Raw genomic sequence first — 57671 nt, 5'->3', positions numbered from 1 at the left:
TCAAACGGAGTTACCCCATCTTCCTTGCGGAAAGAGTATACACTGAAGGTGTCGTCGCCACGGCCACCGGACATACTAAGCGCGCCCACATTGTTCAATGCAACAAATTCATCGGCACCGGAGCCACCTTCAATATTGAGTTTTGTTCCACTGGATACACCATCGCTTAGGTACGACTCTTCGTTCGTCTTTGTCGCATTGAATTCATCAACAGGTTGGATATTGGCCGAAGTGCCGGGAACCCTGTCAGAATTGTAGAGTTGTCCAACATAGAATTTATCGGCCCCTGCACCGCCATCAACATTGGTCGTTTGCGCGGTTCCATCGATATACACCTGGTCATCGCCGCCATTTGCGTTAACATTCAGGACTTCGACTCCCTGGGTGTAGTTCACACGTTCAATGTTGGAATTGAGATTCTTTTTTACAGTCTCGCTAATTTCAGAGTCAAAATCATTTTCTGTAATTGGCAGAAGTGCAACAAAGCCTAAATTTTGTTTTTCATTCTGACGCAACAGCAAGCGGTCAATACTTTCCGTGCCTTCAACAACAAGTGTATCGGAACCATCCAACCCCGAATCAGTCACATTGGTGTAATTCGTGGTACTGTCGCCCATCAACTTAACGGTAATCTTGTCGCTACCGCCCTGACCATCAACGAAGTCCATGCCCGGGCCAGTAGTTATTTTGTCATTACCCCCATTGGCATCGGGTTTTACCTCTGCATTGGCATATAATTCGCCATGCAAGCCAAGATTATCGCCGAAAACGATTTTGTCGGTCCCATTCGCATTATCCACCTTGTCCGCATTAACAGTTTTGTCATCCGCCTTAACTACATAATCCCTTACGCCGTTATCGCCGTACAGCATATCGTTACCGGCACCACCGTCAATAATGTCGTCACCGGCACCGCCATAAATCAAGTCGTTATCGATGCCACCTTCGATGGTGTCGTTGCCGCCATCACCATCGATGATATCGTTGCCGATACCGCCATAAATCTTATCGGTTCCTCCATTTTCATTTGTATCACTGCCGTCATCGCCGAAGAGAAGGTCGTTACCGTCGTCGCCGTAGATGATATCGGAACCATTCGTTTTTAAATCGGAAGAATAATCAGCAAAATCATCATTATTATCATCGTTTATAGCAGCTTTAATTTCTTGGGCATATTTTACTGGGTTATTCAATTCGTCAACTAACTTTATCTTAAACTCATCCTCAGAAGCTGACGTTCCGTTCTTGAACTGAGCATCAATAAATTCCTGGCTAAATGCAGCAGTTTTTTTATCAGCAGACATGCCAACGGCAAAGGGCGCAGCAAGATCCAGCGGGGTATTATTTATTCTGTCACCAAAGACAATATCCATGCCTTCGCCACCATGGATAGTATCGTCATCCGAACCACCCATAATGCGGTCATGGCCTTTTTCGCCATAAATTTCATCCTTGTCTTTACCACCATCGATATGGTCGTCACCGCCACCACCATAGATTACATCATCGCCATCGCCACCTATGAGCGTATCCTTACCGCCATCTAGGCTAATATCGGTCCTATCAATTTGGGGAATGGAGCCCGTTTCATCGTAACGGCCACCATCGCCGAAAATAAAATCAGCGCCAGCACCGCCATCAATTTGGTCATCTCCGGCGCCACCGAAGATAATATCCTTCTTGGAGCCCCCTAAAATTATATCGTTCCCGGCAACACCAGGGTCAACATTCGCTTCAATAATATATTTATCGTCATCCTTGCGAACTGTCCCAATATCGCCAAAAATTATGTTCAAGCCATCAGCACCGATGATAGTGTCGTTGCCGGCACCACCCCATATAAATACGGTGCGATTACTTGCCATTTGCAATCCAGAAAGGTCAATGTAATCGTCCCCATCGCCGCCATTGATTTCGATATCAAAACTGGATTTGTAGTTTTTTTAATAGTGGGTTCATGAACAACCATATTCATTACCGGTTAAGTTAAATATATCCTTTTTTCTTGTTAAGTGGTATACCCTTGTGGTCTAGGCAGCCTGTTTTGACAGCCTATATTCAACCGGAGTCATGTATCCCAGCGAACTATGGAGCCGTTTCCGGTTGTAGAACAGCTCGATATACCTGAAAGCGGCCTCCCGCACGTCTTCGATGTCCTTGAAGTCACGCCTGTAGGCCATCTCCTTCTTGAAGCTTGCGAAGAAGCTTTCCATGCAGGCGTTGTCGTAGGGGCAGCCCGGTGCGCTCATCGAGGGCGTTATCCCGTTCTCCGAGAGCATCGTGCGGTAACCCATGCTACTGTACTGCACGCCGCGGTCGGAATGGAAGATTAGTCCGTCGTGATGGCCGCGTTGCATGATGGCATTGGACAACGCGCGCTTGACAAGTTCCGTGTCGATGTTCTTGCTCACGGCATAACCCACCGCCTCCTTGTTGCATAGGTCAAGTACCACGGCAAGGTACACCCAGCCAAGCGTAGTCTTGACGTAGGTGATGTCGCCGGCCCAGACGGCGTTCAGACTGTCGGGATCGAACTTCCGCTGCACCAGGTTCTCGCTGTACATGGAGTCACATTTGCCCTTGCGGTAGGGTTTCCATTTCTTGAGCGTGACCGGATAGAGACCGTTCTCGCGCATGATGCGGCGCAGTTTCCACACCTTTACCTCGTCACCCTTGTCATGGAGTGCCGCCTGCATCTTCGGGCAACCGTACACGCGGTGGTTTTCTTCGAAGGTGTCGCGGACCTTCTGGACAAGCCGTTCTTCGCGGGCCTTCTTCTCGGCACGTTTTTCCTGCTGGCGCGACCACTGGTAGTAGGAACACTGCGGTATTCCTAGGGCTCTGCACATCTTCCTGACTGAGTATTTCTTGCGGTTCACGTGTATCGCCTCGCATTTCAGTCGTGTGGTCGCATAAAGATGTGCAGGGATTTTTTTAGGATCTCTACCGTCTCCTTCTCGTCCGCAAGCTCCTTTTCACGCTTCTTCAGGAGTTTTTCCAGTTCCCTGTTCTTGGCGGCGAGTTCCTCGACGGACACCTTGCGGATTCGCCGTTCCTCGCGGTAGCTCGGCAGGTTGTGTTCCTTGCGGTACTCGTTTACCCACCGACCGACTGTATTGGGCCCGATTCCGAGTTCCTTGGCTATTTGGTTTGCTGACTTTTCGCCTTTCAGGACCAGCTTGATGACCTGTTCCCTTGTCTCGGAGCTATAGTTGATTTTTGCCATTGTTTTACCTTTTGGGGGTTGCGCAATGAATATAGTAGCTTATGCTACCCTCTTATTAAACTCCTGCATGGTCCAAATCTGCTGCTTCAACATCATCTTCTTCAGCTAACTTAATATATATCTTATCATTCCCCTTTTCGGCATTGATGATAAGCCTTCCATCAACCTTTTCTGAATGCCCATATTTATCAAAGACTTCGCTACCATTAACATCTAATTCTAGTATTTCATCACCATCATCCAAAGTTTTATTCAAATCATTGGTCGCTACACGGCTCGATGCATTAGAACCAATATTTGCAACGACATCATCACCCGACTTTGAAATCATTACAGGGCTTAAATGATGTTCATAATTAAATTCAAATAGGGTGATGTCGTCCGTAATGTTCCACTTCTTGGTATAGAACAGTAAATCAAGGTAGGCATACAACTTGGCTGTAATGGCTCCATTTACATCGAACATGCCGAAAAGGCCTTCTTCCTTGAACACGCGTTCAATTTCGTTCAGGCGAAGTTTGCCATCCTTGTTCGGATCAAAAAGATTAAACCCGACATTGATGCCAACACCGCCGCCAACACCGGCACTAACGCCAGCATTCAGTTCGGCAGATGCTTTTAACCCACCATAGAAAGAGAGCTCATTTTTATCATTACCCTTTTCATCAAGATCATCTACATAGAATCCGTTTAACAATCGACTATAGTCCTTATAGTCACTGCCTATCCACTGGCGAATACCAAGAGTGTCATAGCCAAAAGCAAGGTCTATACTAGCATTGAAACTGACTCCTAGACGAACGCCGAGCGGTGCCCAAATACGAATGAAAGTATCCCAGTCAAAGTCAAAACTGAGCTTGGGCATATCATAATGGACCAAATCAATGTCCTGACCAAGCAACAGTTTAAAGATATTAGTCGGTTCATCCCAGATAAATTTCCAGGAACCATCTCCGACCTGCAAACCGTTACCAGAAAGGGCCGAAGACGCATCACTCCTCACGCTATCCAATGACGATAAATATCCATTATTCGCATCATCAAGTAATTTGCCAAATTCAGAACTTGATTTTTCACCTTTTAAGAATTTTTCTGCTTCATCAGGGTCTCCCTCATCACCAAACAAAGCTAAACTGCCCAAATCAATCTTCAAATTTTTTGAGCCAAATGCGGAAATTTTTTCACTTAGGGCGATCAAATCTTTAATAGCATATACCATACTATCATCAAATTTACCCTTGCTGAATTCCTTTGCAAGGCTTAGTGGGGTAATTTCAATGCCAAGGTCATCAAGTACTGGGAACGGCGTTGTCAAGAAATCAATTAAAGGTTTCAGTGGCTCAACAACTTTTTGTATTTTCGATACAATGGGTCCAAGTACTCCACCGATAAATGAGCCCATGTCCAATTTAAAACTATTAAAGCCAAGCTTTTCTATTTCACCATCGGTCCACTTAAATTCAAATTGTCCTTCAATGTTCGGGAATTTTGGCGTATCTGACGACTTGACATCTTTCAAAACGCCAACAGTAATTTTTGTTTCAATATCTGCGTTGGCGGTAAAACTAAATTGAGGAAGCACTCCCATTGCCTGGGAAAGGTCAACCCCAACAAGTTTCTTTGATGTATCAGCTATTACCATTGTGCCAAAGGCCGATTCATAGGCACTGTAATTTGACACTCCATCCTCGAAATTCAGGCCAAAATTAATCTCAACGCCATCATCCGAATCAAGTTCCAGCATCATGCCCAATCCGGCCATTTTGCCGAGAACATTCGATTCATCTTCAAAAAGACCCGAAACCTTGGCACTTACTTCGTCACCTTCGCCGAAGATGAAATAGAAACCTTTCTCCTTTGACACACCAAAGCCAAATTCAAGCGACCAGGACAAACTAAGGTTTAATCCACCTTCCGCTTCCAATCCGAGTCCAGGATATCCAAGGTCAAATCCAATATTGGAGCCAAAGGAGTAATCTCCGCCTAACCTAAAGAACCATTCCGCAAATTCATTTCCCTGTCGGTATAAAAGGTTGTCACTTATGTCGTTTTTCCATATTTCTTCACCGGAAGACACATTAATAGATGGTGCACTTGTACCCAAAATAATCAGATAACCATCTAAAAGCTCACTCAATTTTTGAGCAACCATTTGAGCCGTCATGCCGGTTGATTCATAAACAAAATTTGAGAATGGCTCAAGAATTTTCTGTTTAAGATCACTCAAGAAATCGACTCCTGAGCTCAATGTTTCGCCAACTACAGGCACATTGACCAAATCGCTCATCATGCCACCGTTAATGCTTGATTCCATGGTGTCTAGCAGACGATTCAGGCCCGTTATGGCTAATTTTATCTTGTCAAACCAATCAAAATCACCACTTAAGATTTCCTCCATTTTAGAATACACTCTGCTGAAATCAACGACAAAATCGCCATTGTTTGCAGAGTCAGATTCTTTCAGTCTTAAGGAACATCCTGAATCATTTTGATTACTCGTCCTAGAAGAATCATAAACTACTTTTACAGCCTCTCCGATAGCGACAGGTGTTATTCCTGATAACCAATCGCTACAATACTGCTCTATCTGGGACTTATAGGCTTTTGCCGATTCAACATTTGCGGCATTGACAATACCACCGTTCATCCACTTGCCAAACAACACATCGCCAAGAGAATAACCACAAACACTTATGGGCAATTTGCTACAAACGACCATTGGAATGACGCAATTAGGATTTAAATCAGCAGCAGTTCCATTTTTCTTCCAGGTTGTTAGAGACACTCCTTCATCACCAAATTTTCCAATCAATGCGGCATTTCCAAAAATAAACGCATCGTTATTGTTGGAACCAACCGTAATTAAGTCTTTCAGCAGAACTGCTATTTCTGATTGAGTTGCAGAATCACCCGCAGCATCAATTCCCAAATTAAACGAAAGTTTTTCTCCAACTATATCAATATCAGCGCCAAATTTTATTACATCACCCAAAACAAAGTCAAAGGAGGAATCCATATTCGCAGAAAGTTCAAACCAAAACCCTCCTGAGACCTTCAAATCGGCATCACCGCTTATACCTGTTGAGCCATTACCGAAATTAAATTTATGAACAGAACTAAAAGCTTTTCGAACATTGAATTCTATGCCTATTTGCTGTAGTTCATTGTTGTATTTTAACTTAAAAATTTCTTTACCCTGTGTACTTGTCAAACCAAAATCATTAAGATATGGATTTGTAGTTTTTTTAATAGTGGGTTCATGAACAACCATATTCATTACCGGTTAAGTTAAAATATATCCTTTTTTCTTGTTAAGTGGTATACCCTTGTGGTCTAGGCAGCCTGTTTTGACAGCCTATATTCCACCGGTGTCATGTAACCGAGCGAACTATGGAGCCGTTTCCGGTTGTAGAACAGCTCGATGTACCTGAAAACGGCCTCCCGCACGTCTTCGATGTCCTTGAAGTCTCGCCTGTAGGCCATCTCCTTCTTGAAGCTTGCGAAGAAGCTTTCCATGCAGGCGTTGTCGTAGGGGCAGCCCGGGGCGCTCATCGAGGGCGTTATCCCATTCTCCGAGAGCATCGTGCGGTAGCCCATGCTGCTGTACTGCACGCCACGGTCGGAATGGAAGATTAGTCCGTCGTGATGGCCGCGTTGCATGATGGCATTGGACAACGCGCGCTTGACAAGTTCCGTGTCGATGTTCTTGCTCACGGCATAACCCACCGCCTCCTTGTTGCATAGGTCAAGTACCACGGCAAGGTACACCCAGCCAAGCGTAGTCTTGACGTAGGTGATGTCGCCGGCCCAGACGGCGTTCAGACTGTCGGGATCGAACTTCCGCTGCACCAGGTTCTCGCTGTACATGGCGTCGCATTTGCCCTTGCGGTAGGGTTTCCACTTCCTGAGTGTGACTGGATAGAGCCCGTTCTCGCGCATGATGCGGCGCAGTTTCCACACCTTTACCTCGACACCCTTGTCTTGGAGTGCCGCCAGCATCTTCGGGCAACCGTACACGCGGTGGTTTTCTTCGAAGGTGTCGCGGACCTTCTGGACAAGCCGTTCTTCGCGGGCCTTCTTCTCGGCACGTTTTTCCTGCTGGCGCGACCACTGGTAGTAGGAACACTGCGGTATTCCTAGGGCTCTGCACATCTTCCTGACTGAGTATTTCTTGCGGTTCACGTGTATCGCCTCGCATTTCAGTCGTGTGGTCGCATAAAGATGTGCAGGGATTTTTTTAGGATCTCTACCGTCTCCTTCTCGTCCGCAAGCTCCTTTTCACGCTTCTTCAGGAGTTTTTCCAGTTCCCTGTTCTTGGCGGCGAGTTCCTCGACGGACACCTTGCGGATTCGCCGTTCCTCGCGGTAGCTCGGCAGGTTGTGTTCCTTGCGGTACTCGTTTACCCACCGACCGACTGTATTGGGCCCGATTCCGAGTTCCTTGGCTATTTGGTTTGCTGACTTTTCGCCTTTCAGGACCAGCTTGATGACCTGTTCCCTTGTCTCGGAGCTATAGTTGATTTTTGCCATTGTTTTACCTTTTGGGGGTTGCGCAATGAATATAGTAGCTTATGCTACCCTCTTATTAAACTCCTGCATGGTCCACTTACGCCGAACGCCTCCCCGGCAGTCGAGAACACATCCTCGTAACGCCTCCCGGACAGGCCTGAGAGGCATGCGTGCAGCAGGTGCTCGGAGAACGCGTCGGGGTCTTTCAGACGGGCGTAGATACGCGATTTGACCTCGCCGTTTTCGTCCCTGAGCCTGGGTACGCGCACCTTCGCCTTGCCACCCGCGATGTACACGGAACCACCCTGGCTGGACCACTTCTTGAAGCCCTTCCTGGGGTGGTATGCTGCACCGCCGAGCTGTTCCCTTTCGGCCAGGAGTATCGCCTCCACGAGCCTTGCGCCCATCTCCCTCGACAGCGCGTCAAGGCAGCTTTTCCCCTGTTCGGCAAGGTCGGCCAGAACCACCCCGACACTGGTCGAAATGTCGATTTCTTCGCGGCGGACGATTGACAGTTTGGGGGTTCTTTTTGTACTTTTCATCATGGTGGTTATCCTCTTGCTTGGTGTTTTTTTGCTGAACCAAATTTACAAGTTGGAGACCACCTTTTTCTTTTTGGTTGCAGAAATTTCAACTAACTTTGGGGCATCTTCCTTTCAACTGTTGTTGAAATACTGGATATATTGTCCTCAAGGTCATCTAAAACAACGTCAGCATTCATCATCATGCGAGGTTCGAGTTGTTCGATTTTGTAGTTAAATTCGCCGATTCTCTTTTTATTATTCTTTTTAGTCATTCTTCAGGCCCTTTGACATATTGTGATTAAAGAGTTCTCTTACCTGTTCATTTACTTATTTTTACACAACGAACAGAAAAACCATGTGTCTTATTTGCATCTTGAGATGTTATAGCAGTAGATGTGTTATTTTGCCGACCAGAGAACGATTTCACATTGATGTCACCACCTCTTATAGCCTCTTCTGGATAATGCCAATATGTAGTTTCGTTCAAGTTCTTAAACCCATAATTCCAAAGATACCCCGCACCGATCAAGCTATACCCTGTATAGTTAAGGCCGCCAAAACCCGTTGATCTAACACCTTTCACACCCGCATCATTTCCATCTGCGTGAACTACAATATAAAAGTCATTGTATGTAAGCAAACGCCAACCATCTGGGCAAATTCCCTGATGATTCGGCTTAATGGAGTCGGCACAGCTCTTACTATTGCATTCGAACGGAAGGTTCATCATCTCCGCCCACTGGTAAAGCCCACCATACTTCACACAGTTCGTCGTATCATTGTCATAACAATATCGTTCTATCTTGGAATCGTTATTTTGGTCCTTATCGCCATCAACCATTTCGCCAACATTCAAATTCTCTGCCATAACATCGATTGTTGCCGCTTTATTATTAGTATCTTTTCCTGTCACAGTCAGATACTTGTATATACGCTGTTCATATTCAAATTCACCATACGAAAAATTCGGGGAAGATCGCCCCATCTTACAAAACTACTACTTGAAGCTACTGACGAAGATGATTGTTTCACGAAAGAACTGGAAGACTTTACGGAACTACTACTTTGCTTATTGCTTGATGACGAGTTCTCCGACGAACTGGACTTATCCTTGTTACTACTAGAAGAATCACTAGTCTTTACAGAACTGGAGCTCTTGGAATCGGACGAGTCCTTTGTTTCTTTTGCGGAACTACTTGATACTTCGACAGGTTCAGATCCCTTGGCACTACTGGAAGACTTGTCTTTTTCCATAGATTCATTGCCAGACGACTTTTTATCTATCGAAGAGGAAGACTCTTCGGTGGAATCAGAGTCCTTTACGCTTGAAGACGATTCAACAGCGGATGTTTCGTTGTTGCCTTCACTTGCCGACGACGAATCGTCACAGCCCCAAAGGCCTATTCCGCCAAACACGGCTAAGAAAAGTAGTGTCTTGAACTTGTTCATCTTTTGGTACTCCTGTTATTAAACTTTTTTCGAAATCAGAATCCCGATGGACAGGGCATCCACCATAAATCGCGGTTTCAACCGCTCAATCGAATAGGGACCAGGCCCTTTTACTTTTACATCCGATTCATTCATAGGAACAAAATCTGTTCTTATTTTTAAGAAAAAGATAATAAAGATGGGCGTTTTTCCAGCCACAAACACCCCAAAAGAGGGTAAAACGCCCTCCTTTTCACCCCACACCCCGCCCCGAGGTCCGATTTTTTTGTATACCGCTGAAACGTGGGCGTATTATAACCGTATTCATTTTTCAATTAGCGTGACACACGTCACACTGCAAAGTTTTTTCGAATAAAGTTATTGGATTTACACCAATAAAAAGACATCTTTCTCATTAGGAAATCATTACAGATTCTCATACATGAAAAGGAGTTTTTTATGACAAAAAGAAGAAAAGCCATTTTGGACCATGCAGGAGTTTAATAAGAGGGTAGCATAAGCTACTATATTCATTGCGCAACCCCCAAAAGGTAAAACAATGGCAAAAATCAACTATAGCTCCGAGACAAGGGAACAGGTCATCAAGCTGGTCCTGAAAGGCGAAAAGTCAGCAAACCAAATAGCCAAGGAACTCGGAATCGGGCCCAATACAGTCGGTCGGTGGGTAAACGAGTACCGCAAGGAACACAACCTGCCGAGCTACCGCGAGGAACGGCGAATCCGCAAGGTGTCCGTCGAGGAACTCGCCGCCAAGAACAGGGAACTGGAAAAACTCCTGAAGAAGCGTGAAAAGGAGCTTGCGGACGAGAAGGAGACGGTAGAGATCCTAAAAAAATCCCTGCACATCTTTATGCGACCACACGACTGAAATGCGAGGCGATACACGTGAACCGCAAGAAATACTCAGTCAGGAAGATGTGCAGAGCCCTAGGAATACCGCAGTGTTCCTACTACCAGTGGTCGCGCCAGCAGGAAAAACGTGCCGAGAAGAAGGCCCGCGAAGAACGGCTTGTCCAGAAGGTCCGCGACACCTTCGAAGAAAACCACCGCGTGTACGGTTGCCCGAAGATGCAGGCGGCACTCCATGACAAGGGTGACGAGGTAAAGGTGTGGAAACTGCGCCGCATCATGCGCGAGAACGGTCTCTATCCGGTCACGCTCAAGAAATGGAAACCCTACCGCAAGGGCAAATGTGACTCCATGTACAGCGAGAACCTGGTGCAGCGGAAGTTCGATCCCGACAGTCTGAACGCCGTCTGGGCCGGCGACATCACCTACGTCAAGACTACGCTTGGCTGGGTGTACCTTGCCGTGGTACTTGACCTATGCAACAAGGAGGCGGTGGGTTATGCCGTGAGCAAGAACATCGACACGGAACTTGTCAAGCGCGCGTTGTCCAATGCCATCATGCAACGCGGCCATCACGACGGACTAATCTTCCATTCCGACCGTGGCGTGCAGTACAGCAGCATGGGCTACCGCACGATGCTCTCGGAGAATGGGATAACGCCCTCGATGAGCGCCCCGGGCTGCCCCTACGACAACGCCTGCATGGAAAGCTTCTTCGCAAGCTTCAAGAAGGAGATGGCCTACAGGCGAGACTTCAAGGACATCGAAGACGTGCGGGAGGCCGTTTTCAGGTACATCGAGCTGTTCTACAACCGGAAACGGCTCCATAGTTCGCTCGGTTACATGACACCGGTGGAATATAGGCTGTCAAAACAGGCTGCCTAGACCACAAGGGTATACCACTTAACAAGAAAAAAGGATATATTTTAACTTAACCGGTAATGAATATGGTTGTTCATGAACCCACTATTAAAAAAACTACAAATCCAAATCATCTCAATCAACGAAATAATGGCTTTATTAAAATCCATTGAAGTAAAAACGACAATTATTATTGATGCTTGTAGAACGGAAATGACTCCACCTACATGTTTTGAATATTCAGACTATCGCAAACAAGGCGAAGCCTTACTTGAAAATTTAAAGAACCCGGTCGTCAAGTATAAGGGAATTCCATGTGTAGAAAGTGTTTTACTAGAATCCTTCTGCAAATCAACTCCAGAAAACAAAGAGGACATTCTAAAAAAATGGTGGAAACAAATGGATTCCATACCAAGCGAAATCGTACTTATTCAATCTTGCAACAAGGGAGAATCTGCTTCAGAGGGTAAAGACGAATCACAACAGTTTGGGCTATTTTCTCGTTCAATGATTGATGCGGCTTGTAATAAAACCTTTAACGATATATTAAGTGTAAAAGATGCTTTTGATTATGCATGCGCGCAAGTCGCCTGCAACTGTAAAGGAGTCTTCATTCAGACACCTCAAATCAATACATCTACTCCATACCCGTTTGCCGTAAAAGTAAACACGCATAAAAGGTTTATAGACTTCTATAACGAAGCAAATTATAATGACCGTCCTAAAACTATCTATGACGGCAAAAAGATATTGTTAGAATTTCAGACATACAAACGAATCCCTGGAGAAACAAAATCATACCGAATTGACAAACCATCTTCTTTTACGAATGTTCAAAAGCACGCCCACATTTTTGAACTTCCCGATGGAGAGGGAAAAGAAGTATGCGCAGTAAATATCGATGGGACAAAACATGACGGTTCAAAATATCGAATGAATCCACACGAAATCGAATTTTTCAGGAAAAAAGGTTTTAATATTCCTAATAACGGATTGATTGAATGTAAAACTTATGGACCATGCAGGAGTTTAATAAGAGGGTAGCATAAGCTACTATATTCATTGCGCAACCCCCAAAAGGTAAAACAATGGCAAAAATCAACTATAGCTCCGAGACAAGGGAACAGGTCATCAAGCTGGTCCTGAAAGGCGAAAAGTCAGCAAACCAAATAGCCAAGGAACTCGGAATCGGGCCCAATACAGTCGGTCGGTGGGTAAACGAGTACCGCAAGGAACACAACCTGCCGAGCTACCGCGAGGAACGGCGAATCCGCAAGGTGTCCGTCGAGGAACTCGCCGCCAAGAACAGGGAACTGGAAAAACTCCTGAAGAAGCGTGAAAAGGAGCTTGCGGACGAGAAGGAGACGGTAGAGATCCTAAAAAAATCCCTGCACATCTTTATGCGACCACACGACTGAAATGCGAGGCGATACACGTGAACCGCAAGAAATACTCAGTCAGGAAGATGTGCAGAGCCCTAGGAATACCGCAGTGTTCCTACTACCAGTGGTCGCGCCAGCAGGAAAAACGTGCCGAGAAGAAGGCCCGCGAAGAACGGCTTGTCCAGAAGGTCCGCGACACCTTCGAAGAAAACCACCGCGTGTACGGTTGCCCGAAGATGCAGGCGGCACTCCATGACAAGGGTGACGAGGTAAAGGTGTGGAAACTGCGCCGCATCATGCGCGAGAACGGTCTCTATCCGGTCACGCTCAAGAAATGGAAACCCTACCGCAAGGGCAAATGTGACTCCATGTACAGCGAGAACCTGGTGCAGCGGAAGTTCGATCCCGACAGTCTGAACGCCGTCTGGGCCGGCGACATCACCTACGTCAAGACTACGCTTGGCTGGGTGTACCTTGCCGTGGTACTTGACCTATGCAACAAGGAGGCGGTGGGTTATGCCGTGAGCAAGAACATCGACACGGAACTTGTCAAGCGCGCGTTGTCCAATGCCATCATGCAACGCGGCCATCACGACGGACTAATCTTCCATTCCGACCGTGGCGTGCAGTACAGCAGCATGGGCTACCGCACGATGCTCTCGGAGAATGGGATAACGCCCTCGATGAGCGCCCCGGGCTGCCCCTACGACAACGCCTGCATGGAAAGCTTCTTCGCAAGCTTCAAGAAGGAGATGGCCTACAGGCGAGACTTCAAGGACATCGAAGACGTGCGGGAGGCCGTTTTCAGGTACATCGAGCTGTTCTACAACCGGAAACGGCTCCATAGTTCGCTCGGTTACATGACACCGGTGGAATATAGGCTGTCAAAACAGGCTGCCTAGACCACAAGGGTATACCACTTAACAAGAAAAAAGGATATATTTTAACTTAACCGGTAATGAATATGGTTGTTCATGAACCCACTATTAAAAAAACTACAAATCCACTTACATTTCAGCAAGGACATCAAACGAATTGATTATACTGCTTGGATAATTCTCTTTACAAGACAAAAAGAACCCTGCTATAGCAGGGTTCTTTTTTCTACCCCCTTGCCATCATACCTGTTTTTTTCTATTATGCGATAGGCTAGTGAGCTGATTGTAATACCACGAAATTGTGGAACAGGGTTCGCTCCATTAACAGAAACCTATACCTAAATTTATTAGAGAGGTAAAATATGTTTTATGGTATTGGAGCCACATATTCTAGCGGCACAGAAGACCACACATCAACATTCATCAGCAAAGGCATCGCTTGTATTGGCTGGGACAGCAAGGACGCTCCGGCGTTTCACGAAATGCTTCGCCAGATAAATATAGGGGATATCGTCTTCCTTAAGTCGTTCAGTCCCAAGGCTGGGCTTTATATCAAGGCCATCGGCTTCATAACATCTTCTAAGATACTGCAACCTAGCGAGACCGATAATCTTGGCTACGCAAGAGAGGTCGCTTGGAAATTCCACGCAACAAGGCAAAGTAACTGGCTATGGCTTGGCCGACTTCAGGATAAATACGATTTCATGCGCGGTGGCACAATGTACATCGAAATGAATCCCGATGTTCAAGCAAGAATCCTCGCTGAACTACTGAAATAAAATATAGGGGCTAGTAAACTAGCCCCTAATCTGTCTTAAAAGGAATGGAAATGAAACATCATCCCTATTTCGAAAATTTGAACAGTTCTACAGCAATCACAGCCGTATTCTCCTGTCCTGGTCGGCTTGAAGAGAAAAAGGGACTGCCCTGTGCTGGTAAAACAGGCAAAGCGCTAGACTTTATTCTTAAACATTTACACTTTCAAGGATTTCGCCTCAAACGATCTTTAATCGGAATAACCAACGCCTGGGATAAAATTGAATACAAACGCAAAACAGAGCGGAGTGAAGCAAGCAATGAAGAAATCGTAGATTCAAACAATATTGCACGCCTTAACAGGGATCTTTTAACAACAAAATATGCAATTGCATTCGGTCAAAAAGCTCTTTTAGCTCTTGAACTTGTCAAAAAGACGTACCGTCCCGATTTGATAATCATTAAATCAATTCACTTATCTCCCCGGAACATCAACTTCATGATAAAAACAGACATTGATGGTAATGAACTAAAAAAAGGCGAAAAAGGCAATACGGAAAAAAGATTGGCCGTAATTACAACAGAAATCAAAAACAATTCTGGCAACCTATTTTCGTAACACAAATTCGTTTTACTATTATTTCCACCCAAACCACACCCTAACCGACAGTCCATGACCGCACAGAACCAGGAAAAGCCGCAGTTCGACCAGGGCGCCATCATCAAGGCGCTGCAGAACGCCCTGCGCACCACCAGTTCCAAGATCGGGCAGATGAACGAGGTCCTGGACATCGTGCGGGTTGTCGGCGAGGCGAAGACTTTCAAGACGGCGGCCCTCGCACTTGCGGGCGATTCAACGGGTCTTTATTCGGGACATCAATCGTTCTTTTTAAGAAAAAGATAACAAAGAAAGACATTTTTCCAGCCACAAACACCCCAAATGGGGGTAAAAAGCCCCCATATTCACCCCAACCCCGCCCGGAGATTCCTTTTTTTGTATAGGGTAACTTATAATAAGGCTACATTACAGCCCCTGACGCACCACTTCCTGATAAATAAAGGGGGCATTTTTTTGTAGGTACTTAATGTATGATGCAGGATCCTTAACATACATTTCAAAAAAACTTTTGCGCATCTTGCGACAATTAGGCCTGTCAAGCTGCAAGACCTCTATCGTGTCCCAGCATTTCTGCTTATAGGTTTCATCATAACCGGGATTGGGATAGATGGAGCCATCCGCAAAATTGATGAAGAACGAATCCTGCTTCATAAGCGGGTCAAACGGGTCCAAAGGCGGTACTTTAGTCCGTTTCTTACGGTTCTCGCCAAGGCAACAAAAACGGTAGTTGCTCCATTCGTAGGCAAGTTTCTTTCCGTTTATCGGGTCTGACTTGGGAATAAAGTGGTCTACCGAATCAGCTCCATATACGGAATCAAAGGATATCGCCAAGTAAGCACAGGTATGGCTATAAAGGTCTGCCATCTCATCTAGACAAGCCGTCCAAAAATTTTTGTACTTGCTGGGATTCACCCCCGGATTCGCCCGTAGCCAGTCATTGCCCGGCTTGCGCACCTTTGTGTCAAAATCGGCAGGCTCTATTTGCGGCTTTACAGGAATCATTCTATAAAGCCCTTCTTCTTGCAGATGTGTCGAATAACGATCAAATCTTCGTCCAAAGGCGAAAGTTTCTGCAAAAGTTCATTATAAATATTGCGGATTTGCTCTGGGGAAACTCCCGAATCCTCGCGCAAAGCATCGTTCATTTTTTTCAACAACGCCTCTGATTCCGGAGAACGAGAAGAGGCCAAATCAAAAGCCTCGCTCGTAAGCCAAGAATCAGAAGAGCCCATCTTCTCGAACGGACGCTCCTCAAAACTGATTGCACCACCATCGACAGAATCGAAATCGAACCACTTGTCAAGCGATTTGTCGAAGGTATCTTCGAGCGAAGTCATTACCAGGGCCGAATGTGTAGAGGCTATTACCTGCACATCGGCCCCCTCGCCATACATTTCACCAATAGCAGCAAGGATTGAATTGAGAACCTTCTTCTGCCAGCGCGGATGCAAATGGGCCTCCACTTCGTCCATCAAGAAAGTCACCTGCGAAGCTGTCGGAACCCCGCGAAGTTGAGACGCCTTGCGGTGTTCACTATAGGCCCAGGTAAGGCAGTAAGCCAAAGCAAGAATCCGGCGAATACCCGCAGACGCATGGAGCACAGGGACATTTCCATAAGGCATGGCTATGGTCGGAATATCGCGAACATCGTCAACAGAAAGGCGCGTCGGTGTCGAAATCTTCAAACTGAAGTCAGGCGGGGATAAATTCACGAGCAAGTTTTCAAGGATTCTAAATTCGCTACCCTTCTGGTCTTGCCACTTAAGCATATCCGCAAGCAAGCCATTGCAGACCGACTTGTCGCCATCCTTCTGGCCTTCCCATATTTCACGCGAAGAAAAAACAAAAGCAGGCCTGCGTTCCTGAATGTCTGCCGTTGCCCCATTCCTCCAATAGTTCCTAGCAGGGTCCCAGACGCAGAAACTACCATCAGCAAGGGCGTAAATAACAAGTCCTGCATTGTAGGGTCTGCCTACCTGACCAACCCACCCCTGTTCAGCACGATCAAAGGTGGCCTTGTAATCAACATGGTTATCATGCTCAGTAGTCAGATTGAACCGAATAAAGGATTCTGAAGTTGGATCCTGCGGCCGACCCACAAGGCCCGAGAATAGATTCTGATTAACCTCGGCGGGCCACTTGCGGGTCATGGCATACCAGACCGTATCCAAGAAAAATGTCTTGCCTAGACCGTTGTCACCAGTAAGAACATTCAGGCGCTTGGCAAAACTAACCGACAGCCGCTTAATCGGCCCGACATTTGTAGTTTCGAGAAAATTCAGCATTTGCGCTCCAAAATTAGTAAAAACTAAATGAAAGTGAACCTTGCGTTACCGGCGGCAAGGGCGGTCACGCGAATCTCGTAATATGTGCCAACGTTAGGATTAGCGGGTAGTTCCTTTTCGTTCCAGTAGGGGTTCGACACCGACTCCGTCACGGTGACACCGTCTACTACCCATTCAAGGGTAAGCGGAGGAATTGTGCCACCACCTTCCGTGCCAATCTGGAGCCGGTGCTGGTACCAGGGGGACGACGGAGTTATCCGCAACAGCACGGTATCGCCCTCGCGGAACTCCACCGGTACGCCCGCGGCGGGAACATCAATCGGTTCAGAGAGTTCGCCCGGAGTCACTTCCTGCTGCACGGTCCAGTCCTTGTCCGTCGCATCGGTGAATGTATCCGTGCCGCCGTTTGCAGACGCTTCGAGCGTCACTCCCGGCACATCGCCATCCTCGAACTTGTCCTGGATATCCCCGGCATCTACCGTGGGCGATCCGAGATACGCCGCATTGTCGGCCTGGTAGTTGTTGCTTTCGAGCACCGTTTCCACATCGGGGCGGAATACGCCCACGGGGTTGTTGTGCTCCAGCACCAGCGAGGCGTTATCGCCAAGGGCGACATCGTCGCCCGAGCCGAGTGTCACCGTATCGAGCCCCTCGCCCGCCACAACCACGTCGCGGTCCATGCCCGTGTAAATGGCATCATCGGCACCGAGGGCGTAAAGTCCATCGGAAAGCGCCAGGGACGAAGCCGCGTTCACGCGGTTGATGTTCGCGAAGTCCGCGAGGTCTTCCCCGACAGCATACGGCACATCCATGTCGAAGGTGAGCGCGGCGCTGTCGCCAAATACGAGGTCGCGGTCATGGTCGCCGCCCACGGCGGCATCGGCCCTGCCCGAGCCCGCCACCACCTGGATGGCCGCAATCACCGGCAAGTTCATGGGCCACTGGCCGCCTTCCGTGTGCAGGTTGCGGATGTACAGGTCGAAGGTATCGCCCGCAACACCGTGGAACACCACGTAGTTGCCGATGAGTTCCACCATGGGGGTGGCTCCCACGGCAAGGTTCGCGAGCGCATCACTACGGCTCCTACAGGTCGCCTCGCGATAGTCGCCGTCGAAGGCGTGGCCCTTCCAGTCGTTCAGGTAGCGGCTACCATCCTCGGAACCCTGGATTTCGTAGATGTGGCTGTGGGCGTCCGTGTCGGAGTCGTCGGCACCCAGGTACACATACACGTCGCAGGTCCCGCCCGCGCCACGGAACGAAGAAAGGTTCGTGAGCGAAACATGGATGTCCTGCTGTTGCTGGGCGGCCGTGTAGCCCGCGAACAGGCGGCTGTTGGCCGTATCGCCGTCCAGTTCGGTAGAGGTGCGGAACACAAGGCTCCCGTTCTGTCCCTGGTCTGTCGTTCCCGAATCGTAGGAACTCAAAGAAATCCCGACGGAACTGCCTGCGACCGTGCCACCGTCGCTGTAGCGCAGCACCGGAGTCGTGGAATTCTCGTTACCCTCGTGCGTGTACAGGTGGTTGTTGTACAGGTAGAGGTTGTTCCAGCCGGTGTCGTGCACTACGCCCGCATGGCCCGAGGCCATGGTGGAATCGTCCGCGCCACGGGTCGTAAAGTTGACGCTCAGCACCTTGCGGCCTTCCACCGTCGCATCCTTGAGCGTTTCAAGGTCGCGGATGGCGGCAGGGCCGTTTGCGGCATCGAGACTTTCCACCGTAGCCTCTTCGCCAAAGAACGCCTGCGCGATGCCCAGCTGCGTGAGTTCGGACTGGCTACCCGCAAGAATCTTGTCGCCACCGAGACCGCCCACAACGGTGTCGTTGCCGTCGCCAGTCACTATGCGGTCGTCAAAGCCGACTCCCTGCACAAGGTCTGCCGCGGCGGGGTCAAGGCTACGGGCAGACGACACCATGGTATCGCCAGTGCCCAGGCGGTCCTCGAACCGGAGCGAGGCGCTGTCGCCGAACACAAGGTCGTTGTCGCGTATGCCGCCCGCAAGTTCGCCGAAGGTAGCCATGTAGTCGCTGCCGGCACCGCCCACGACGATGTCGTCGCCGCCACCCGTCGAGACGGTATCGTCACCGCCGAGGTTCAGCTGCGTAGACACGGCCACATCCTGCGCATGCAGGCCGCCACGCACCTGTATGGCAGCAATTCCCGGAAGGTTCTTGCCGTTGGGGTGCTGGTCGGGGAACGCGTCCTCGATAACCACGCGGAAGTTGTCGGCAAAGCTGGCCGCAGACACCGTGAACACGGCGTAGTTCGCGTAGGTTGCCGCGGATGCCGTCGTGGCTGTAGCCCGTTCGTAGCCGCCGTCAAAATTTTCGCCTTCGGCATCGTCCACATAGAAGCTCTGCAGGGCAGCACTGGAATCGCCCACATACAGGCTCACCTTGCGGACGCTGTGCTCGTACGCGGAATGGGAATCCGGTATATCCAGATAGACCACCACCCTGTATTCCGTAAAGTACTGGGCAAGCCCGTCCACCACGACTTCGAGCCTGTTGTCGCACTGGGCGTTCGGGGCCGTGGTCATGAGGCCCGCGTTCATCAGCGCCGCATCCGCGTCGGTAGAGGCGTTCGCGAAGTTGTGGCCGTAGGCCTGCAGGTTGATACGGTTGTCGGTATCCGTGTTGCGGTGGCTCTCGATGCCGCCGTAGCTCACGCTCACGGCGCTTGCGCGGGTGCCGTCGTCAAAGCGCACCACCTCGCGGTCATCGTTGCCGTAGGTACCCGCAAGGTTCCCTCCCACGTTGTTCCAGTTGGCGCTGCGGTAGTCGTCGCCATGGGTCGCGTTCAGGGCACCCGCGACTGCTTCCGACGAAAGCCCGGTCTGCGAGGCTCCCTGGAAGTTGAAACTGAGCGTCGCCTCGGTGCGGGTTTCCACACCGCTTTCGGCGGCATTCCCCTGGAAGGTCGCAAAGCCGTTGTCGCCAAACACGACATCTTCACCTTCGCCAGTCTTGATATGGTCGCTATCCAGGCCGCCGAATACCACATTGCGGCCATTTCCGGCATCGATGGTGTCGCCACCTGCACTACCGTCTTCGAGACCCGCTCCCGTAATATTGCGGTCCTTGTTGGTGACCATAAGCGCATTGCGCCCGGTGTCCATAATGACCTTGCCGCCATCACCCACAATAATGTCGTTCCCGGCACCCGTGGTAATGGTATCGGCATCGGTTCCACCGATAATGGCGTTCTTGCCATCGCCCGTGGTAATCGTGTCGCTACCGCCCTCGGTATCGCTCTTGCTCTCGGCAATCAGGCGATCCGACAACACCGTGTAACGCCCACCGTCACCAATCACAACGTTATCGCTGCCGCCAATACCGATTGTATCGCCAGCCTCGCCGCCCATGGCGACATTCTTGTTGCCGCTGATGGTCACAGTATCGACATCACCCACAGAATCGCTTGTAGTCTCTACAGTATGCAGGCCAAGGTTGAGCGAGTCGCCATAGACCGCACCCACATTCGCGGCATTGTAGTATTTCACGGAGCCGTTGTCGCCAAGGGCAATGTTGTTGTTGCCCGAAACCGTAATGGTGTCGCCATCGGCACCGCCAATCACCACGCTATCGGTTCCACCGACATTTATAGTATCGGAACCACCCTCACTATCGTTCATCGAATGGATTTCGTAGGCTCCGCGACGCACACCGTCCGTCTGCAAGCGATGCACGGGTCCATTTGTAGCGGTATCGTCGCCATGATTCTTGCTTATGCCAGTCGTATAGTCTAGGCCGCTGTTCGTGGAACCGAGCACCGTCACGGGATTTTGCGGGTCTTCGCCGTAAAGCACCTGGCCACGGTCGCCGAACGCGATGCCGCCACGGTTCATGTTTATGGTGTCGTCACCGAGACCACCGAAAACAACCATGTCGTTACGGGTCACTGCATTCGAGGTGGCGTTGATTATATCGTCACCGCCCTGGGCGTTCACCACAAGCTGACCGTCGCCGCTGTAGCCATGCTTGAAGCTTACCGAGTCAACAGTAACACCATTGGCAAGCGTGAAGGCGCGGGCAACAACGAAATAGATTTGTTCCAAAGTTGTCACTTCGCGGCGTTGGGTCGTGCCGTCGCTCAGCGTGGCATCTACGTAAATCTTTTCAGACTCGCCAAGGGCACCCTTTGCTTCGGCAAGCGCCTCAGCGCTTCCAGTAAGCGTGTAGGCGTATGTCGCGCCACCGTTATCGGCAGTTCCCGAAAGAACGGCAGATGTACCCGATGCAATTTCAGTTGCCGATTCCTCGGCATAGCTGTTTATGTTCACGGTATCGTCAGTAGCGTTTCCGCCAGTAACGCCAGAACCCGTATTCACCACGGTGAATGTCTGGAATCCATCCTCGCGGTAGATAGTCTTGTTCACATTTACCGTGTCGGAACCCGAACCCAGGTTGTATTCGGCATATTCCATCTGGGCGGCAGCGATACCGCGTTTGCCAATATCGTCATGCTCAAAGCGGACGGCATGTTCGTCAAAGTCCATAACCGTTCTTTCGGCATCTTGGATATTTTGTTCAATCGAGTCAGCACTGTTGCCAAATTCAGCCCTTTCCTCACTGCTTACATTCCCGTTTTTCACGGCAAAAGCATTGAGCGAACTCGTTTCGTTTTCTTCATCACCCTGGTTGTTTACAAACAGGCGATCAACGCTCGCATCTTCATCGATAAACAAGTAATCCTTGCTACCAGAGAATAATACGTTGGAATTGTTTGCATCAAAAACAGAAACGGATTCATTCAGGGTCAAGGTGTATTGGTTGCCGTTGGCTACACAAGAAACTATCTTGAACCAGTCAGATTCCCGATAGGTTTTCTTGTCATTACCTTCGCCAACAACAATTCCGTTCGAACTACTTGCGACCAGTCGAATGGTCTTGCCTTCAAACGAATGTGAATCGGAAAGGTTTATCCCAAGCCCCATAAGAATACTATTTGCAGACTCTATCGTTATAACGAGGGTCTTTCCTGTTACAGATGTAAATCCGAACAACTTATCTGAAGCGTAGTCATTCTTTTCGTTTAGAGTGCTAGCCTCCACATAAGAACTGCCTTCGTTAACCTTATGCGCATACGAAAGCATCGAGGGGTTATCCGTATCCAGTTCAACGCTTTGCCCCATACCGAACGCATAAACGGCACCGTCAATATCATCAACCAGGTTCTTTTCTGTCTTGTGGACCGTCACAAAGCCATATTCCTCGGATACGGTGTCGGTCTTGGCGCGGAGCCTTACCGTCTGCGCCTGATTTGGATTTTCAGGGGTAAACGTAAGTTCAATATATTCACCATTTGTCGCAGGATCCACATTTCCGTTCGCATCGACAAATTGCATTTCCTTTGTCAAATTGTAGGAGCCATCCTGGTTGACAGAACTGACCGCATCAAGAACACTAATCCTTACCTTTACGGAACTTCGACCGTTAAAGTCACCCGCGAAGGAAACACCGTATGAAACAGAAGTAAGCGTTCCTGTTTCAGCTAGAATTGTCGGATGTTCATCAATGTGTATGCTCGGTGCCGTATCGACAACAGAAGGAACACTTGCAGGCATATCTGATTCCGGGGGCAAGAACACATCCGTTTCGCCATTATTTCCGGGAGAAACGGTCAGTTCCCCGTGCAAGGTCATCATTCTTCCGTTTATCGAATTGTAGAAGACGATTGTATCGCCTTGCAATTCGTACTCGACACCAGCGACATAAGTGACACCTTCGACTTCCGCTGCACCCCTGGCAAGGATTTCCGAAGCAGTCGTAGAACCCTCAGCCTTGTATTCTACCTTGATTTTGGAGGCGTCAACATCGTCATAGACCAAATGAGCCTTGGAACCGTCTATTCGTAAGCTACTTGCCCGATAGAGGACAACCAGATTCTTTTTCGTCAATGCGGAATCTAAATATAATACGCCATTCTCTACACAGTACAGGTTTGTCTTGTCGCTTGCTGCGTCAAACGCAGACTTCGTCTGTTGAGTCAAAAAGCCGCGTGCACCAACAATATAGGCGGAAATATTAGACATCGGGTCAAGACCATTTGCAACATTGCCAAGTTGCACAGAGTCTCCCGACACAACAAATTCTTCCGCTTCGGCAAGAAGTCCATCTGCCGAACGACTTACAGCTCCATCCGCACTAATCTTTATGGGGAGCGAGGATACGGACTTGGTCAACGCGACGTTATCGCATTCGCTAGAAATAGTGATAGACTTGAGCGATTCCGATTCTTCGAGAGCATCAGCAAAAAGGCATACAGCAATCTTTGCAAATTTCTTGGAAGAATTCAATTCTACGGGGAGTGTAGAGCAGAGATTCCAATTGCTACTGAAATCTGTATCGGAACCAGATACTTCGGCAAGCATTATTTCGCGAGCGCCGCTCTTGAGAGCCTTGGCAGAAAGCATCGGAGCAGAAAGGTTCACCTTCACCGTCCCAACACTTTGTCCGTTCAACAAGTCGCCAGAGTAATGCACATAGAAGAATGCAACTCCTACGCCATTATTAACTTCACTCAGCGTAATTTCAGGAATCACAATCGAATGTTCCTCGCTGGACACGAATACGACTGGTTCACTCGAAGTGTCGTAGAGTGTATAAGATTCCGTCTTGCTTTCCAAAACCTTATTTTCACTATCCAGCAATTCATACTTGATATCGCAACTTTGCCCATCGGTATTGGAACTACGAAGCGTATGGTCTGCATCTAGGCCACCCATGCTGAAGGTATCATTGCCCTTGCCGCCATTCAGGTTCGTGATTTCACCCTTATTGTTGCCAATGACATTGAAAAGGTCGTCTCCAGCGGCAGCATCGAATGTTGTCGATTCGACTCCGCTTGCCTTTACGCTCACAATGTCGCTAAGCATGCCATCTTTACTTACAATCACCGTATCATCGCCATTTGTGCCACGGACAAACATGGAGTCGTTTCCAAGCCCTCCATCAATTGACATGGCTCCCCGCACGATGGTTTTGTCGTTTTTATCTTGGAAGCCATAAACAGAGAATTTGTCATCACCCTTGCCACCGGACATGTTCAGCGAACCGGCATTGTTCAAGGCCGCGAAGGTATCGTCTCCAATGTCACCATCCACATTCAATGTGGTATTCTTAGAAACACCATCGCTCAAGTGGATTTGTAGTTTTTTTAATAGTGGGTTCATGAACAACCATATTCATTACCGGTTAAGTTAAAATATATCCTTTTTTCTTGTTAAGTGGTATACCCTTGTGGTCTAGGCAGCCTGTTTTGACAGCCTATATTCCACCGGTGTCATGTAACCGAGCGAACTATGGAGCCGTTTCCGGTTGTAGAACAGCTCGATGTACCTGAAAACGGCCTCCCGCACGTCTTCGATGTCCTTGAAGTCTCGCCTGTAGGCCATCTCCTTCTTGAAGCTTGCGAAGAAGCTTTCCATGCAGGCGTTGTCGTAGGGGCAGCCCGGGGCGCTCATCGAGGGCGTTATCCCATTCTCCGAGAGCATCGTGCGGTAGCCCATGCTGCTGTACTGCACGCCACGGTCGGAATGGAAGATTAGTCCGTCGTGATGGCCGCGTTGCATGATGGCATTGGACAACGCGCGCTTGACAAGTTCCGTGTCGATGTTCTTGCTCACGGCATAACCCACCGCCTCCTTGTTGCATAGGTCAAGTACCACGGCAAGGTACACCCAGCCAAGCGTAGTCTTGACGTAGGTGATGTCGCCGGCCCAGACGGCGTTCAGACTGTCGGGATCGAACTTCCGCTGCACCAGGTTCTCGCTGTACATGGAGTCACATTTGCCCTTGCGGTAGGGTTTCCATTTCTTGAGCGTGACCGGATAGAGACCGTTCTCGCGCATGATGCGGCGCAGTTTCCACACCTTTACCTCGTCACCCTTGTCATGGAGTGCCGCCTGCATCTTCGGGCAACCGTACACGCGGTGGTTTTCTTCGAAGGTGTCGCGGACCTTCTGGACAAGCCGTTCTTCGCGGGCCTTCTTCTCGGCACGTTTTTCCTGCTGGCGCGACCACTGGTAGTAGGAACACTGCGGTATTCCTAGGGCTCTGCACATCTTCCTGACTGAGTATTTCTTGCGGTTCACGTGTATCGCCTCGCATTTCAGTCGTGTGGTCGCATAAAGATGTGCAGGGATTTTTTTAGGATCTCTACCGTCTCCTTCTCGTCCGCAAGCTCCTTTTCACGCTTCTTCAGGAGTTTTTCCAGTTCCCTGTTCTTGGCGGCGAGTTCCTCGACGGACACCTTGCGGATTCGCCGTTCCTCGCGGTAGCTCGGCAGGTTGTGTTCCTTGCGGTACTCGTTTACCCACCGACCGACTGTATTGGGCCCGATTCCGAGTTCCTTGGCTATTTGGTTTGCTGACTTTTCGCCTTTCAGGACCAGCTTGATGACCTGTTCCCTTGTCTCGGAGCTATAGTTGATTTTTGCCATTGTTTTACCTTTTGGGGGTTGCGCAATGAATATAGTAGCTTATGCTACCCTCTTATTAAACTCCTGCATGGTCCAGTTTCCGCATGTCGGCATATTTTTACTATTATTTCCACCCAAACCACACCCTAACCGACAGCCAATGACCGCACAGAACCAGGAAAAGCCGCAGTTCGACCAGGGCGCCATCATCAAGGCGCTGCAGAACGCGCTGCGCACCACCAGTTCCAAGATCGGGCAGATGAACGAGGTCCTGGACATCGTGCGGGTTGTCGGCGAGGCGAAGACTTTCAAGACGGCGGCACTCGCACTCGCGGGCGAAATCGCCGACCGCCACCACGCCGAAAGGGTGAGCATCGGCATGGTCAAGCACGACTACGTGGTGCTCGCGGCCATAAGCCACACCGACCATTTCGAGGGCAAGATGCAGGTGGTGCGCGACCTGGAGTGCGCCATGGAAGAGGCCTACGAACAGGACGCCAGCATAGCCTACCCGCCCCCGGACGGCGGCACCCCGCTCGCCACCCGAATCCACGAGTACTACAGCAAGACTTACGGCGTGGGGCACATGCTCTCGGTCCCGGTAAGGCGGGGCGAAGAGACCATCGCGGTAATCACCTGCGAACGCGGGGCGCACCCCTTCGACGACGAGGAGTCCGCCCAGATCCACCTGGTAGCAACGCTCACTAGCGCAAGGATAGACGAACTCTACCGCAAGAGCGGCTGGTTCGGCAAGAGGTTCGCCCGGGCCGCGCGGGAGGGGTTAGCCAAGCTGCTGGGCCACGAACACACCTGGGCAAAACTGCTGGGCATTCTGCTTACGGCGTTCGTGCTTTTCGCGGCACTGGTACCCATCCCCTACAGGGTAAGCGCCCCGGCCATGCTCAAGACCGACCACATCACCTACCTGAGTGCCCCCTTCGACGGGTTCATCCAGAGCGTGAAGGTGAAGCCGGGCGACATCGTGTACAAGGGCGACGAGCTCTTGCGACTCGACCAGAAGGAACTCAAGCTAGAAGAGGCCGACCTTATGGCGCAGGAGCAGGACAACCGCCGCGAAATACAGAAGGCCCAGGCGAACAGGCAGCTGGCCGACCTGCGCATACAGCAGGCCAAGCTCTCGCAGACACTGGCGAAATTAAAGACGGTGCGCTACAAGCTCTCTCGCTCGGTAGTGCGCTGCGAATCGGACAGCGCAGTGGTCATCGAGGGCGACCTGCAAAAGCGCGTGGGGTCGCATGTGAATCAGGGCGGCGAGCTGTTCCAGCTGGCATCCATCGAAGAAATCTACATGGAGGCCGACGTGAGCGAACTGGAAGTGAACAACGTGCGGCTTGGCGGCGAGGGCTTCATGGCCATCAAGAGCCGTCCCGATTACGTGTACAGGTTCCGCACCACGCTCATGAACCCGACGGCAAGTGTCAAGGACCAGGAGAACACCTTCGCCGTGCGCGGTGAGTTCGTGCGGGCGACTCCCCCGTGGTTCCGCCCCGGCATGACAGGTATCGCGAAGATTTTCGCGGGCAAGCGCACGCTCTGGTGGATTCTCTCGCACCAGGCCATCGACTACTTGCGCCTGAAACTCTGGTGGTAAAAGGGGGCAAAAGCCCCGAAAAGCAGCAACAAAGTGTGGTTGGTGGTCCTGCAAATGTCCAGGCATCAATGTCACCTTGTAAATGCAACTTCCGCAAAAGTGCAAGTGTCTTTGCACAAGTAGTGAAGCCGCTCCAGCAAATGTTCAAGCACCTTTGCATAAGTAGTGTTGCCCCTCGGACATTTGCCCGGGCCCCTTTACACAAGAATGCAACACGCCCCGGCAAAAGTCCAGGCACCTTCTTCACCTTGTAAAAGCATCTCCCGCAAATGTCCAAACGCCTTTGCACAAGTGGAGAAAGCGCTTATGCAATTGTCCGAGGACCTTTGCACAAGTGGTGAAACCACTCGCGCAAAAGTCCAAGTGCCATTGTCACTTTGTATAAGCCGCTTCCGCAAATGCCCGGGCATGAACCTCACTTTGTAAATGCTGCTCCTGCAAATGCCCCAGCACCATCACCTAAGCGGTGAAGGTGCTCGGCCAAATGTTCAGGCATCCTGTTCAACTTGTAAAAGACACTCCGGCAAAAGACCGGGCCGTTTTGCACAAGTGACAAAACCGCCCGGACATTTGCCCCCGCAGCTCAACACAAGTGACATTGTAACAAAAGCAAAAGTTCAAGCAGCACCCCCACAATGTAAAAGCCGCTCCCGCAAATGCGGAAGCGACTTTACACAATTGTAGGTGGTTTTTAGGCAAAAATGAGGTTAAACACACCCAGCGAGCATTTAGTCAGACCCCTAAGGCTATTGACTAAGCCCGCCAATTAAATTACATTTCAAACATGGTCAATTCTAAGGCAATCCTGTCAAATGACGGATGTTACATATCCTTCTCCTTTAACGGGCGGACTATACGGTTCAAGGGGCCGTATAGCCTTGTCAAGATTGCAAAGGTGAAGGAATGGGACAACGGCTACCTGGTGGTCGATGCCGTATATAGCCAGAACAAGGACAAACTCGTCGAGGACTATATCGACCTGGTCCCCATCCTTGAAGACCTTTACATCGACCCGAAAATTTTCTTGCAACCGATAACATCTGTCGAGGTGGACAATGTCCGAGCAACAGCTTAATGAAATCGCCAACTACAGTTTCACCGTTACAGACAACGGCGATGTCAAGATGTATATTATCTAAGAAATGGACAAGAAACTGATCAGATATACCGTTGCATGCGTCAACGAGTTCGCCGCAAACAAGAGCCTCACCGAAAAGCAGGCTTTTGATTATCTATGCAATCACGGAGCGATGGATTTCCTTGTCGAATTCTACGATGTGGAGCATACACTCTCATTTGAAGACGCCATCAACGACCTGACGCTAGTCAGCCAACAGAACGGAGGGAAGATACAGTGATTCTCTTCCTCTCAGAAAAAGCGATTGCGTTGTTGAAAAAGAAGGAGTCGGCCTATGTCTAAGCCAAAAATGCTTGCTGAACTCATAACGGGAGACATCATCTCGTATGTGATGGAAGACCAGAAACTCTCTCTCATCGAGGCTATGCGTAGGTTCTACGCTTCTGAAACATTCGCCAAGTTGGTTGACCCGGAAACCGGGCTTTATCTCGAAAGTTCTCCCTATGTCTACGACATATTCAAGGCGGAACAGGAAAACGGGAAACTGACTCAACTCGAAGTCTAGCCTAAGCAGGCTCCTTACGCGGCCAGCCTTTTCAACCTATACTCTACCGGGCTCAGGTACCCGAGCGTGCTATCCGACACCTTTTCCGACATTCTTTCCGAAATTGCCCTAGCGGACAATGACGGATTCGCAGAGATTATCTCCAAGATGGCTTAACCTCCCATATCAACAAGTATCTGCACCAAGACCTTATAGTCCAGATACTGGATTCCATCTTTCCCTTGATGGATTTTGTCAGCCAGTTCGCTGTTATAATACATATCCATCGCCTGTTCTAGCGAACAGTTCTTCACCTGCGCAAGATGCGCAATAATGCGCTCTTCCAGGCGTTCCTGATAGACTTTTTCCAGAACATCTTCGTCTACCATTTTACACCTCTTCGCAACCCTTGTATTTCAGGACCGCATCAATAGCCTTTTGCGTGATAAAGGCGATCTGGTCGTAAGTCGGATAAGCCTTTATTTCCTTCAATGCCCGCGGCATATCCCAGATACCGGAGTGATACATATCCACAACACGGAAAACCTTGTCATTTGCGACCTTGCCCATAATTACATCGTATTGGGCATATTCCAAGGAACCATCTCGGCATTTGCACACGAAATCAATCCATTCCTCTAAATCATCGGGGAACGTCTTAACGGAGAGTGCGGCAGGGACATCGTCCATGTCATAGACATTCAATATCGGCTTCAGGTTCCCATCCTTTAGAATATCGATTTTCCTGTGCGCCCAACGGACAGCCTGTTCACGCACCGTCGTGACATAGAATCCCTTTCCGAAATCAAGCGGGCGAAAAGAATGCTCAACATCCGGCTTGTCAACAACAACGTTCGAACCATGATAGACGATCATATGGCCACCTTACGGACGTTCAGATATTCTTCAATATCGCTGACGACGAAATCAGTGCTCTGCGTATGCAAAATTTCGTAATTGGGAACAAGGAATTTCTGAATACAGCCTGATTCAGCCAGCTTTCGATACACAAAAGACGGCAATCGATTCCACTTGTTTGCGCAAGCGTGAATCATATACACGACAAATTCAAAAGATTCCTGAACCATGGTCTAATCCTAATTGTTTTTCGCAGTCCAATTATAAAAAAAGGGTGCGGGGCATAGCCCCGCTATTCTTGAAAAGGAGATGCCCGCCTGCGCGGGCATGACACTTTGTCCTACGACACCAGCATCATGGAGAACACCATGACGAACAGCGCGACGGTTTCGCCGACGCCGAGCACCATCAGGTAGTTCACGAGGCCCTTACCGGTTTCGCCGAGGGCGTTGCAAGCGTCAGCCGCCGACTTGCCCACGTACCAGGCAGATGCCATCATGCCGATGCCACCGAAGATGCCGACCCCCAGGTATGCAGCCCAGTTGGCCGGAGCCGCCTGGGACTTGTTCAGGATGTACATCATCAGCAACATGCCGTAGATTGTCTGCGCAATCGGCGCGCCCACGAAGATGAGCAGCGTAAACAGCGCGTTCTTACCCTTGAGATACGCCTTCTTCCAGGCCCCGATGGCCGCCATGCCGGCAGTCCCGCAACCCAGCGCAGAACCCACCGCGGCAAGGCCCAGGGCCGCCACCGCGCCGAGTTTCGCGAGCGTTAAAAGTTGAGCTTGATCCATACGTTACCTCGCTGGATTAGAGCACCATCATGGAGAACACGAGAACGAACAGGGCCACGGTTTCCACGATACCGAGCACCATCAGGTAGTTCACCATGCCCTTGCCGGTTTCACCGAGAGCATCGCAAGCCACAGCTGCGGACTTGCCCTGGTACCAGGCAGAAGCCATCATGCCAAGCCCGCCGAAGATACCGGCGCCGAGGCAGCCGCCCCAGTTGGTAAAGCCAGATTCAGCAGCCTTGCTCAAGATGAAGTTCATCAAGAGCATGCCGTAAATCGTCTGGGAAATCGGGGCACCCACGAACACCAGGAGTGTGAAGAGGGCGGACTTGCCCTGGGCATAAGCCTTCTTCCACATCGTGATGGCGGACATACCAGCCGTTCCGCAACCAAGGGCAGAGCCCATAGCCGCAATGCCAAGCGCAGCTGCAGCACCCATTTTAGCGAGAGTAACCATTGTATTCGGTTCCATTGTTTTTTCCTCATTAAGTAGCGGGAATCATCCCTTGGTTTAATTTTTCTGCTTGGCGAAGGGGGCGAATGCGAATCCGCTCCATTCCTGGCCAAGTCCATTTGAAAATTCGAGTGTATTCAGACGTACGGCGTGGACGGCGACGCCCATGACCGCAAGCGCGATGTTCAGGCCATGCACAAAGAGCAGCAGGAATGCAGCACCGGCGATACCGACAGCGGAGCCGAACAGCGGCGAAAGCATGTCGTTGAACGCCTCGGCAATGGCCGCGCCGGACATGCCCACGGCAAACAGACGGATGTAGCTGATCACGTCGGTAAAGCTGTTCACCACGTCCAAGACGAGCATCGGGATGCTGATGAAGTCCTGCTTGAGCCTCTTGGGCGGCACGGTAAAGAGCACCAGGAGTACCGCTTCCACGATGAACATCGGGATGACGAACTTCGGCATGTCGATACCGAGCACCATCTGGCACGCCAGGAAGAACATCACCCAGCAGCCGATGAGCCAGCCCACCTGCGCCATGAACGTGGAATCCTTGCGCTTGATGCGCACGCACACGTTCCACACGTGGGCGATACTCAGGTGGACCACGGCGATGCAGAAGCAGAACAGCTGGATATGCTGCATCTGGGAGGCACCAGCCGCCTTCGGCACGAAGCTATCGGGCAAGATAGTAATCGACTGGGCGAAGGCCTGGTAGGCCTGGAACTTCGCGGGGTCAGTCGGTGCAGATGTGCGGATCCAGAGCATCGCGTTCTTCAGCGGTTCAGGCAACCAGCCGTAGTTGGTGATGTCCAGGTAATACGTCCACCCCGCAAGCGAGGGGCTGAGCCCGAGGAAGCTTGCGTTAATCACACCCCACACGATGGTGGCGATGCTCATGAGGTAGATAAAGTGGAAACCAGCAGGGTTCGCTTTCGGCATCTTGGAGCGGGCAAAAAGCGCCAAACCGAGGAAGAGCAACCCGTAAGCGGTATCCCCCACGATCATCGCAAAGAAGATGCTGAAGAAGCAAAGGAACACGGCCGACACGTCCACTTCCTTGTACCCCGGCGAAATGCCGATGATATCGTACAGGAACTGCATGGGGCGGCTGAGCTTGCTGTAGGTAAGCAGCGTCGGGATATCGTCGCCGTCGGCTGGGTCGTCCACCAGGAGGCCCCAGCCGTGCTCGCGGGCGGCCTTCTCGAGTTCGCCCACGCGAGGTGCGGGGCAGAAGCCCTGCACGGCGGCGACGTTCTTGTCGCCCACCATCGAGGCTTCGGCTTCGACCATGCGGTAGTCGTCACCCACTTCGAGGAGCTTGTCCTCGATAGATTCGCGCGCACCCGAAAGTTCACCCAGGCGTTTCTCGACGCGGGCAAGCGTTTCCTTGGCTTTCGCTTCCATTTCACGGTATTCGGCAAGCGACTTCTGCGGCATCGTGAGTTCGGTGAAGTTTCCCTTCACGGCCACAGGGGCATCTCCCCTGCTCACCACGGCTACATACTTGCCGTTTTCATCCTGACCGAATTCTTCGATAGAACCTTCGCCATCGAGTTCGAACGGGACTTTACCGTCATGGAGCTGGTAGAGTTTGACATAGATACCCTTTGCCGCGAGTGCTGCTGCCGTTGCGGGGTCCAGGTTCTTGAACATGGAAAGTTTGGTGAGTTCCTCTTCAGCCTGTTCCTTGTCGATTTCCGCCTGCTTGCTTTCAGCAACCAGTTGCTGGATTTCATCGATAAGGCTCGCTGCAGAGGTCCCTGAGCCTGCCGAAGGGTTCACGGGAGTCACACCCTTCGGGGCCTTCTCGGGCACCACTTCCAAGGCCTTCTGCACGCGGTTCATTTCTCCGCGGGCATGGTTCAACTTGGCGCCTGCAGCCGCCTTGAGGGGCGTGAGGTGCAAAATTTCAAGCGTACGGAGCGCCTGGAGCGTCTCTTCAACCGCACCTGCAACCGTCAGCACCGTCACTTTCTTCATAGGAGTAATCATGCGGCGGCCTCCTTCGCGAGTGCATCCTGGGCAGCGGTACGGGCGGTAGCCTTACCCTTCGCAAGCTTGCTGCGGGCAACGCCACTGGTCTGCTGGTCGCCCAGGAAGATGTTGATGACGCGGATATTTTCCTTGGCTTCCGGAATCTTCACCTTCTCGAACAGGTTCACGCGCTGGCTCGTGGTACGCAGTTCCTTCGAGAGGAGCTCGTATTGACGCTCGAGCACGCGGCGTTCGAGACGCAGCGAAATCAGGCCCTGAAGGCTTCTGATACCGTCGTCCAGCCACACAGGCGTGGTAAAGAAATCCGGAATCGAAATATTAAAGTCTACCCCGTCGTATGTCGGAATCTTCACGCCGGCGATGTTACCTTCGCCCTGGCGCACTTCCTTCACCGACAGGTACTTTGACCATTCGATGGGTTCGGCAAACAGCGAAATCCAGGAAGCCATGCTCTTGCGGAGCTTGTCCTCCTCTTCTCGCTTTGCCATCACCCTCTCCTGGAGCGTGCGCATTTCCATCTGCAGCTGCTGCTTTTTGAGCAGCAACGTCGGCAGATAGCGCTGGAAGCGCTTCAATGCGTCGCGTTCCGCCTTGAGGGCGTTTTTAGTTAACTTGACCTTCGCCATATTACCCCTTCTTGGGCCAATATTCGTTGATCATCTTGGTCGGAATACCCGTTTCTTCGGGTGCGAAACAGTCAGCAAGGATTTCCCAGCCAAGGTCCAAAGCCTTTTCAAGAGGAATGTTCACGGAGAGGTCCATCATTTCCTTCTCGAAACGGGCACCGTATTTCAGCAGTTTCTGGTCCCAGTTACTCATGTTGAAGCCCATGGACTGCTTTTCCAAAGTTTCCTTGTAGCTTGCGTACAGCTGGATCATGGTGTTCATGATGGTACGATGGTCGCTACGGGTCTTGCCGTTCACCTGCTGTTTCAAACGAGACAGAGAACCGAACGGTTCGATACGGCCCTTACGCAGGTAGAACTGACCTTCGGTAATGTAACCGGTGTTGTCCGGAACCGGGTGGGTCACGTCGTCACCAGGCATGGTCGTAACAGCAAGGATAGTGATGGAGCCCGAACCTTCGAAGTCCACGGCCTTTTCGTAACGGCTGGCCAGCTGGGAGTAAAGGTCGCCAGGGTAACCGCGGTTCGACGGAATCTGTTCCATCGTAATGGCGATTTCCTTCATGGCGTCGGCAAAGTTCGTCATGTCGGTAAGGAGCACGAGCACGTTCTTGCCTTCGGTTGCAAACTTTTCAGCCACGGCAAGGGATGCATCCGGCACGAGCAAGCATTCCACGATCGGGTCGGAGGCGGTGTGCATGAACATCACCGTACGGCTAAGGGCACCATTCTTTTCGAGGAAGTCCTTCAGGTACAGGTAGTCATCGTGCTTCAGGCCCATGCCGCCGAGAACAATCACGTCCACTTCGGCCTGCAAGGCAATGCGGGCCAGGAGTTCGTTGTACGGTTCACCGGCAATGGAGAAAATCGGGAGCTTCTGCGAAACCACGAGCGTGTTAAACACGTCAATCATCGGGATACCCGTACGCACCATCGTCTTCGGGATGATACGCTTGGCGGGGTTCACAGAGGGGCCGCCGATAGTAATGCGTTCGCCGTCCACCTCGGGGCCGTTGTCGCGGGGCTTGCCGGCACCATTAAACACGCGGCCAAGCAAGGCTTCGCTGTACGGGACCTTCATCGGTTCGCCAAGGAAGCGCACTTCGGAGTCGGTCGAAATACCGCGAGCACCTGCGAACACCTGCAAGTCCACCATGTCGCCGTCAATGCGGATCACGCGGGCAAGGGATGTTCCGAACGAGCTTGTCACCTGGGCAAGTTCCTGGTTTGCTACACCTTCGGCGCGGAGCGTAATCACGGAACCGGCGATGCGTTCAATACGATGGTATGCCACATTATGCATTAGCGGAAACCTCCTTCACGGAAGCGAAAATACTTTGTTCAAGGTCCTTGAATTCCTGGGAATCGAACTTGACGCGGTTCCAGTCCTTCGTCGACTGAGTGAGCTTAAGGAAGAACGTACGGGCGACGTCCTTCTCGCTGAACTTCATCGGGGTCTTGAGGATGGTGTAAACCTTGTCGAACACGTACTTCTGACGTTCAGCAGAGCAAGCGGCGTCGATTTCGTTATAGGCGTCCTGCTGCAGATAAACGGCATCGAGGTATTCGGACTTCAGGTAAATCACGAAGTCGTCGATAGAGGTACCTTCTTCGCCCACCACCTTCATCATGTTGTTCACGTCCACGCCGTTTGCGAGGATGTGACGGGCTTCGGCAACCTTCTTGCTGTCGATGATGCCTTCGTACTTGGACCAGGAATCCAGCGGGTGGATTGCCGGGAAGCGGCGCTGGTCGGAACGTTCACGGCTAAGGCCGAGGAACGCGCCCACCACCTTCAGGGTGGCCTGGGTCACGGGTTCTTCGAAGTTACCACCTGCAGGCGACACGGAACCGCAAATCGTCACGGAACCGGTAGAGCCGTCCTTGAGGCGAACCACGCCACCGCGTTCATAGAAGGCGGCAATCACGGATTCGAGGTAGGCCGGGAAGGCTTCTTCACCCGGAATTTCTTCCAAGCGGCCGCTCATTTCACGCAGGGCCTGAGCCCAACGAGAAGTCGAGTCAGCGAGCAAGAGCACGTTCAGGCCCATCTGGCGGTAGTATTCGGCGAGAGTCACGCCCGTATAAACGGAAGCTTCACGGGCAGCCACCGGCATCGAAGACGTGTTACAAATAATCAGCGTACGTTCCATCAGGGACTTGCCGGTACGCGGGTCAATCAGTTCAGGGAATTCGCGGAGGGTTTCCACCACTTCACCTGCACGTTCACCGCAAGCGGCCAAGATCACGATATCCACGTCGGCGTAGCGGCTCATAAGCTGCTGGAGCACCGTCTTACCGGCACCGAAGGGGCCCGGCGTACAGAACGTACCGCCCTGCATCACGGGGAAGAACGTATCGATAATGCGCTGCTGCATGGTGAGGGGCTTGGAGGGACGCAGGCGTTCTTCGTAGGCCTTGATCGGCATCTTCACCGGCCAGGTCTGCACCATCGTCACGTCCTGGGTTTCGCCCTTGTCGTTCTTGAGCTTGGCGACCACATCTTCAACCACATGTTCGCCAGCGGCAGAGACCGATTCCACGGTCCACTTGCCGAGCAGGCGGAACGGCACCATGATGCGGTGCGTGAACACGCCTTCGGGAACGGTGCCCAGCGTATCGCCCGCGACCACCACATCGCCCACCTTCGCGACCGGGGTAAATGCCCACTTCTTGTCGCGGGGGAGCGCCTTCAAGTACTTACCACGCTGCAGGAAGAAGCCGCATTCTTCGGCAAGCTTCGGGAGCGGGTTCTGCAGACCGTCAAAGACCTGGGTCAAGAGGCCGGGGCCAAGTTCTACGGACAAAAGTTCGCCGGTGAATTCCACCTCGTCACCCGTCTTGAGCCCCGTGGTGTCTTCGAACACCTGGAGTTCGGCGTAGTCACCGCGGATACGGATGACTTCGCTCTTGAGGGGGATGACTTCGGACTTGCCGTCCTTGTTTTTCTGAGTAAGCTTGGCATACGCCACTTCGTTCTGGGACACGGCGCTTTCGAACTTGACGCGAATCAGGTTACCGTTGACGCCGATGATTTTTCCGATACTAGCCATTGAAAATGGACCTCCGGTCATTCCTGTGCCGCCGCAGGGGCGTATGCAGGATCGTTTGCATTAATAACATTCAACACGGCAGCGTCGCCCGCTTGTTCGGAGAGGCGCGCCCAACGTTCACAAATCTTCAGTTTGATCGCATAAGCGTAAACATGCTTGACGGTACCCTCGCCCACACCTGCAAGCGAGTCCACAAGCCAGAAACGGGCCTTGTCGATATCCTGCTCTTTTTCCATAGGATTCGACTTGGCAAACGCATCTTGAATCATCTTGGCAAAGGCGACATCGTAACCCGGGAAGGACTTTTCCGTAAAACGGATATCGGGCCCCCATGCGCTTGCACGGAGCCTGCCTGAAACGTTCTTCATCTGGATTTCGTGGGCCTTGTAGGCGCGCACGAACTCGTCGTCGCACTCTTCGCATTCACCGTCATCCAAAAGCGCGTCCAGAGCCGCAAGTTCCGGCTCGGACAGCACGCCGATGCAGCGGTGGCGAAAATCTTCCATACTGAGCGGGGCTGGATCGCCGAACTCAATCATCGGAAGAGATGCCATCAAGTAAGAAGGACTGCTCATCAAGTACCCGCGTTACTTCGCCTGTGCGGCAGCGTTTACCACTCTGGCAAGTTGCGGACGGAGCAGGGCCGAAAGAGCGTCGGCCATTGCAGCTTCTGTAAATTCGTGGGTGACCTTGCCGCCATCGAGCTTGATGCGGAAGCCGAACTTGACACCCTTGTCGCTTTCGACCTTCACGCCGGCGGAAAGCTGCTTCTTGAACTCGCCCATCACAAAGGAGCTGAGCTTACGGGCATCGGCGTCGGAGAAATCCACCTCGATGTCGGAGGTATAGGACTTGGCGACTGCCAAGAGCATGGCCTTGACCGTAGATTCGTCCAGGGACTTCTCCACCTCGAGGTTCAACAGGTCCATAATCATCTTTTCGAGATTCTTGCCTACCGAAAGCAAAAGGTCGCGGGCGGACTGTTCAAGAGTGCGTTCGCTACGTTCCGTGAACGCTTCGGCGTCCTTGTCGGCCTTTTCCAGACGGGCGGACGCTTCGGCCTCGGCAGCCTTCACGATATCGGCCGCCTTTTCCTTGGCCTTGGCAATGATAGCCGCCGCCTCGTTTTCTGCTTTATCGACAGCATCTTTCTGGATGCGTTCCATAAGGTATTGCAAGTCTTCTGCCATATATATCTCCAATTACGCTCCGGATTGGGATTGCACGACAAAAAAACGGCCCTGCTAGCCCTAATCCAGAAAATTTCGATAGTAATATACAAGTAATTTTCCGCAAAAGTTCACGAAAAAATGAAAAATTTTGAAAAAAAAGACGAAAAAACGAATTTTGGCGACGAAAAGCCACAGAATGTGTAAAAATTGGCTTTACAAATCAAAAAAGTGGAAAACCCTTCGACTCCGCTACGCTCGCACTTCGGCAGGCTCAGTGTACCACTCAGGGACCTTAACAAGGTGGGTGAGCTTGCCGAACCCCACCAACCAACACTCACTTTTTCTATATTTTGCGCCGAAAAAAACTATCCAAAGGATACTAACATGAAACGTACTCATAACTGCGGCCAGCTTCGCAAGGAAGATGTTGGCCAGACCGTAACACTCGCCGGTTGGGTGGACCGCCGCCGCGACCATGGTGGTGTGATTTTTGTGGACCTCCGCGACAAGTATGGCAAGACCCAAATCGTCTTCAACCCCGACTACAACGCCGACGTGATGAAGACCGCCGAACAGCTCCGCAACGAATACGTGATTACGGTGACCGGCAAGGTCTACGCCCGCGAAGAAGGCAACGCCAACGAGAAACTCGCCACGGGCGAAATCGAAGTCAAGATTGACTCCATCGAAATCCTGAACGCGGCCCTCACCTCCCCCTTGGCCATCAACGACCCGAACGAAGAGTGCAAGGAAAACGACGACCTGCGCCTGCAGTACCGTTACCTGGACCTCCGCCGTCCGTGGATCCAGAAGAAGCTGTTGCTCAAGAGCCGCTTCCTCAAGGCCGTGTACGACTTCTTCTACGCTAACGGTTTTGAAAACATCGAGACTCCGGTGCTCTGCAAGTCCACTCCGGAAGGCGCCCGCGACTACCTGGTACCCAGCCGCGTGAACCCGGGCAAGTTCTACGCCCTTCCGCAGTCCCCGCAACAGTACAAGCAGCTCTTGATGATTGCCGGCATGGACCGCTACTTCCAGATTGCCAAGTGCTTCCGCGATGAAGACCTCCGCGCCGACCGTCAGCCTGAATTTACGCAAATCGACGTGGAAATGTCCTTCGTGGACCAGGACGACGTGATGGCCATGTTCGACAAGTTCGTGACCGAAGTGCTGGGCAAGGTCTGGAACTTTGAACCGCCCAAGAAGATCCGCCGCATGAAGTGGCACGAAGCCATGCTCAAGTACGGTTCCGACAAGCCTGACCTCCGCTTCGACCTCGAAATCCACGACGTGTCCGAAATCGGTGCAAAGTCCAACTTTGGCGTGTTCAAGAACTGCGTTGCCGCCGGTGGCAAAATCCGCGGTATCGCCGCGAAGGGCTGCGTGGACTTCACCCGCAAGCAGATCGACGAACTCACGGCCTACGTGGGCAAGTACGGTTCCAAGGGCCTCGTGTGGATGCGCGTCAAGGAAAACGACGAAGTGGAAACCCAGGTCGGCAAGTTCTTTACGGTGGAACAGTTGAACGAACTGCGCGACGCCGTCGGTGCCAAGTGCGGCGACATGATGTTCTTCATCGCAGGCCCCGAAAAGGTTGCAGCTACCGCCATGGGTCAGCTCCGCCTGGAAGTCGCACGTATCAAGGGTCTCCGCGATCCGAAGAAGCGCGAATTCGTGTGGATTACCGAATTCCCGATGTTCGAATACAGCGACACCGAAGGCCGCTACATGGCCATGCACCACCCGTTCACCAACCCGCTCCCGGAACACCTGGACATGATGCTGGGTGGCAATCTCAAGGATTGCAACGCCGAAGCTTACGACCTTGTTCTGAACGGTGTTGAAATCGGTGGCGGTTCTATCCGTATTCACAACCCGGAAGTCCAGGAGAAGGTGTTCCGCCTGCTCGGCCTCTCCGAAGAACAGGTGAAGGAAAAGTTCGGCTTCTTCGTGGACGCCTTCAAGTACGGCGCTCCTCCCCACGGCGGTTTGGCCTTCGGCTTGGACCGCGTTGTCGCTACCATGGAAGGTGAAGAATCCATCCGCGACTTCATCGCGTTCCCGAAGAACACCAGTGCTTCTAGCCCGATGGACCAGTGCCCGAGCGAAGTCGACCTCCAGCAGCTGCAGGACATCCACATCTCCGTGCAGATGCCGAAGACAGCGGAAAAGAAGTAATGGACCCTATCGGCCTACGGCCTCCAGGGTGACATGCCATTCTGTGCTCCAGGGAGAAATGTCATTCTGGAGCCACGCAGTGGCGATAGAATCTAAAGCGTTATAAGATGCCCCGCGGGTTTTCGCGGGGCCTTTTTGCTAAATTACAGCGCGAATTCAACCCTAACCTATGGAGATGTTTATGAAACTCACAACTCGTGCCATTGCCGAAGCTATCGGCACATTCTGGCTTGTGTTTGGCGGCTGCGGCGCTGCCGTGCTCGCTTGCGGCGTTCCGACCACCGGTATCGGCTACGTGGGCGTGTCGCTCGCATTCGGCCTCACCGTTCTCACCATGGCATACGCCATCGGCCACATTTCGGGCTGCCACCTGAACCCGGCCGTCACGCTCGGTCAGGTTGCCGGCGGCCGCTTCCCCGCTAAGGAAGCTCCGGCCTACATCGTGGCGCAGGTCATCGGCGGTATTATCGCTGCGGCCGTGCTCTACTGCATCGCCCAGCCCGACCTCACCAACGCAGGCATCGGCGCATTCGCCACCAACGGCTGGTCCGACGCTCTCAACAACGGCGTGAACGCCTTCGGCGGCAAGACCACCGGCATGTGCGGCGCATTCCTGATTGAAACCGTGCTTACGGCCATCTTCCTGTTCGTGATCATGGGCGCTACCGACGGCCGCGCTCCGGCAGGCTTCGCCCCGATTGCCATCGGCCTCTGCCTCACGCTCATCCACCTCATCTCTATCCCGGTGACCAACACCTCCGTGAACCCGGCCCGCTCTACCGCTATGGCCGTGTTCGTTGGCGGTGCAGCCATCAAGCAGCTCTGGCTCTTCTGGGTCGCCCCGATTCTCGGTGGCGTCATCGGCGGCGTTGCATACAAGTTCCTCGCCGAATGCAAGTGCTGCAAGTGCGAAAAGAAGTAAGGCGATCGTCATGCTCGCGAAGGCGAGCATCTTTCTAAAAAAAAGCGCGGCCCCATCTGGCGACAGTTGGGCCGCCATTTTTATTGCATAATTATTCGAGACAGAATTTCGAAATTGGAATCACATTAATGCCATCTTCTAAAACAGTTTCCGAATTCCATGTAACAATGCAGCAATTTTTCACTTTAATTTCTTCTTTCGCCAAACGAATCGCGTTTATCTCTCTTTTGAACGTGTCCAATTGCTCCATATCCCAAGCAACTTGAACGAGTCGTCTGGACTTCGTATCGAGATTCGTAACAAGGAAATCGACTTCGCCTCCATCGCGATTGATATAATATTCAATTTTATTATTCCCCCGCCGGAAGTGCAGAAAAACCAGGTTCTCCAGAAGCCACCCTTTTTCAGCATCATTCTTTGGAGTCATTGCACGAACAACCCCGGTATCAACCATATAATATTTATCAGGATTTGTTCTACGCACCGAAACGGAATCAGTCCTTAAAGATACTGGATAAATCAAGTATGCGTCGGCCAAATAACGAAGATAATTGGAAATATATTCTCGATTGTCCGAAACCCCCATCGCCTTCAATGTACCAGAGATAGCACGAGTCGATATTTTACGTGCATAATTATGGACAACATAATCTAAAGTATACCGAAGCGCAGGCACACTTGAAACTTCATGCCGCTCTATAACATCCCTAAATACGACAGCATTCACATACTCCTGCAACAACTTGTTTCGAACACGAACATTCTCCCCTTGTATATCAGGGAAACCACCTTCATCGAAATAACGAGCCATAGCGTTACGCAACAGGCCAGATGTTCTAGACGTAAAAGGTTCTTCAGGAATCTTCTTGAAAATTCCATTAAATTGCAGAAATTCTGAAAAAGATAGAGGAAAGACCTCTATATCCAAAGACCGTCCACGAAGTTGCGTTGCAACCTCCGAAGAAAGCAACTTAGATGAAGATCCGGTCACACACAATTGAACCAACCCAGAATCTATTAAGCGACGAGCGTAAAATTCCCAACCCTCAACATCCTGCAGTTCATCCAAAAAATACCAACATTTTTCCCGAGCAGCCTCAGGATACATTGTCGCATGCACATCTCCAATAAGATGGAGATCATCCACCTTGATACCCCTTAAACGCTCATCATCAAAGTTAACATAAACAATTCGATTCAGAGGCAAACCGGCGTCAATAAGTTCATGCATCCGCTGGTACGTTATATAGGTTTTCCCAGTGCGACGCATACCAATAATAGAAGTCGCATTTCTCTTTTTTTCGAGAAATTCTACCGGGCGACGGCATACATCCGTTGGCACGCCACTCTCATAAAATTCACGCAAAATTTCGGCGATTACTTTTTCCATACCAACAATATATACAAAATTGGCATAAAAATCAAGCCAATTTTATAAAAAATTGGCATATTTTTTAGTCCATATTATTTATGACGCTTTTTATACAGGCGGAAGGCCAGAAGGCGCTGTGGCGTCAGGAACACGAACGAAGCCCAGTAGCGCAGCAGAAACCACGAGACTTCTGGGAAATCGAACGGGAGGAATGTGACCAGACGGAGGCGGTTTTTTAGCCACCAGCGCCAAACAGAGCCACGGCGTCGATCCGCAAATTTCCCGAAGTTGCCGTCGCGCATGATTTCACGAAGGAGAATGCGCCCGCGGCGGGCATCGGGTGCGCAAAGCAGGTACTGCGATTCTAGCCCGAGATATTCCGCAAGCACCCACATGAGGGCACCCGCAATGCGGTTCAGGCCAAGCGACTCTAAGCGGGCAGCAACATCCGCGCGCTCTCCGTCGGAACTGGCCCGGAGTAGCACGCAGTAATCCATCACCTGGCGCAGGCCCACCCCGAGCCCCAACAAGTGCTTGTATATGTGCGAGAGCTGCATGACCAGCGCGAATTTGTTCGAAGGAACGTAGAAACTCGGCGCATCTTTAGTGTCGCCCGCAGGAACGAGATGCGAGGCAGGCAGTTCCGCGTTCAAGAAATGCAGCAAACGCCTGTTTGCAAAAGGACTGCAGCGGTCAACCCCGAACCCAAAATGAACCTCAACCTCTTCCCCGAAAGCCTCTTTGGATAGCAAGACATCGTGGTTCGAAACCCTTGCTTTTTCTAGTAGGTTCATACGCGAAAGAAGCGCAATAACAGCCTTTCGCCCACCTGAAATCCAGATGTCGATATCCCCCGTCTGCCGGATAAACTTGTCCGGATAAAGCAGGGAATTCGCCTGCCCCTTAAGAATGAGCGTCTGGCAACCCTCCGCCGCAAACTTCTGCGTCAGTTCACCCGAGCAAGCGTAATGCCGCTCGTTTAACGACCGGATACCCTCCGCCTGGTAGAACCACTTGAGGTAAAGCTGGTGCGACATCCCAAGCGTTTCGGGCTTCCCCGCAGAAAGCGTGTTGATTGCACTGAACGCGACCCCAAGAACGGACTGCCTGCCGCATTGCCTGTAGAGCCACTCCCAGTCTTCAGCAGAAACTCCGCCTGCCCCAAAAAAAGGAAACTCCCGCGAAGCCCCTAAGGCATATCGCAGGAGTGCAAAAAGGAGGTCGAGCCGCCTCGCAACAACTTTATACGTGACGGTTTGCACCTTCGTTCAAGTTGAAACCGAGTTCGTCATCGTATTCGTCTGCATCGGGGCCATCGCCGGAGCCGGCAAGCAGATACATCTCACCGCGCATATCAATGAAACTGAGCTTCGGAGCAACGTATTCTTTCTTTTCAAACTTCAAATTCATATCAACCCCTTACTTAATTACAACCTTCTTGCCGTTATTGAAGTACGTACCCTTGACGGTCGGCTTCTTGTCGAGCTTGCGGCCCTTCATGTCGTACCAGCCGTTCGCCGTAGAGAACTCACCCGTGCGCGGGTTCAGCATGTAAATTGCAGTTGTCCCTTCTTCGTCATGAAAAACCACCTCGATGGACGAAGGTAAGTCTTCTTCAATAGCAGCGATTGTTGCGTTGGCACCAGCCTTGGTCAACGCATTGCTCTTGTTGTAAACCAAGTAACCACGGAACGGACGAATGTAGGCCCCTGCCTTAACCTTTACAAACTGGCCCTGCTGAATCTGCTTGCCATCAACCTCTTTCGCCTTAGCAGCAAAGCCGTAAACACGACCAATGTCAGGGTCGCCCTCTTCCCAAGTTTTATAGGAATACATGCCCCGGAATTCCCAATTGTCAAACTTAAACTTGGTATCGGCACCTACGGTTTTCTTCATCGTGGTCTTGCCCGCACACCAAGCAGGGAAATTAATCTGATTTTTGTTAGGGCGGACAAAATAAGGCCTGTTTGCGGAAAATTCGCCGTTACTGCCCATTTGCTTCGCGTCAATTTGCCAGGTTTCTGAAGTTCCGTTAATCGCGATTCCAGTCATTTCGTAAATCTGGCCGAATTCAGAAAGACAGCCACTTGGGAAATCAAACGGCAGCATCAAGGTGCCGGGCTTGCCCCATTCACCCGAATAATCACGATCGTAATAGATTGAATCCACCTCGACATCTTCCGAAATTTCAACCGTTTCTGTCGAAGTACCGCTAATGAGAGCGGTCTTCTTACCATTAAGCATCTTGACGGTAATAGCACCGTATTCGCCAAGTATGGAGCCCTCTTCTTGGGCAAAAGCACCCATGAAGGCGACAGATAGCGTCAAAACGGCCATTTTTTTGAAAATTTTCATATTAAACCTATAGATTTTAGGCCAAATATAGAAAAATGTAAGAATAATGTAAAGTGTTGATTATCACGATTTTTTGCCATAATAGCCCTTGTCATAGTAGCCGTAGCCATAACGGCCCGGTTCACGCTCGCAATGATTCATTACGATAGCAGCGGGCTTGTCAGAATAGCGCTTGACACGTTCGACAGTTTCCTTGATTTCTTCCATGCTGTGGCGGCCATAGTGGAGCACAAACAAAGAGTAATCGACCAGCGGGCAAATGAGTTCGGCGTCGGTCACCAAGTTCAGCGGAGGAGTATCGACAATTATCATGTCAAACCTTTCGCGAGCTTCCTTGAGAAGTTTGTCCATCGCCTCACCACGTAACAACTCGCAGGCAGCAAGTTTCGTCTTGCCGGCATTCATTACATACAAATTATCGTCATGTTTTTGTGAAACAGCTGTGTCAAGAGTCGCAATTCCCGCCAAAACATCAGCAAGTCCAAACTTTGAGCGTCCGTGAATTACACCACGGCGCATATCTGCATCTATTAGCAACACCTTCTTGCCACTCACAGCAATCGTTGCAGCCAGGTTCAACGAAACAAAGCTTTTGCCCACACCAGGAATCAAGCCCATCACCAGAACAACGCTATGCTCAGGATTCGGCATTAGGAACATCAGAGCCGTTTGCAACGAACGGAACGATTCACTTACTTTATCTTCAGTATTTTGGAGCACAAACGGAGCACTGTGGTGTACACGCGTATTTGCACGCAAGAACTTATGCGTTGACTGAGGAATCTTTGCAAACACGCTGAGACCTGTTTCACGCTCGATTTCGGAAGCACTACGGACTCCGTTTTTGAGAATACGCATCAAAACAACAAATAGAATTCCTAAAGCAAATCCGAAAGCTACGGAAGCTATTATAATTCTCGACTTATTCGGCTTACTCTGGCTCGGCTCGATTTGTGCAAAATCAACTATACGAACGTTGCCCACCTCGCCCGCTCGCACCACGCGTAGCTGCTGGATGTTGTTGAGCATGTTGGTGTAGACCTCGTTGTTGACGGCCACTTCTTCTTGCAGCCGTTTCACCTCTTGCTGGGTGAGCGGCATCTTTTCAGCGTTTTTCTTGAGTTGAGCCAGTTCGGCCTTCACCTTGTTCTGTTGCTTAACAATTGTCTGTACATTCGGATGTTCCGCTTTGAACAAACGAAGGGCAGACTGACGTTCCTGCTCCAACTGCATAATTTGGCGCTGAAGTTGCCCCTCCTTGTCGAGATGCGCCTTGGTCTCGCCGCCAATATCCACAGAACCGACCTTATGGCGATAGTCCGCCAACACCTTCTCGGCGCTATCCAACTTGGCCTTGACTCCCGGAAGTTGCCCTTCAAGGAACTCCAGAGTCTTTTCAGCTTCAGCACTGCGCATTTCTACATTCTGGCGTAGGTATGTTTTCGCAATAGTATTCAAGATGGACGCAGCACGATCCGGGTAACGATGGCTATAGCGGACCGAAATGATACCCGTCTGCTTACCTTTTTCGGCCACGTTTAAAGACGCCTTTAGTGCACGTTCCGCCTTCAAGGGCGAGCCCTGGACAATCTGGAATTTTTGCCCCTTACGAGCCTGCATGTAATTTACGCGGATTGTCAATGTATCGCCCGCAAACACAGCCGAATAGACTTCGCCAACACGCCCTTCCAAGGCAACCTTGCCATCCGGCGCGATTACCGCATAGGAATTTTCATCCTTGACGACTGCGATCCACTTCTTTACACGGAGTTTTTCCGGGATAATCAGTGAATCGACATCCATACGACCTTCCTTATGGGTAAACCTGTCTGACACCCCGATAGGGATAGTCCATATATGGAGATGTTCGATCGCTACCACTTCACTGAGAACCATGCGGCTCTTGATAAGTTCTATTTCGGCATCTGCAGGGCTTGCCAGGTCAAGGACTGCACCCATCTCGCCAAGAGCCTTGGTCGACTTGCTGCTAGATCCCTTGACATTGACTTGAAGAAGAACATCGCTCGTGAACTGCGGACGGACCCACATGGCATAGGCATACCCAAAGACAACTGTCAAAAGAGTGAACAGCAAAATAACCCAACGCCTGTTCCAAAGGGTTTGAGCAACATCGAGCAGCGTTATCGAGCCTTCTAACGGTTGTATTTTCTTTATGTTCTCATCCATCTTTTAGGTTCCATCACAGTGTTATCGGAAATATACATAAAAATATTAGGTCATTTTCTCAATCTATTTGTTATCCGTAACTTAACACGACCAAGACAACCTCGAACCATATAATAAAAGCGCCAATGCAAGGGCAAATTGCCATCACATTTTTGGATTAGTTCCTCAAGTGTGTATTTATTCAGATTTTCAAAGAACATCGCCCGGTTCCTGTGCGGGCGGATGGAACGGACTATGCAAGGATTTCCGGCCACCGCCTTTTCAAGGGACGATTCACAAAGAACAAGACCTTTCGAAATAGAATTGAACAAAAACTCGCCATGGGCGGTATTCAGCAAAACAACGGAGGTTCCCTTGTCGTCGTCCATTTCTGGGTGGTAATTCGCCACCCCCCAAAAATCGCCTAAAGTTATATCCGCTATTCTAGGTAATTTTCGATAATGACAATTTGTACAAGATTCGTTTTGGCAAATCCGAAGTAGAAACAATTTCATAAAGATGTCATCACGAAAGTAAACATATTTTTTTTCGCCATCATTAAATTTACAATGCAACGAATAACGTTTCCAACCTGTTTGCTTGCTGCGGAAATCAATCCTTATCAATTTTGATTTTGCAACGCACTCAATTTCTTCCACATACTTGCGCCACACCTTGACGCTGGGCGTCCCGTGGCAAACGACATCCACCGTCCAAAGATTTTCGCAGGCAGCCTTACCCAATACGGCATACAACGCAGCCACTTGACAGGGCGTTCCCGAGAACAGGACCTTCCGACCATTTTTCAAAAGACTCCACACTTCACGATAAACTTGACCAGGGTCCGCCTGTACATATTTGGGGCCTTGTAGTTTCGACAAGTCGGCGAAAGAATCAATCACAATATGACCGAACGTACGCACATCCAACTGTGCAACACCTACTACACATCCCCCCTCTTTCAAAACAGCCTTCGCAAGTTCCGTAAATAGTCCACCACTTGACGAAACCATTCGTACCGCCTCATCCTTCGTAAAGGCAGCAATGGTTCGGGGCGCCTTGACGGAACCATTCGAATTGACAACCTCATTCAGCCAAGGACAAGCCCTTGCACAGGCCCCGCATTCAACACATTTTGAAGAATCTATGACCGGTCGATAAAAGCCTTCAGCATTCAATTCCATAGAAATCGCATGACGGGAGCATACATTTGCGCATGCCGCACACGATGAACAAATGGAGGATAACTGGGGCATTATTTTACCTTTTCAAGATTTTACGAAGAGGATCAAGAATCATATTCCGTTCATACCTGTTCATGGAAATATAGAAGAACAATGGTAAATATACAACCAAATACGCCAAGATGCCAACGCATAAAGATGCCCAGCCTTTTATCTCGTATAATTGAAGGACCTTGTAGCCGGCAACCATCAATACCGCAGGCACCACAGACATCTTTACAATTTCAACCCAAAAACGGACAATATTTATTTTTTGCCGCACCTGATAATAGAGGTTCATCACAATTATTTGGCCCAGCACCAGCGCCCCGGCAACGGCACAGGCACATCCAATACCGCCATAACGTTTCGCCAAAGGAATTTGAGTGGCAAGGCTCACCAATGAAATCACCAAATACAGAAGCGAACGGAATTTCATCTGGTTTCGCGCCTGTAAAATCGTAATGCCAAGGTTTTGAATCAGCGGCACAGTCAACGGGACAAAGAATAGGAGTGCAATCACGTAGGCGTCTTCATAGCCATTCCCAGCCCAAAGATTAATGAACTGACGACCGAAAAGAATAAAGCCCGACAGCACAAGAGCCATAACGCAATACTGAACGCGCCCAGTCTTAATAAACAAATCGGAAATCGCCCTACCGCTACTATCATTTACCGTCATTGCTGTAACCTTAGGCAAAAAGACCCCGCTTATCGCAGTGGAAAAACTCATGTACATATACTGTAGTTGGATTGCAACTGCAAAAACAGCAACTGCTGCGGGGCCAGCAAAAGCGCCAAGTACAAACTGCCCCGTACTCCAATAGATGCGGTCCATAATAACGTTTAAGAAAATCCAGAACGAATAAAGCGCAACTTCCTTCAAAAAAGGCAATTCGAACTGGCCGAACTTCAGTTTGACATTCAAACGCCGTTTGCAGTACCAGTAATTGGCAAGCAATGTCACAACATTGAAAATAGTCGTCACAACCACCATAGCAATAGCCTTGTAGCCCATAGTGAGCAAGACTATCATCGTTGCCGTATTCAGCACAATGCGGACAATCGCAACCACCTTTTGAAAAACGAACTGTTCGTACGCGGTAATAATGGAGCCGAAGATGCTCAACGGGAAAGTTATGGCAAGGTTGCCGACCATTAGGGCCAAAATAACCTTGGTACGAGACAATTCCACGGATGTCATCGCCGCATCGAAAATGTTCCCCGCATTCAGACACAGGACACACCCGGCAATCAATACGACAAGACTGATTATACAATAGAGTACAAAGAACATCCCAAACATCTTGTGCTGTTCTTCGACCTTGCCCTCCGCCCTGTACTTTGCTGTATAGCGGACAATGGCGTTGCCGAAACCCAAATCCAGGATGGTCAAATAAGCAACAATTGACGCAGCAATGGAATAGAGCCCGTACTCCGACTTACCAAGCATGCGAAGCATGAACGGCGTATAGACCAAGCCCACGAGGTTTTGCAAGGCAAGGACCACATACGAGAGTAAAGCGCCTATTTTAAGCTGGGATTTCATTTATAATTCCAACGCATTTTTTAGCCAATCGTACGAAAACGTTCGCCATTTTCCAACTGCCAAATTCACGCGATTCCAATCTATAGGTTGTTCCATTTGTTCCTGTATTGACATGTTCGGATTCCACACTCTATCAAGCAAATCCGTTTTTTTCAACAAGTTTAAAATCCTATCATTCAATTGTTGCGCTTTCCCCTTTACTGGGAAAAACAGAAATGGTTTATTGAACAGCAGCGCAAAAATTGTCCCGTGGAAAGAATTCGTATATATACAATCGGCAGAAGAATAGGATGCCAGCCAATCTTGTATTGTCTTCTTTTTGGAAAAAACCGATTTTAGTGTTTTTTTTGATTTTTGACAATCTAGCCGGTCATAATGTATTTTTTTTCTCAGTGTATATTCTATGATTTCTTTTTCAGGGATATCAGTTGGCCATCCAATAAAATACGCAAAAGAACGTTTTCTTCTATCAGGTGACAACAAAGTGTCATAATCTTCTTTTTTTAGTAACAAGGTTGGATCACAAACTGAAACGGCATCACTACGACCTAACCGGGAACATATATCTATTCCCGAATCTTCTCTAACACTAATTGCATCAAAATCAAATATTTTGTCTTTTACAAACTCCGAAAACTCTTTTGAAAGAGACAAAGCACCAAAACTTGCGGCATAAGAAATTTTCTTTATCGGTTTAGGTACAAAACTAAGAAAATTTAATTCGCCATATTCACCACACCCAACACCTTCACTCCATACAACATCACTACCACAAATAACAGCCTCATAGGTTAAATCTGAAGGTTGGAAATCTCCTTTTGATTTATAAATTTTTTTAGAGCATGATAAATATTTTTTTTGAAAGCATCGAATTTTTTTTCCACCACTTCCTAAATAGGGAAGATGAAAAAATCCATGAATAAATAATTTGATTTTCCTTGAAAACGGTAAAGAACTTTGATCTCTTTCAGTGCGAATCAATACAGGAGCATTTCCCATTGCTTTTAATGCTCTCTGCAACGCATAACCCTGCAAAATTTGTCCAAAATTATCCGCAGATTGCCAGAATGTCACAACACCGATTCTCATTTCAGAAATATATTTCCTAAAGATTTTTTGAAATTTTTTTCCAAGTTAAGTATCGTCTCACGATATTCGTCAAAGTCAGAATAAACTTTTTCGTAATTTAGCAACACAAAGCGGATTTTTTCAGCAATTTCATGAATTTGTTTATAAGGGTTACCAAATTTATATTCGTCAGGAATAGGAACGTCTCCATGAAAAAATGCGGCACCTCGTTTCCCTGTAATAATCGCACAGCCATATAAAACAGCCTCTTTGGGTATGCGTTCAGCACCTGGGAAAGCACCGAAATCAACATACAACTTAGATGTCATATATTTCGAAACAATTTCATCCTGCGTTAAACCAGTTAATGGTTCAAATTTAATTTTCGGCAAAAAAATGGAAAGGTATCGAACAAAATAACCGCACCTCTTTGGGTTATAAAGAACAACATCATTCCTTTCTATCAAAGGAATTTTATTTTTGTTTTCATTATATAATTCTAAGAAAAACTTGCTTAATGGTTCTATACCTATTGCTACTTCATTTTTTGTTCTCTTTGAAACATAATCATACGCATGAAAAGAAGCACAAATATGTTTGACATTCCGTTGCTCTTTTCGAAATGAATACGGATTCTTTTTTAATGTCTTTCGAATTGCATCTAAAAAATGAACTCGATAATATTCAAAATTTTTCACTATCCTTAATGGCAAAGAAATAAAGAAAAATGCTTTCCAGAAGAAATTTGCATGCAACACATTATTATTTACGCCCAACCACCAAATAAAGACTGTACTTTGCTTAAATCTTTTTGCCAAACCGACAAATGTTTCCGTTATTATAACTGCATTTTTGGGGCTATCCTCAACTTCGTCTTCTTTCAAAAATGAAGAAATATATTTTTGATATGGCTTGGGAATGGAATAGTCTTTGTTTCCCGTCTGTGTAAAATAAACTATTTCAGCAACACATCCAATCTGTTTTAAATAGTAAACAATTTGATGAAGGGCGTCCGGGCCTCCCGATACATAATCGTTCGGGCAGAATACATATATATGTTCAAATTTCATAACTTTTTCTCAAAAAATGTTGTCATTAAATTCAGAATATTTATCATATTGCGGAAAAGCCTTTCCCAAATAATATCCAAGAGCAATAACAAAGCATCCAGAAGAGAACATCATTTCAGACGTAGCCGGCAAGTAATACATTGAAAAAATAGCTTTTCCAAATCCTATAAAAATAAGCAAACCAATTGCAATAAACGAATCTTTATCAATTTTTGATTTGAACCATGTGTATACAAAGCCAATCCAATATAAGCCATAAAGAAACACACCCAAAATACCATTCTCTAACAAAATACCAAGCCAGTCATTATGAGCAAAAGACTCATTTACAGCGAGCGTTCCTTGTGCCCCGATACCCAATATCATTTGTCTATTACTTAAGGAATTCAAATAATAGTTCCATATTGTTTGTACATATACATCTCGACCACTGCTATTACCTGCTAACGTCTGTTCAAGTCGCCAAGATAAATATGGACTCAACGACATTTGATGAGCCACAAAAATGACAATTCCCGCAAAAAAAAGTACCTCTATAAAGAAAAGTCTTATTTTTTCTTCTATGGAGCATCCTACAAACATACATAATGTCAAAAAAATTGCAGACATCCCACCCAAAATTATAGGTCCACGTTTGGCTCCAAGTATAAAAAAAGCAAGCATTACACTCAGTAAAGCAAATTGAACAACTTTTTTATTTTTCAACAACAATAGCAGAGGCATTAAACTCAAAAAGGAATACACACTAGTCACCGTATATTCATCCTGGTCTAATTTGAATAATGTAGCGTATGATTTCTGAATTTCCAACGCCCCATAAAACGCGTAGATGCTTAACACATACAATAGTATGAAAATCCATAGCATTCTTTTTTCATTCAGCCAACCACGGCAGGTAAAAACATATACGGGAACAACAGACAGCATTGAAGAAATAAGCCACAATACATACAAATATTTCCTCAAATCATGGCCCACGGCTTGCCAAAAAACATCCTCTCCAAGAAAAATTAAGACAAAACCATAAACACATAAAACTCCGACAAATAAAAACAAACTTTTAAAATAAAAAGGCAATTTGTAGTTTGATATAACATAAAAAGAATAATACAATGCAGTAGCCGAGAAAAATATTAATAACGGCTCATACAAATAATTTGTATTATAAATATATTGAAAGATGGCCAGAAAAATCCAACCAAAAAAATACAAATATGGGAACGCTCTATATAGTGGCATGCTTTTATCTTTGTATAGTTCTTAAGACCCTTTTGTTTTCACTAACGAAATCCTGCAGTTTTTCTTTATAAGCACGATTCCGCAAAGCCAATAGACGCCATTCCATTATATTAATTGTTGAAATGAGTTTGCAAATGATAAAATTCACTTTTGCATAATTCCGTAGCACATATAAAACCGATGTCCATCGATAAAATCTAGTAAAGAGCATTCTATCTTTACTGCTTTTTTTTGTAGCAATGCCTTCATTATGTATGATTTTGGCATTAGAAACTATAAGAGCTTTTTTACAGTTTCTTTTCAGGACATACGCCAAAACGTCTTCTTCATAATACATAAACAAATTTTCATCCAGGCAATCATGCTCTCGGATAAAACAGGCCTTCATACCGAAACAGCAACCATTTAGCATTCCATCAAAGACATAATTCTCTTCGGGATTGTAACTAAAGAAACGAAGTTTCTTTTCCAATTTAGGGAAAAAAGTCGCAAAAGTTCGTCTACAAACCAAATATAGAGCTAACGTTATGCCTGGCCTTGCGAACTGCACATATTCGCCAATACTATTGACAATATGCGGTCCAACGATCGCAACATCTTTACTTGTCTCAAAACGCCCCTGCATCAGGGAGAACGCATCGTTTTCTAAAATAATATCGCTATTCAAAAGATAAATATACTCATAGCCATCATTTAATGCAGCACGAATACCGATATTATTTCCACCGGAAAAGCCCTTGTTTACATCAGACCTGAGAACAGCAACACTAGAATCACTTGTATATTTTGCCAATAGTTGTTCGCCAGATTTATCTGGAGATGCGTTGTCCACAATATAAATCTTGTACGCGACCTGCTTAGTAAATTTTTTGATAGAATCTACACATACAACAGTATCGTCAAAGGTGTTGTAATTTAGTATCACGACAGCAATATTCTTCACAAGCACCCCTTCATCTAAAAAAATTCTCTACAGGAATTTTAAAATGATCCATCACATTATGCAAATAGGCATCATTCTTACGATAATCCACGTTTAAACTTGAAAGGGCTCCCTTTGTAGAATCAGCAACATCTAGCAGGTCGACTTCCCAATTCTTGGCCCATACGACAGGGACATCGTTCAAGACCTCCATGCACTTCAACCAGATATCGTCCGCATCAAAGCACAATTCCTTAAAAGTTGCTTCATCAAACGTCTCTGGCTTGAAGCAATGCGGCGGATAGAGAATTCCACTGCAACCTGTAGCAATGAGCGAGAAACTCGGTAATTTTACCCGACGACACTGGTCTTCCCAATAATTATAAAAAGCCAATTCTTTCCCATTTTTCTTCATAAGGTGTACCCGGCGAGCACTCACCGCTTTCGGGAACTTTCTGTAGGATTTCAAGAAACCTGAAAGCCAATTAGACGGGTAATAAACATCATCATCTGCAGTTACCACTACATCATCAGGGAATTCCTGCATTGCATAAAAATACTTCTTATGAGATTTCAAGTTTCTTTCGCTATCAATACGGTATTCAACGCCATATTGTTCCAATTCCAGCATTTCATTCGTGAATTGCTCCCGCGAGGAATCGGAGCCTAGATAAACAATAATCCGGTCGGGTTTTTCGTATTGCAACAGAAGACTTTTTAAGGTCAAGTGGATATTCGCGAACCTTGGCGGGAAAGAGGTCAAAGAGACAATAACTTTTTTTTCTCTAGCCTCTGTCGTATTCAAACCATATTCGATCTTTTTATGGTCAACCAAGAACTTGGTTTTGTAATTATTGATTCGGTAAATACAATGAAAGATAGATTTTCTTGCAATCTCCCTAAGTCCACCACCAGCGTACGCATTTTTCAGTCGATCAAGAACATTCATACAACCTACACCCTCCCCACATACTTCATCTTCTTCCACACACCAAAGAAGAGGTTCCGGCCTGTATTAAACAGGGATACGACCGGGTTCATTCCTTCGGCTTCGCGATAGAGTTTGTAATGCCACTTAACGAGCGACAAGTGACGAGATAGATCCCCGCCTGCGCGGGGATGACAGGTTGGAAGATCCTTCGACTTCGTCCCTTCGGCAAGCTCAGGGGCCTTATGGATCCTATCGCCTTCGGCTCCAGGATGACTTTGGATTACATCGGCTCCAGGATGACGTTGAGCATGTGTTATCGAGCCGGTGCGTTTGCGGTAGCGGGCCAAGTTTTCGTCCAGAAGGTAGCAATCGGCCTTGCGGCAAATCTTGAGCCACATGGCGTAATCGTTGTTCTTCTGGATTTCGGCTATCTGTACATTACCCACGACCTCGCGGTCGTACATCACGGTGAGGCAACCGGGCCAGCAGTAGTTATACATTCCCGTCTTGGTAATGCGTTTCGGGCCACCGACAATCGTTCCCGTGGGCCAGCCATTCTCATCCATTTCCTCGTAGCGCGTATAACTGAAGGCGTAACCGTTCTTGGTCATGAAGGCGATTTGCTTTTCAAGTTTGTCGGGTGTCCAGATGTCATCGCTGTCGAGGAAGGCTATCCACTTGCCTTTTGCCTCGCGGAGGGCACGATTGCGACTGTAGGCGGCACCGCGATTGCGGTCGTTTTTGAGGTAGTGGATTCGTTTTTCTAAACTAGATCCTTCGACTCCCCCTATCGCCTGCGGCTCCAGGGTCCGCTCAGGATGACAACCGTTCGAGTTCACTTCGGCAGGCTCAGTGAACTTGCCCACGACGTCATCGGTGTTGTCGGTGCTGGCGTCGTCAACGATAATCAGTTCCCAGTCGGTGTATGTCTGCGCAATCACGGAGCGTATGGACTCCGCGATGTACGGAGCCGTGTTATAGCTGGGCATGATTATGGAGACAAGGCCACTCATACTACCCTTTCTCCCTGGATCCTTCGACTTCGTGGATTCTATCGCCTTCGGCTCCAGAATGACATTCTGACATTGCAATCAACTTTTTCGCTTCTTCCTGGCCGCGGTCGTATTCCTCGCGGGTGATGCGGCCGCTTGCCAGCAGGTAGTCGCCGAGGTCGGTCGCGGTGTCGGAGCCTTCTTCGGTGATGTCGGAACGCTTGATAAAGGCCTTGTTCAGCGTAGTGAGTATTATCTTCACGTCACCCAGGAAGGTGATTTTCTTGATGTACTCGAGGTCATACTCGATTTTCTTTTCCCAGGTCACGGCGTTCCGGCCATTGATCTGAGCAAGTCCGCTCAGCCCCTGCCGCACGGTATGGCGTTTGCGCTGTTCGGGGGTCATGAAAACCATGTCGCGCACGAGTTGCGGCCTCGGGCCAATTACCGCCATGTCGCCCTTCAGTATGTTGAAGAGTTCGGGGAGTTCGTCGAGGCTTGTGCTGCGCAGGAACTTGCCATATGCGGTAAGGCGCACGTCATCGGGTAGCAACTTACCGTTTGCGTCCTTCTCGTTAGTCATGGTACGGAACTTGACAAGCTTGAAAATTTTTTCGTCCTTCCCGGGGCGTGGCTGCGTAAAGAACGGATTCCCCTTCATCTTGAACGCGCCAACGACTGTGAGCACCACAAGCAGCGGGCTCAGGCAGCAGATTGCCGCCAGGGCACAGAAGAAATCGATGACACGTTTAAGGAAGCGGGAGTACATATGCGACTACCTTTAATTCCCCAAGATCCATTCACCGAAGAACGGATCTTCAAGTTCGTAGCAGTCGGTCTTGATGACAAACCCCTGTTTCATCAGACGTTTGATTGAACTGAACGACGTGCTGGCAGGTACCGACCTGTCAGTTATGGGGTTTTTCCTGTTGGCAAGCGTCAGCATCACTTTTCTGTCGGTGCGGTTCATATTTGCCCAGAGACGTTCGTAGTCCAGGGAATGCTCCTCTACCTGCCTCTTTACCGCATAGGTGACGGGAGTTTCCTTTACTTTGCCATATTCGATTGCATTATAAACAGCAGCCGCCAGCTGCTGCGTGTAGTAGGGATGAACGCCTGTAAACTTCAATATGTCTTCTGTGATAGATGCTTTCTGCGGGGCAGGCATCTTGGGCAGACGGCTTTCGACATAGCTAAAGAAGTCGTCGTACGGAATTTTCTTCAAATTCATGCGTTCGCCAAAGTGGAAGAACGGAGATTTTTTCTTTTCGAAAATTTCTTCCATCATAGATTCCTGACTACCCATGAACACGTAATTTAAGCCCTTCTGCCGTTGCATGATGGCGCGCAACTGCTTTGCGAGGGTCTTGTCGATTGAATTTACCTCCTGGAACTCATCAAACACCACGATGAGACGGTTCTTTGCTGAAGATACCTTTTCCAGCAATTCCAGGGAATCTTCCAGCATCGCCGAAGAAGCCCCCACCGAGGGGACAAAGCTTACATCCATACCGTCGGTCATCGGATTGAAAGCAAGCGTGGGCACGACGCGGAAATGCTTCATAAAATGCTTAATCTTCTCAAACTTGTGCAGCCGGAACACCTGGCGCAAAATTTGTGCGGCAAGGTCCTCCACGCTAAGAACCTTCATAAAATCGATGCTAATGGACGGACGACCGAGCTGTTGCAGGGCCCTTGCCACCAAACTACTCTTACCAAACCTGCGGGGAGATA

General features: G+C 49.3%; 56 protein-coding genes (2 of these 56 cut by a window edge). 14 read left to right on the top strand and 42 right to left on the bottom strand.

All coding sequences use genetic code 11. The features are described from left to right. The 11 genes from CRO08_RS05200 to CRO08_RS16660 form a co-directional block, all read right to left on the bottom strand. A protein-coding gene (locus CRO08_RS05200; protein WP_097035322.1) for a calcium-binding protein crosses the window boundary here: on the bottom strand, positions 1-1865 show its 5' portion. The gene continues 1294 nt to the left of window position 1, outside the view; 1865 of the gene's 3159 nt are visible here — the first part of the coding sequence; its start codon is at positions 1863-1865; its stop codon lies off the left edge, out of view. A gap of 165 nt (positions 1866-2030) precedes the next feature. Further along, positions 2031-2879 (bottom strand): IS3 family transposase, encoded by an 849-nt coding sequence (locus tag CRO08_RS05195; RefSeq protein ID WP_176495067.1) that lies wholly within the window; start codon positions 2877-2879, stop codon positions 2031-2033. 17 nt (positions 2880-2896) lie between these two features. Then, the gene (locus CRO08_RS05190; RefSeq protein ID WP_097034692.1) at positions 2897-3226 is read right to left on the bottom strand and encodes a transposase; all 330 of its coding nucleotides are present in this window, start codon (positions 3224-3226) and stop codon (positions 2897-2899) included. A 55-nt stretch (positions 3227-3281) separates the two neighbouring features. Beyond that, entirely contained in the window at positions 3282-6503 is a 3222-nt protein-coding gene (locus CRO08_RS05185) for a hypothetical protein (protein WP_097035320.1), read from the bottom strand. A gap of 56 nt (positions 6504-6559) precedes the next feature. Continuing rightward, a complete protein-coding gene (locus tag CRO08_RS05180) occupies positions 6560-7408 on the bottom strand; it encodes an IS3 family transposase (RefSeq protein WP_176495066.1) in 849 nt (282 codons plus the stop codon). A gap of 17 nt (positions 7409-7425) precedes the next feature. Then, positions 7426-7755 (bottom strand): transposase, encoded by a 330-nt coding sequence (locus tag CRO08_RS05175; RefSeq protein WP_097034692.1) that lies wholly within the window; start codon positions 7753-7755, stop codon positions 7426-7428. A gap of 44 nt (positions 7756-7799) precedes the next feature. Next, entirely contained in the window at positions 7800-8279 is a 480-nt protein-coding gene (locus CRO08_RS05170) for a hypothetical protein (protein WP_097035318.1), read from the bottom strand. Between the two features lie 89 nt (positions 8280-8368). Then, positions 8369-8530: an LEPR-XLL domain-containing protein gene (locus CRO08_RS05165; protein ID WP_097035317.1), complete on the bottom strand. Its 162-nt coding sequence runs from the start codon at positions 8528-8530 to the stop codon at positions 8369-8371. Between the two features lie 47 nt (positions 8531-8577). Then, positions 8578-9171, bottom strand: a complete 594-nt coding sequence (locus CRO08_RS05160; protein WP_176495065.1) for an FISUMP domain-containing protein — start codon at positions 9169-9171, stop codon at positions 8578-8580. A gap of 2 nt (positions 9172-9173) precedes the next feature. Continuing rightward, a complete protein-coding gene (locus tag CRO08_RS16665; protein WP_141398243.1) occupies positions 9174-9707 on the bottom strand; it encodes a hypothetical protein in 534 nt (177 codons plus the stop codon). An 18-nt stretch (positions 9708-9725) separates the two neighbouring features. Further along, the gene (locus CRO08_RS16660) at positions 9726-9905 is read right to left on the bottom strand and encodes a hypothetical protein (protein ID WP_139257692.1); all 180 of its coding nucleotides are present in this window, start codon (positions 9903-9905) and stop codon (positions 9726-9728) included. Positions 9906-10245: 340 nt separating this feature from the next. Between CRO08_RS16660 and CRO08_RS05150 the strand changes: the two genes are divergently transcribed. From CRO08_RS05150 to CRO08_RS05115, 8 genes are all read left to right on the top strand, one after another. Further along, positions 10246-10575, top strand: coding sequence for a transposase (locus tag CRO08_RS05150; protein ID WP_097034692.1), 330 nt, complete (start codon positions 10246-10248; stop codon positions 10573-10575). Between the two features lie 17 nt (positions 10576-10592). Then, on the top strand, positions 10593-11441 hold the full coding sequence (locus CRO08_RS05145; RefSeq protein WP_176495013.1) for an IS3 family transposase: 849 nt from the start codon (positions 10593-10595) through the stop codon (positions 11439-11441). Positions 11442-11513: 72 nt separating this feature from the next. After that, positions 11514-12461 carry a caspase family protein gene (locus CRO08_RS05140; protein ID WP_097035314.1) on the top strand — a complete coding sequence of 316 codons (948 nt, stop codon included), beginning with the start codon at positions 11514-11516 and terminating at the stop codon, positions 12459-12461. A 44-nt stretch (positions 12462-12505) separates the two neighbouring features. Next, the gene (locus CRO08_RS05135) at positions 12506-12835 is read left to right on the top strand and encodes a transposase (protein WP_097034692.1); all 330 of its coding nucleotides are present in this window, start codon (positions 12506-12508) and stop codon (positions 12833-12835) included. Positions 12836-12852: 17 nt separating this feature from the next. Next, complete coding sequence (locus tag CRO08_RS05130) at positions 12853-13701, top strand: IS3 family transposase (RefSeq protein WP_176495013.1); 849 nt, start codon at positions 12853-12855, stop codon at positions 13699-13701. A gap of 338 nt (positions 13702-14039) precedes the next feature. Then, a complete protein-coding gene (locus tag CRO08_RS05125) occupies positions 14040-14456 on the top strand; it encodes a hypothetical protein (protein WP_097035313.1) in 417 nt (138 codons plus the stop codon). Between the two features lie 44 nt (positions 14457-14500). Next, positions 14501-15052: a uracil-DNA glycosylase family protein gene (locus CRO08_RS05120; RefSeq protein ID WP_083545757.1), complete on the top strand. Its 552-nt coding sequence runs from the start codon at positions 14501-14503 to the stop codon at positions 15050-15052. Positions 15053-15106: 54 nt separating this feature from the next. Next, complete coding sequence (locus CRO08_RS05115) at positions 15107-15337, top strand: hypothetical protein (protein WP_097035312.1); 231 nt, start codon at positions 15107-15109, stop codon at positions 15335-15337. A 120-nt stretch (positions 15338-15457) separates the two neighbouring features. Here CRO08_RS05115 and CRO08_RS05110 read toward each other — a convergent pair whose 3' ends face one another. The 5 genes from CRO08_RS05110 to CRO08_RS05090 form a co-directional block, all read right to left on the bottom strand. Beyond that, entirely contained in the window at positions 15458-16054 is a 597-nt protein-coding gene (locus CRO08_RS05110) for a hypothetical protein (protein ID WP_097035311.1), read from the bottom strand. Then, on the bottom strand, positions 16051-17337 hold the full coding sequence (locus CRO08_RS05105; protein ID WP_097035310.1) for an AAA family ATPase: 1287 nt from the start codon (positions 17335-17337) through the stop codon (positions 16051-16053). The genes CRO08_RS05110 and CRO08_RS05105 overlap by 4 nt, the downstream gene beginning before the upstream one ends. Before the next feature lie 23 nt (positions 17338-17360). Next, complete coding sequence (locus CRO08_RS05100; protein ID WP_141398242.1) at positions 17361-24509, bottom strand: calcium-binding protein; 7149 nt, start codon at positions 24507-24509, stop codon at positions 17361-17363. A gap of 72 nt (positions 24510-24581) precedes the next feature. Further along, positions 24582-25430 (bottom strand): IS3 family transposase, encoded by an 849-nt coding sequence (locus CRO08_RS05095; protein ID WP_176495013.1) that lies wholly within the window; start codon positions 25428-25430, stop codon positions 24582-24584. Positions 25431-25447: 17 nt separating this feature from the next. Continuing rightward, the gene (locus CRO08_RS05090) at positions 25448-25777 is read right to left on the bottom strand and encodes a transposase (RefSeq protein WP_097034692.1); all 330 of its coding nucleotides are present in this window, start codon (positions 25775-25777) and stop codon (positions 25448-25450) included. 139 nt (positions 25778-25916) lie between these two features. Here CRO08_RS05090 and CRO08_RS05085 point away from each other — a divergent pair, with 139 nt between their 5' ends. The 4 genes from CRO08_RS05085 (at position 25917) to CRO08_RS05070 (ending at position 29011) form a co-directional block, all read left to right on the top strand. After that, positions 25917-27368, top strand: a complete 1452-nt coding sequence (locus tag CRO08_RS05085) for an efflux RND transporter periplasmic adaptor subunit (RefSeq protein WP_072977154.1) — start codon at positions 25917-25919, stop codon at positions 27366-27368. A gap of 784 nt (positions 27369-28152) precedes the next feature. Next, positions 28153-28443, top strand: a complete 291-nt coding sequence (locus tag CRO08_RS05080; protein WP_072813196.1) for a hypothetical protein — start codon at positions 28153-28155, stop codon at positions 28441-28443. 67 nt (positions 28444-28510) lie between these two features. Further along, entirely contained in the window at positions 28511-28726 is a 216-nt protein-coding gene (locus CRO08_RS05075; RefSeq protein ID WP_072801212.1) for a DUF3791 domain-containing protein, read from the top strand. A gap of 54 nt (positions 28727-28780) precedes the next feature. Further along, positions 28781-29011, top strand: coding sequence for a hypothetical protein (locus CRO08_RS05070; protein ID WP_072801211.1), 231 nt, complete (start codon positions 28781-28783; stop codon positions 29009-29011). 152 nt (positions 29012-29163) lie between these two features. On the opposite strand, the gene CRO08_RS05065 is transcribed toward CRO08_RS05070, so the two are convergent. The 11 genes from CRO08_RS05065 to CRO08_RS05015 form a co-directional block, all read right to left on the bottom strand. Next, entirely contained in the window at positions 29164-29379 is a 216-nt protein-coding gene (locus tag CRO08_RS05065) for a hypothetical protein (RefSeq protein WP_073054022.1), read from the bottom strand. 1 nt (position 29380) lies between these two features. Further along, complete coding sequence (locus CRO08_RS05060; RefSeq protein ID WP_073054020.1) at positions 29381-29866, bottom strand: DUF3990 domain-containing protein; 486 nt, start codon at positions 29864-29866, stop codon at positions 29381-29383. After that, positions 29863-30078 carry a DUF3791 domain-containing protein gene (locus CRO08_RS05055; protein ID WP_073116476.1) on the bottom strand — a complete coding sequence of 72 codons (216 nt, stop codon included), beginning with the start codon at positions 30076-30078 and terminating at the stop codon, positions 29863-29865. The genes CRO08_RS05060 and CRO08_RS05055 overlap by 4 nt, the downstream gene beginning before the upstream one ends. A 110-nt stretch (positions 30079-30188) precedes the next feature. Next, complete coding sequence (locus tag CRO08_RS05050) at positions 30189-30644, bottom strand: V-type ATP synthase subunit K (RefSeq protein ID WP_072799628.1); 456 nt, start codon at positions 30642-30644, stop codon at positions 30189-30191. A 16-nt stretch (positions 30645-30660) separates the two neighbouring features. Beyond that, positions 30661-31116 (bottom strand): V-type ATP synthase subunit K, encoded by a 456-nt coding sequence (locus CRO08_RS05045; protein WP_083532182.1) that lies wholly within the window; start codon positions 31114-31116, stop codon positions 30661-30663. Positions 31117-31155: 39 nt separating this feature from the next. Next, a complete protein-coding gene (locus CRO08_RS05040; protein ID WP_097035307.1) occupies positions 31156-33096 on the bottom strand; it encodes a V-type ATP synthase subunit I in 1941 nt (646 codons plus the stop codon). Next, positions 33093-33725, bottom strand: coding sequence for a V-type ATP synthase subunit D (locus CRO08_RS05035; protein ID WP_073116472.1), 633 nt, complete (start codon positions 33723-33725; stop codon positions 33093-33095). The genes CRO08_RS05040 and CRO08_RS05035 overlap by 4 nt, the downstream gene beginning before the upstream one ends. Before the next feature lies 1 nt (position 33726). Then, positions 33727-35028 (bottom strand): V-type ATP synthase subunit B, encoded by a 1302-nt coding sequence (locus CRO08_RS05030; RefSeq protein WP_072812533.1) that lies wholly within the window; start codon positions 35026-35028, stop codon positions 33727-33729. Next, entirely contained in the window at positions 35021-36778 is a 1758-nt protein-coding gene (locus CRO08_RS05025; protein WP_073192093.1) for a V-type ATP synthase subunit A, read from the bottom strand. Before CRO08_RS05025 ends, CRO08_RS05030 begins: the two co-directional genes overlap by 8 nt. Positions 36779-36795: 17 nt before the next feature. Further along, a complete protein-coding gene (locus CRO08_RS05020; RefSeq protein ID WP_072812537.1) occupies positions 36796-37353 on the bottom strand; it encodes a DUF2764 family protein in 558 nt (185 codons plus the stop codon). 12 nt (positions 37354-37365) lie between these two features. Further along, complete coding sequence (locus CRO08_RS05015) at positions 37366-37968, bottom strand: ATPase (RefSeq protein WP_097035726.1); 603 nt, start codon at positions 37966-37968, stop codon at positions 37366-37368. A gap of 366 nt (positions 37969-38334) precedes the next feature. Here CRO08_RS05015 and aspS point away from each other — a divergent pair, with 366 nt between their 5' ends. Next, positions 38335-40128 (top strand): aspartate--tRNA ligase, encoded by a 1794-nt coding sequence (gene aspS, locus CRO08_RS05010; protein ID WP_097035306.1) that lies wholly within the window; start codon positions 38335-38337, stop codon positions 40126-40128. Positions 40129-40309: 181 nt separating this feature from the next. Then, positions 40310-41050, top strand: a complete 741-nt coding sequence (gene aqpZ, locus CRO08_RS05005; RefSeq protein WP_097035725.1) for an aquaporin Z — start codon at positions 40310-40312, stop codon at positions 41048-41050. A 91-nt stretch (positions 41051-41141) separates the two neighbouring features. On the opposite strand, the gene CRO08_RS05000 is transcribed toward aqpZ, so the two are convergent. The 15 genes from CRO08_RS05000 to CRO08_RS04935 form a co-directional block, all read right to left on the bottom strand. Continuing rightward, positions 41142-42440 carry an ATP-binding protein gene (locus tag CRO08_RS05000; protein ID WP_097035305.1) on the bottom strand — a complete coding sequence of 433 codons (1299 nt, stop codon included), beginning with the start codon at positions 42438-42440 and terminating at the stop codon, positions 41142-41144. 74 nt (positions 42441-42514) lie between these two features. Next, the gene (locus CRO08_RS04995) at positions 42515-43684 is read right to left on the bottom strand and encodes a nucleotidyltransferase family protein (protein WP_097035304.1); all 1170 of its coding nucleotides are present in this window, start codon (positions 43682-43684) and stop codon (positions 42515-42517) included. Continuing rightward, positions 43665-43832 carry a hypothetical protein gene (locus CRO08_RS16935; protein ID WP_176495064.1) on the bottom strand — a complete coding sequence of 56 codons (168 nt, stop codon included), beginning with the start codon at positions 43830-43832 and terminating at the stop codon, positions 43665-43667. The genes CRO08_RS04995 and CRO08_RS16935 overlap by 20 nt, the downstream gene beginning before the upstream one ends. 9 nt (positions 43833-43841) lie before the next feature. Continuing rightward, positions 43842-44777 (bottom strand): hypothetical protein, encoded by a 936-nt coding sequence (locus CRO08_RS04990; protein WP_097035303.1) that lies wholly within the window; start codon positions 44775-44777, stop codon positions 43842-43844. A 63-nt stretch (positions 44778-44840) separates the two neighbouring features. After that, a complete protein-coding gene (locus CRO08_RS04985; protein ID WP_097035302.1) occupies positions 44841-46964 on the bottom strand; it encodes a polysaccharide biosynthesis tyrosine autokinase in 2124 nt (707 codons plus the stop codon). A 50-nt stretch (positions 46965-47014) separates the two neighbouring features. Then, positions 47015-48199 (bottom strand): Coenzyme F420 hydrogenase/dehydrogenase, beta subunit C-terminal domain, encoded by a 1185-nt coding sequence (locus CRO08_RS04980; protein ID WP_097035301.1) that lies wholly within the window; start codon positions 48197-48199, stop codon positions 47015-47017. Between the two features lie 4 nt (positions 48200-48203). Further along, complete coding sequence (locus CRO08_RS04975; RefSeq protein ID WP_097035300.1) at positions 48204-49715, bottom strand: oligosaccharide flippase family protein; 1512 nt, start codon at positions 49713-49715, stop codon at positions 48204-48206. Continuing rightward, positions 49716-50804, bottom strand: a complete 1089-nt coding sequence (locus CRO08_RS04970) for a polysaccharide pyruvyl transferase family protein (protein ID WP_097035299.1) — start codon at positions 50802-50804, stop codon at positions 49716-49718. Continuing rightward, entirely contained in the window at positions 50801-51853 is a 1053-nt protein-coding gene (locus CRO08_RS04965) for a hypothetical protein (RefSeq protein ID WP_097035298.1), read from the bottom strand. Before CRO08_RS04965 ends, CRO08_RS04970 begins: the two co-directional genes overlap by 4 nt. 9 nt (positions 51854-51862) lie before the next feature. Further along, positions 51863-52909 carry a hypothetical protein gene (locus CRO08_RS04960; RefSeq protein WP_097035297.1) on the bottom strand — a complete coding sequence of 349 codons (1047 nt, stop codon included), beginning with the start codon at positions 52907-52909 and terminating at the stop codon, positions 51863-51865. A gap of 187 nt (positions 52910-53096) precedes the next feature. Next, positions 53097-54035 (bottom strand): glycosyltransferase, encoded by a 939-nt coding sequence (locus CRO08_RS04955; protein WP_176495063.1) that lies wholly within the window; start codon positions 54033-54035, stop codon positions 53097-53099. Between the two features lie 10 nt (positions 54036-54045). Beyond that, the gene (locus tag CRO08_RS04950) at positions 54046-55002 is read right to left on the bottom strand and encodes a glycosyltransferase (RefSeq protein ID WP_141398240.1); all 957 of its coding nucleotides are present in this window, start codon (positions 55000-55002) and stop codon (positions 54046-54048) included. Further along, positions 54969-55958: a glycosyltransferase family 2 protein gene (locus tag CRO08_RS04945; RefSeq protein ID WP_097035294.1), complete on the bottom strand. Its 990-nt coding sequence runs from the start codon at positions 55956-55958 to the stop codon at positions 54969-54971. Before CRO08_RS04945 ends, CRO08_RS04950 begins: the two co-directional genes overlap by 34 nt. 1 nt (position 55959) lies before the next feature. Then, positions 55960-56706 carry a sugar transferase gene (locus tag CRO08_RS04940; RefSeq protein WP_097035293.1) on the bottom strand — a complete coding sequence of 249 codons (747 nt, stop codon included), beginning with the start codon at positions 56704-56706 and terminating at the stop codon, positions 55960-55962. A gap of 12 nt (positions 56707-56718) precedes the next feature. Further along, a protein-coding gene (locus CRO08_RS04935) for an ATP-binding protein (protein ID WP_217990564.1) crosses the window boundary here: on the bottom strand, positions 56719-57671 show its 3' portion. The gene runs 112 nt beyond the window's last position; the window shows 953 of its 1065 coding nt (coding positions 113-1065); its start codon lies off the right edge, out of view; its stop codon occupies positions 56719-56721.

This window comes from Fibrobacter sp. UWT3 (assembly GCF_900230125.1).
GTDB lineage: Bacteria > Fibrobacterota > Fibrobacteria > Fibrobacterales > Fibrobacteraceae > Fibrobacter.
The sequence above is the reverse complement of the archived record's forward strand: the minus strand, read 5'-3'. Positions and strand labels throughout refer to the sequence as shown.

Excerpts from the sequence above, each read along its gene's own strand:
- CRO08_RS05190 (WP_097034692.1), bottom strand. The coding sequence starts at position 3,226 with ATGGCAAAAATCAACTATAGCTCCGAGACAAGGGAACAGGTCATCAAG.
- CRO08_RS05185 (WP_097035320.1), bottom strand. The coding sequence starts at position 6,503 with ATGAATATGGTTGTTCATGAACCCACTATTAAAAAAACTACAAATCCA.
- CRO08_RS05175 (WP_097034692.1), bottom strand. The coding sequence starts at position 7,755 with ATGGCAAAAATCAACTATAGCTCCGAGACAAGGGAACAGGTCATCAAG.
- CRO08_RS05170 (WP_097035318.1), bottom strand. The coding sequence starts at position 8,279 with ATGATGAAAAGTACAAAAAGAACCCCCAAACTGTCAATCGTCCGCCGC.
- CRO08_RS05165 (WP_097035317.1), bottom strand. The coding sequence starts at position 8,530 with ATGACTAAAAAGAATAATAAAAAGAGAATCGGCGAATTTAACTACAAA.
- CRO08_RS16665 (WP_141398243.1), bottom strand. The coding sequence starts at position 9,707 with ATGAACAAGTTCAAGACACTACTTTTCTTAGCCGTGTTTGGCGGAATA.
- CRO08_RS05150 (WP_097034692.1), top strand. The coding sequence starts at position 10,246 with ATGGCAAAAATCAACTATAGCTCCGAGACAAGGGAACAGGTCATCAAG.
- CRO08_RS05140 (WP_097035314.1), top strand. The coding sequence starts at position 11,514 with ATGAACCCACTATTAAAAAAACTACAAATCCAAATCATCTCAATCAAC.
- CRO08_RS05135 (WP_097034692.1), top strand. The coding sequence starts at position 12,506 with ATGGCAAAAATCAACTATAGCTCCGAGACAAGGGAACAGGTCATCAAG.
- CRO08_RS05125 (WP_097035313.1), top strand. The coding sequence starts at position 14,040 with ATGTTTTATGGTATTGGAGCCACATATTCTAGCGGCACAGAAGACCAC.
- CRO08_RS05120 (WP_083545757.1), top strand. The coding sequence starts at position 14,501 with ATGGAAATGAAACATCATCCCTATTTCGAAAATTTGAACAGTTCTACA.
- CRO08_RS05115 (WP_097035312.1), top strand. The coding sequence starts at position 15,107 with ATGACCGCACAGAACCAGGAAAAGCCGCAGTTCGACCAGGGCGCCATC.
- CRO08_RS05110 (WP_097035311.1), bottom strand. The coding sequence starts at position 16,054 with ATGATTCCTGTAAAGCCGCAAATAGAGCCTGCCGATTTTGACACAAAG.
- CRO08_RS05105 (WP_097035310.1), bottom strand. The coding sequence starts at position 17,337 with ATGCTGAATTTTCTCGAAACTACAAATGTCGGGCCGATTAAGCGGCTG.
- CRO08_RS05100 (WP_141398242.1), bottom strand. The coding sequence starts at position 24,509 with ATGAACCCACTATTAAAAAAACTACAAATCCACTTGAGCGATGGTGTT.
- CRO08_RS05090 (WP_097034692.1), bottom strand. The coding sequence starts at position 25,777 with ATGGCAAAAATCAACTATAGCTCCGAGACAAGGGAACAGGTCATCAAG.
- CRO08_RS05085 (WP_072977154.1), top strand. The coding sequence starts at position 25,917 with ATGACCGCACAGAACCAGGAAAAGCCGCAGTTCGACCAGGGCGCCATC.
- CRO08_RS05080 (WP_072813196.1), top strand. The coding sequence starts at position 28,153 with ATGGTCAATTCTAAGGCAATCCTGTCAAATGACGGATGTTACATATCC.
- CRO08_RS05075 (WP_072801212.1), top strand. The coding sequence starts at position 28,511 with ATGGACAAGAAACTGATCAGATATACCGTTGCATGCGTCAACGAGTTC.
- CRO08_RS05070 (WP_072801211.1), top strand. The coding sequence starts at position 28,781 with ATGTCTAAGCCAAAAATGCTTGCTGAACTCATAACGGGAGACATCATC.
- CRO08_RS05065 (WP_073054022.1), bottom strand. The coding sequence starts at position 29,379 with ATGGTAGACGAAGATGTTCTGGAAAAAGTCTATCAGGAACGCCTGGAA.
- CRO08_RS05060 (WP_073054020.1), bottom strand. The coding sequence starts at position 29,866 with ATGATCGTCTATCATGGTTCGAACGTTGTTGTTGACAAGCCGGATGTT.
- CRO08_RS05055 (WP_073116476.1), bottom strand. The coding sequence starts at position 30,078 with ATGGTTCAGGAATCTTTTGAATTTGTCGTGTATATGATTCACGCTTGC.
- CRO08_RS05050 (WP_072799628.1), bottom strand. The coding sequence starts at position 30,644 with ATGGATCAAGCTCAACTTTTAACGCTCGCGAAACTCGGCGCGGTGGCG.
- CRO08_RS05045 (WP_083532182.1), bottom strand. The coding sequence starts at position 31,116 with ATGGAACCGAATACAATGGTTACTCTCGCTAAAATGGGTGCTGCAGCT.
- CRO08_RS05040 (WP_097035307.1), bottom strand. The coding sequence starts at position 33,096 with ATGATTACTCCTATGAAGAAAGTGACGGTGCTGACGGTTGCAGGTGCG.
- CRO08_RS05035 (WP_073116472.1), bottom strand. The coding sequence starts at position 33,725 with ATGGCGAAGGTCAAGTTAACTAAAAACGCCCTCAAGGCGGAACGCGAC.
- CRO08_RS05030 (WP_072812533.1), bottom strand. The coding sequence starts at position 35,028 with ATGCATAATGTGGCATACCATCGTATTGAACGCATCGCCGGTTCCGTG.
- CRO08_RS05025 (WP_073192093.1), bottom strand. The coding sequence starts at position 36,778 with ATGGCTAGTATCGGAAAAATCATCGGCGTCAACGGTAACCTGATTCGC.
- CRO08_RS05020 (WP_072812537.1), bottom strand. The coding sequence starts at position 37,353 with ATGAGCAGTCCTTCTTACTTGATGGCATCTCTTCCGATGATTGAGTTC.
- CRO08_RS05015 (WP_097035726.1), bottom strand. The coding sequence starts at position 37,968 with ATGGCAGAAGACTTGCAATACCTTATGGAACGCATCCAGAAAGATGCT.
- aspS (WP_097035306.1), top strand. The coding sequence starts at position 38,335 with ATGAAACGTACTCATAACTGCGGCCAGCTTCGCAAGGAAGATGTTGGC.
- aqpZ (WP_097035725.1), top strand. The coding sequence starts at position 40,310 with ATGAAACTCACAACTCGTGCCATTGCCGAAGCTATCGGCACATTCTGG.
- CRO08_RS05000 (WP_097035305.1), bottom strand. The coding sequence starts at position 42,440 with ATGGAAAAAGTAATCGCCGAAATTTTGCGTGAATTTTATGAGAGTGGC.
- CRO08_RS16935 (WP_176495064.1), bottom strand. The coding sequence starts at position 43,832 with ATGAATTTGAAGTTTGAAAAGAAAGAATACGTTGCTCCGAAGCTCAGT.
- CRO08_RS04990 (WP_097035303.1), bottom strand. The coding sequence starts at position 44,777 with ATGAAAATTTTCAAAAAAATGGCCGTTTTGACGCTATCTGTCGCCTTC.
- CRO08_RS04985 (WP_097035302.1), bottom strand. The coding sequence starts at position 46,964 with ATGGATGAGAACATAAAGAAAATACAACCGTTAGAAGGCTCGATAACG.
- CRO08_RS04980 (WP_097035301.1), bottom strand. The coding sequence starts at position 48,199 with ATGCCCCAGTTATCCTCCATTTGTTCATCGTGTGCGGCATGCGCAAAT.
- CRO08_RS04975 (WP_097035300.1), bottom strand. The coding sequence starts at position 49,715 with ATGAAATCCCAGCTTAAAATAGGCGCTTTACTCTCGTATGTGGTCCTT.
- CRO08_RS04970 (WP_097035299.1), bottom strand. The coding sequence starts at position 50,804 with ATGAGAATCGGTGTTGTGACATTCTGGCAATCTGCGGATAATTTTGGA.
- CRO08_RS04965 (WP_097035298.1), bottom strand. The coding sequence starts at position 51,853 with ATGAAATTTGAACATATATATGTATTCTGCCCGAACGATTATGTATCG.
- CRO08_RS04945 (WP_097035294.1), bottom strand. The coding sequence starts at position 55,958 with ATGAGTGGCCTTGTCTCCATAATCATGCCCAGCTATAACACGGCTCCG.
- CRO08_RS04940 (WP_097035293.1), bottom strand. The coding sequence starts at position 56,706 with ATGTACTCCCGCTTCCTTAAACGTGTCATCGATTTCTTCTGTGCCCTG.